General features: G+C 48.3%; 44 protein-coding genes, 4 tRNA genes, 2 other RNA genes and 4 pseudogenes (2 of these 54 running past the window's edge). 46 read left to right on the top strand and 8 right to left on the bottom strand.

Annotated features, from left to right (window positions below):
- Together WMO41_RS02725 and WMO41_RS02730 are read right to left on the bottom strand one after the other, a co-directional pair.
- Positions 1 to 513: the 5' portion of an ExeA family protein gene (locus WMO41_RS02725; RefSeq protein WP_349228460.1), read on the bottom strand. 291 nt of this gene lie to the left of the window's left edge; only the first 513 of its 804 coding nucleotides appear in the window; it begins with the start codon at positions 511 to 513; the stop codon falls past the left edge of the window.
- Positions 513 to 1,756, bottom strand: a pseudogene (locus WMO41_RS02730) (DDE-type integrase/transposase/recombinase). Before WMO41_RS02730 ends, WMO41_RS02725 begins: the two are co-directional and overlap by 1 nt.
- Positions 1,757 to 1,875: 119 nt before the next feature.
- Here WMO41_RS02730 and WMO41_RS02740 point away from each other — a divergent pair.
- The 4 genes and pseudogenes from WMO41_RS02740 to WMO41_RS02750 all read left to right on the top strand — a co-directional run bounded on the left by WMO41_RS02740 (position 1,876) and on the right by WMO41_RS02750 (position 3,679).
- Entirely contained in the window at positions 1,876 to 2,190 is a 315-nt protein-coding gene (locus WMO41_RS02740; RefSeq protein ID WP_349228463.1) for a hypothetical protein, read from the top strand.
- A 389-nt stretch (positions 2,191 to 2,579) separates the two neighbouring features.
- Positions 2,580 to 2,753, top strand: a pseudogene (gene tnpB / locus WMO41_RS15895) (IS66 family insertion sequence element accessory protein TnpB); the annotation flags it as partial.
- 185 nt (positions 2,754 to 2,938) lie between these two features.
- A complete protein-coding gene (locus WMO41_RS02745) occupies positions 2,939 to 3,157 on the top strand; it encodes a hypothetical protein (protein ID WP_349228464.1) in 219 nt (72 codons plus the stop codon).
- A 24-nt stretch (positions 3,158 to 3,181) separates the two neighbouring features.
- On the top strand, positions 3,182 to 3,679 hold the full coding sequence (locus WMO41_RS02750; RefSeq protein WP_349228465.1) for a MazG family protein: 498 nt from the start codon (positions 3,182 to 3,184) through the stop codon (positions 3,677 to 3,679).
- Here the strand turns inward: WMO41_RS02750 and WMO41_RS02755 are convergent, their stop codons facing one another.
- Together WMO41_RS02755 and WMO41_RS02760 are read right to left on the bottom strand one after the other, a co-directional pair.
- On the bottom strand, positions 3,680 to 4,495 hold the full coding sequence (locus tag WMO41_RS02755; protein ID WP_349228507.1) for a flavodoxin family protein: 816 nt from the start codon (positions 4,493 to 4,495) through the stop codon (positions 3,680 to 3,682).
- A 516-nt stretch (positions 4,496 to 5,011) separates the two neighbouring features.
- Positions 5,012 to 5,437, bottom strand: a pseudogene (locus WMO41_RS02760) (helix-turn-helix domain-containing protein); the annotation flags it as partial.
- Between WMO41_RS02760 and WMO41_RS02765 the strand changes: the two are divergent.
- The 7 genes from WMO41_RS02765 (at position 5,419) to WMO41_RS02795 (ending at position 15,700) form a co-directional block, all read left to right on the top strand.
- The gene (locus WMO41_RS02765; RefSeq protein ID WP_494338419.1) at positions 5,419 to 6,825 is read left to right on the top strand and encodes a MobA/MobL family protein; all 1,407 of its coding nucleotides are present in this window, start codon (positions 5,419 to 5,421) and stop codon (positions 6,823 to 6,825) included. The pseudogene WMO41_RS02760 and the gene WMO41_RS02765 overlap by 19 nt on opposite strands.
- A 73-nt stretch (positions 6,826 to 6,898) precedes the next feature.
- A complete protein-coding gene (locus WMO41_RS02770) occupies positions 6,899 to 11,215 on the top strand; it encodes an NACHT domain-containing protein (protein WP_349228467.1) in 4,317 nt (1,438 codons plus the stop codon).
- Between the two features lie 198 nt (positions 11,216 to 11,413).
- Entirely contained in the window at positions 11,414 to 12,883 is a 1,470-nt protein-coding gene (locus tag WMO41_RS02775) for an ATP-binding protein (protein WP_349228468.1), read from the top strand.
- A gap of 760 nt (positions 12,884 to 13,643) precedes the next feature.
- Complete coding sequence (locus WMO41_RS02780) at positions 13,644 to 14,090, top strand: hypothetical protein (RefSeq protein ID WP_349228469.1); 447 nt, start codon at positions 13,644 to 13,646, stop codon at positions 14,088 to 14,090.
- Complete coding sequence (locus WMO41_RS02785; RefSeq protein ID WP_118543684.1) at positions 14,077 to 14,274, top strand: helix-turn-helix transcriptional regulator; 198 nt, start codon at positions 14,077 to 14,079, stop codon at positions 14,272 to 14,274. Before WMO41_RS02780 ends, WMO41_RS02785 begins: the two co-directional genes overlap by 14 nt.
- 32 nt (positions 14,275 to 14,306) lie before the next feature.
- Positions 14,307 to 15,185 (top strand): EamA family transporter RarD, encoded by an 879-nt coding sequence (gene rarD / locus WMO41_RS02790; RefSeq protein WP_349228470.1) that lies wholly within the window; start codon positions 14,307 to 14,309, stop codon positions 15,183 to 15,185.
- Positions 15,186 to 15,202: 17 nt separating this feature from the next.
- A complete protein-coding gene (locus WMO41_RS02795; protein ID WP_349228471.1) occupies positions 15,203 to 15,700 on the top strand; it encodes a MazG family protein in 498 nt (165 codons plus the stop codon).
- Here the strand turns inward: WMO41_RS02795 and WMO41_RS02800 are convergent, their stop codons facing one another.
- A complete protein-coding gene (locus WMO41_RS02800) occupies positions 15,701 to 16,417 on the bottom strand; it encodes a flavodoxin family protein (protein ID WP_349228472.1) in 717 nt (238 codons plus the stop codon). It abuts the gene before it with no gap.
- Positions 16,418 to 17,018: 601 nt separating this feature from the next.
- Here WMO41_RS02800 and WMO41_RS02805 point away from each other — a divergent pair.
- From WMO41_RS02805 to WMO41_RS02820, 4 genes are read left to right on the top strand one after another with little or no spacing between them, the layout of a single operon-like run.
- Positions 17,019 to 18,398 (top strand): Na+/H+ antiporter NhaC family protein, encoded by a 1,380-nt coding sequence (locus tag WMO41_RS02805; protein ID WP_349228473.1) that lies wholly within the window; start codon positions 17,019 to 17,021, stop codon positions 18,396 to 18,398.
- Between the two features lie 15 nt (positions 18,399 to 18,413).
- Entirely contained in the window at positions 18,414 to 18,767 is a 354-nt protein-coding gene (locus WMO41_RS02810; RefSeq protein WP_349228474.1) for a TIGR04076 family protein, read from the top strand.
- A gap of 18 nt (positions 18,768 to 18,785) precedes the next feature.
- The gene (locus WMO41_RS02815; protein ID WP_349228475.1) at positions 18,786 to 19,832 is read left to right on the top strand and encodes an aldo/keto reductase; all 1,047 of its coding nucleotides are present in this window, start codon (positions 18,786 to 18,788) and stop codon (positions 19,830 to 19,832) included.
- A 9-nt stretch (positions 19,833 to 19,841) separates the two neighbouring features.
- Positions 19,842 to 20,945: an iron-containing alcohol dehydrogenase family protein gene (locus WMO41_RS02820; protein ID WP_349228476.1), complete on the top strand. Its 1,104-nt coding sequence runs from the start codon at positions 19,842 to 19,844 to the stop codon at positions 20,943 to 20,945.
- 26 nt (positions 20,946 to 20,971) lie between these two features.
- Here WMO41_RS02820 and brnQ read toward each other — a convergent pair whose 3' ends face one another.
- Positions 20,972 to 22,336: a branched-chain amino acid transport system II carrier protein gene (gene brnQ, locus WMO41_RS02825; protein WP_349228477.1), complete on the bottom strand. Its 1,365-nt coding sequence runs from the start codon at positions 22,334 to 22,336 to the stop codon at positions 20,972 to 20,974.
- Between the two features lie 203 nt (positions 22,337 to 22,539).
- On the opposite strand from brnQ, the gene WMO41_RS02830 reads away from it, so the two are divergent.
- The 16 genes and pseudogenes from WMO41_RS02830 (at position 22,540) to WMO41_RS02905 (ending at position 41,124) form a co-directional block, all read left to right on the top strand.
- On the top strand, positions 22,540 to 23,430 hold the full coding sequence (locus tag WMO41_RS02830) for a LysR family transcriptional regulator (protein WP_349228478.1): 891 nt from the start codon (positions 22,540 to 22,542) through the stop codon (positions 23,428 to 23,430).
- A 486-nt stretch (positions 23,431 to 23,916) separates the two neighbouring features.
- Complete coding sequence (pheS, locus tag WMO41_RS02835; protein WP_349228479.1) at positions 23,917 to 24,960, top strand: phenylalanine--tRNA ligase subunit alpha; 1,044 nt, start codon at positions 23,917 to 23,919, stop codon at positions 24,958 to 24,960.
- 20 nt (positions 24,961 to 24,980) lie between these two features.
- Complete coding sequence (gene pheT / locus WMO41_RS02840; RefSeq protein ID WP_349228480.1) at positions 24,981 to 27,401, top strand: phenylalanine--tRNA ligase subunit beta; 2,421 nt, start codon at positions 24,981 to 24,983, stop codon at positions 27,399 to 27,401.
- A gap of 118 nt (positions 27,402 to 27,519) precedes the next feature.
- Complete coding sequence (gene secG, locus WMO41_RS02845) at positions 27,520 to 27,747, top strand: preprotein translocase subunit SecG (protein WP_118529954.1); 228 nt, start codon at positions 27,520 to 27,522, stop codon at positions 27,745 to 27,747.
- A 67-nt stretch (positions 27,748 to 27,814) separates the two neighbouring features.
- On the top strand, positions 27,815 to 29,965 hold the full coding sequence (gene rnr / locus WMO41_RS02850) for a ribonuclease R (protein WP_349228481.1): 2,151 nt from the start codon (positions 27,815 to 27,817) through the stop codon (positions 29,963 to 29,965).
- Between the two features lie 101 nt (positions 29,966 to 30,066).
- Entirely contained in the window at positions 30,067 to 30,528 is a 462-nt protein-coding gene (gene smpB / locus WMO41_RS02855; RefSeq protein ID WP_279220943.1) for an SsrA-binding protein SmpB, read from the top strand.
- 198 nt (positions 30,529 to 30,726) lie between these two features.
- Positions 30,727 to 31,767: a branched-chain amino acid aminotransferase gene (locus WMO41_RS02860; RefSeq protein ID WP_349228483.1), complete on the top strand. Its 1,041-nt coding sequence runs from the start codon at positions 30,727 to 30,729 to the stop codon at positions 31,765 to 31,767.
- 155 nt (positions 31,768 to 31,922) lie between these two features.
- Positions 31,923 to 32,262: a transfer-messenger RNA gene (gene ssrA, locus WMO41_RS02865) on the top strand.
- A gap of 377 nt (positions 32,263 to 32,639) precedes the next feature.
- A pseudogene (locus WMO41_RS02870) lies at positions 32,640 to 33,386 on the top strand (DNA/RNA non-specific endonuclease); the annotation flags it as partial.
- A 219-nt stretch (positions 33,387 to 33,605) separates the two neighbouring features.
- Complete coding sequence (locus WMO41_RS02875; protein WP_349228484.1) at positions 33,606 to 35,225, top strand: glycoside hydrolase family protein; 1,620 nt, start codon at positions 33,606 to 33,608, stop codon at positions 35,223 to 35,225.
- A 394-nt stretch (positions 35,226 to 35,619) separates the two neighbouring features.
- Complete coding sequence (gene thrS, locus WMO41_RS02880; RefSeq protein WP_349228485.1) at positions 35,620 to 37,557, top strand: threonine--tRNA ligase; 1,938 nt, start codon at positions 35,620 to 35,622, stop codon at positions 37,555 to 37,557.
- A gap of 81 nt (positions 37,558 to 37,638) precedes the next feature.
- Positions 37,639 to 37,953 (top strand): DUF1540 domain-containing protein, encoded by a 315-nt coding sequence (locus WMO41_RS02885; protein ID WP_349228486.1) that lies wholly within the window; start codon positions 37,639 to 37,641, stop codon positions 37,951 to 37,953.
- Between the two features lie 343 nt (positions 37,954 to 38,296).
- Complete coding sequence (gene infC, locus WMO41_RS02890) at positions 38,297 to 38,791, top strand: translation initiation factor IF-3 (protein ID WP_118529966.1); 495 nt, start codon at positions 38,297 to 38,299, stop codon at positions 38,789 to 38,791.
- Positions 38,792 to 38,823: 32 nt separating this feature from the next.
- On the top strand, positions 38,824 to 39,021 hold the full coding sequence (gene rpmI, locus WMO41_RS02895) for a 50S ribosomal protein L35 (protein ID WP_118543375.1): 198 nt from the start codon (positions 38,824 to 38,826) through the stop codon (positions 39,019 to 39,021).
- 33 nt (positions 39,022 to 39,054) lie between these two features.
- A complete protein-coding gene (gene rplT / locus WMO41_RS02900) occupies positions 39,055 to 39,411 on the top strand; it encodes a 50S ribosomal protein L20 (protein ID WP_118529968.1) in 357 nt (118 codons plus the stop codon).
- A 123-nt stretch (positions 39,412 to 39,534) separates the two neighbouring features.
- Positions 39,535 to 41,124, top strand: a complete 1,590-nt coding sequence (locus tag WMO41_RS02905) for a potassium/proton antiporter (protein ID WP_349228487.1) — start codon at positions 39,535 to 39,537, stop codon at positions 41,122 to 41,124.
- A 144-nt stretch (positions 41,125 to 41,268) separates the two neighbouring features.
- Here the strand turns inward: WMO41_RS02905 and WMO41_RS02910 are convergent, their stop codons facing one another.
- Complete coding sequence (locus WMO41_RS02910) at positions 41,269 to 42,741, bottom strand: sensor domain-containing diguanylate cyclase (RefSeq protein ID WP_349228488.1); 1,473 nt, start codon at positions 42,739 to 42,741, stop codon at positions 41,269 to 41,271.
- Positions 42,742 to 42,984: 243 nt separating this feature from the next.
- Between WMO41_RS02910 and WMO41_RS02915 the strand changes: the two genes are divergently transcribed.
- From WMO41_RS02915 to WMO41_RS02975, 13 genes are all read left to right on the top strand, one after another.
- A tRNA-Leu gene (locus WMO41_RS02915) sits at positions 42,985 to 43,068 on the top strand.
- A 27-nt stretch (positions 43,069 to 43,095) separates the two neighbouring features.
- Positions 43,096 to 43,168 (top strand) — tRNA-Asn (locus WMO41_RS02920).
- Positions 43,169 to 43,172: 4 nt separating this feature from the next.
- Positions 43,173 to 43,256, top strand: a tRNA-Leu gene (locus tag WMO41_RS02925).
- A 216-nt stretch (positions 43,257 to 43,472) separates the two neighbouring features.
- Positions 43,473 to 43,556 (top strand) — tRNA-Leu (locus WMO41_RS02930).
- A 136-nt stretch (positions 43,557 to 43,692) separates the two neighbouring features.
- Positions 43,693 to 44,703, top strand: a complete 1,011-nt coding sequence (locus WMO41_RS02935) for a deoxyguanosinetriphosphate triphosphohydrolase (RefSeq protein WP_349228489.1) — start codon at positions 43,693 to 43,695, stop codon at positions 44,701 to 44,703.
- Positions 44,704 to 44,730: 27 nt separating this feature from the next.
- Positions 44,731 to 46,506: a DNA primase gene (gene dnaG / locus WMO41_RS02940; protein WP_349228490.1), complete on the top strand. Its 1,776-nt coding sequence runs from the start codon at positions 44,731 to 44,733 to the stop codon at positions 46,504 to 46,506.
- A 61-nt stretch (positions 46,507 to 46,567) separates the two neighbouring features.
- Entirely contained in the window at positions 46,568 to 47,686 is a 1,119-nt protein-coding gene (gene rpoD, locus WMO41_RS02945) for an RNA polymerase sigma factor RpoD (RefSeq protein WP_349228491.1), read from the top strand.
- Between the two features lie 71 nt (positions 47,687 to 47,757).
- Positions 47,758 to 48,465, top strand: coding sequence for a tRNA (adenine(22)-N(1))-methyltransferase (locus tag WMO41_RS02950; RefSeq protein WP_349228492.1), 708 nt, complete (start codon positions 47,758 to 47,760; stop codon positions 48,463 to 48,465).
- On the top strand, positions 48,443 to 49,240 hold the full coding sequence (locus tag WMO41_RS02955; protein WP_349228493.1) for a Nif3-like dinuclear metal center hexameric protein: 798 nt from the start codon (positions 48,443 to 48,445) through the stop codon (positions 49,238 to 49,240). Before WMO41_RS02950 ends, WMO41_RS02955 begins: the two co-directional genes overlap by 23 nt.
- A gap of 59 nt (positions 49,241 to 49,299) precedes the next feature.
- Positions 49,300 to 50,955, top strand: a complete 1,656-nt coding sequence (locus WMO41_RS02960; RefSeq protein ID WP_349228494.1) for a nucleoside kinase — start codon at positions 49,300 to 49,302, stop codon at positions 50,953 to 50,955.
- A gap of 40 nt (positions 50,956 to 50,995) precedes the next feature.
- An RNA gene (rnpB, locus tag WMO41_RS02965) (RNase P RNA component class A) lies at positions 50,996 to 51,342 on the top strand.
- A gap of 84 nt (positions 51,343 to 51,426) precedes the next feature.
- On the top strand, positions 51,427 to 52,302 hold the full coding sequence (locus tag WMO41_RS02970) for a hypothetical protein (protein ID WP_349228495.1): 876 nt from the start codon (positions 51,427 to 51,429) through the stop codon (positions 52,300 to 52,302).
- Between the two features lie 186 nt (positions 52,303 to 52,488).
- A complete protein-coding gene (locus tag WMO41_RS02975; RefSeq protein WP_349228496.1) occupies positions 52,489 to 53,649 on the top strand; it encodes a trans-sulfuration enzyme family protein in 1,161 nt (386 codons plus the stop codon).
- Positions 53,650 to 53,691: 42 nt separating this feature from the next.
- On the opposite strand, the gene abc-f is transcribed toward WMO41_RS02975, so the two are convergent.
- Positions 53,692 to 55,668 carry a ribosomal protection-like ABC-F family protein gene (gene abc-f / locus WMO41_RS02980; RefSeq protein WP_349228497.1) on the bottom strand — a complete coding sequence of 659 codons (1,977 nt, stop codon included), beginning with the start codon at positions 55,666 to 55,668 and terminating at the stop codon, positions 53,692 to 53,694.
- 177 nt (positions 55,669 to 55,845) lie between these two features.
- On the opposite strand from abc-f, the gene WMO41_RS02985 reads away from it, so the two are divergent.
- Positions 55,846 to 56,517, top strand: a complete 672-nt coding sequence (locus WMO41_RS02985; RefSeq protein WP_177291959.1) for a redox-sensing transcriptional repressor Rex — start codon at positions 55,846 to 55,848, stop codon at positions 56,515 to 56,517.
- A gap of 125 nt (positions 56,518 to 56,642) precedes the next feature.
- Positions 56,643 to 57,671: the 5' portion of an NAD(P)H-hydrate dehydratase gene (locus WMO41_RS02990; RefSeq protein WP_349228498.1), read on the top strand. It continues 492 nt past the right edge of the window; only the first 1,029 of its 1,521 coding nucleotides appear in the window; the start codon lies at positions 56,643 to 56,645; its stop codon lies beyond the right edge, outside the window.

Below are 57,671 nucleotides of genomic sequence, written 5' to 3' on the forward strand. Positions count from 1 at the left end.
CTGTAGCGTATTATTCAGCTGTGGCAGACCGACCAGAAGAATCACAGCCCGGTCACGGGAGTCCATCTCAAAGTTGAACAGGATCTTCAGGTCGTTAAGAACAGCATTTTTGATATAGTTCGCTTCATCAATGATGATGACCGGAGTCTTCTTTTTATCCAAGGCAAGGCGGTTGATTTCCTCCTGAATGATGTGAAAGTTTTCGGTCTTTCGGTAGGATGACTGCGCGCCCAGGGATGCGGCGAGATTTCGGTAAAAATCATTCACCGTAACGGTGGAAAGGCTGGTGTAGATCACCTTATACAGGGATGGGTTTAGTCCGGTGTACCAGGAACGGACCAGGGTTGTTTTTCCACGACCCGGAGCACCAGTAAGAAGACCGAAACCTTTGGTCTTGGCAAGGTAATCCAGACGAAATTTCGCCTCCTTATACTCGGAACCTTCAAAAAGAATCTCTTTGGAGTTCTTTAAAAAAGGATTGAATTCCAGACCATAACGAGCAGTGAGTTCCATTAGTCTTCACCTCCTGCCAGACGCACTTTGTCCCGTTTGACCGAGGCATTGTCGTGCTTGTTGAGAAGGTGGATCGGAGTAAGGGAACCATCAGCTTCTGCAATAAAGATGTCCTTCATATCCGGTGTATAACGGAGGGTGATGCGCTGCTTTGCAAAGCGGTAATCGACTTCATACTCCACCTGATCGATCACAATGACAGAGTCAGCAGATACCCGGCGCTCGATTTCGAGAAGAAACGAGGAATCGATTTGTTCATCTGGGATGCGGCTGATCAGTTCCGGCTCTTGAAAGAAACGTTCCTGTGGGGACATTCCCTTCAATGAGGAATGTGGGCGCTGGTTATAGCTTCTGACAAAGGTCATGAGGCTCCCTCTGAGTTCTTCCAGTGTATGAAAATCCCTCATATCAAGGGATGCCATCCATTGATTCTTTAGGGTGCGGAACCATCTCTCAATCTTGGCTTTCTGTGTAAGGGTATAAGGCCTGCAATAGCTGATCACAGATCCAATCCGGGCAGCCAGAAGTTCCATCTGTCTGTTCTTATAGGCAGCACCGTTATCAAAGTTGAAAACCTTTGGTTTGCCATACTTGGAAACAGCAGATTTCATAACGGACATAAGATTTACGAAGGTGTCGTTAAAGAAAACATCCGCAGCAAGGATAAATCGGCTGGCATCATCAATCAGCGCGATCACATAAACACGATGCTTCTTCCCGTCTCCGGTTTTCAGATAGGGCCCGGCACTGGAATCCCCGCACCATACCTCGTTGATATGTGGGCGTTCATAACGGCGCATATCCTGATTGTTCGTCAGACGTTCCTGCAGGACGAGCTGGTTGATAAAACGGCATACCGTAGATTCTGAAAGCTGGCCGGAGCGGATGCTGCCGTTATCCTGGAGCTGTTTATAGATCGCAGCCGCGGACATCCGGGGATAATGATGCTTCAGATAAATGATCTGCTCTTTCAGGTCTTCATCAATCTTCCGGCTTACACCGCAGTCAGACCGTCCGGTGGGAACCAAAGCATCAAAACCGGATTTTCTGTAAGAAAGGTACCATTTTCCAGAGTCCCCGGAGAATAGTGCCGGATGGAACCGTCCGGTGCCTTGATTCCTTTCGCTGAAGCAGTACGAAAGTAAGCACTCAGGGATTCATAGTCCTCTTGGGTGCCAGTAATGAGTGGCGCAATCGCTGAATAACGCATCAGAGCGACGGCCTGTTTCTTTTCCTGTTCCATAAGTCAGGCCTCCTTAGAGTTTTTCTTTATTGTAAGAAACAATAGAGGCACTGTCAGGTAAGGCTATGTGGTATAGGAAAAAAGCCTGTTGACCCGCCGGTGTATCTGCATGAACTGCGATGAATAATCCGAAAACAGGAAAGGATCAGAGTAGCCAGTGGAGCGAGGCCAATCCTGAGAGAACGCAGTTTTTCTCTCCAGCAGAGCCTGTAGTTTCGGAGTATGGATTTGACGTTGTTTTCGTCAATAGATGGATTGGTCTCACAGACCATGCTGACGCTGCGTCCTTCTTCGTAGTCATTGCAGATCCGTTGCTGGTCGGAAAGAGGTATCTGGGAGAAGGGAACGATGGAGGACAAAAGAAGTGCATGGGTAGTACCGCATTCGGAGCATTTCACCCGGCAGACGCGGAGTCGGAGGGTTCCGGAGGGTAGCTTAACAGACCTCCAGTAGTATCCATGAACGGACAAACAGGCCGAATGGGAACAGGAACAGGTCAGCTGGTGAAGCTGAAGGTCAAAAATAACAGAATCATAAAAAGATTGAGAAATCTGATTGCAATCTGGAACAAAAATGGTTATCATAGTGTTGTGAATGTACACAGGTTTTCCTGTGGATGTGAGCAGTAGCAGGCCAGACTTTTCCAGGGTGCAGTCCTGCTATTTTTTTATGTGACGATCACTATGATATCACAAGAGGCACAGCATAAAGCAATCCGATGTAAAATCCATCAGAATAATTTATGCTGTGCCCCTTTTTAATTTGACTGAAAGTGGTATGGTTTAGGACCAGATAAAATGCCGGATAACACTTCTGGGAAGGTGATGGTTTTCTGCTTCTCTACAAAAGATTAGATAATGGTGCATTCAGCTGGCCGCGTTCTCCAGAAGCAGCCCTGAAAATTTCATCAGAGCAGTACGCGATGTTAATGCAAGGTCTGGAAATCATACCGAGGCATCCAATCCGGCCAAACGACAATCCCAAGAGACTGATGTAGTGTTTGTGCATTATAGAGAAAAAATTCCATCAAAAAAGGGGCATGCGGACGGTGGAATTTACTTTTGAAATTTTCAGGTGGAGCATATTTGTGAAAATAGGATGGAGCAATTCTCACAATTGTGATAAAATTTGAATAGAACTATCTCTGCGTTAGATATAACTCATGAGCTTTGTACAGCATACATGGCAGATTATGATCTGAATAGTGATCAAACACAAACCTATGTATATGCTTGTCTTGCAGGAGTGGCAGTGAATAGTTTGTTAAAACAGACAGGAATCAAATTTGGTGTAAAATTTGCAAATGGTGTTATAAAAAAGATACCGGGAAAGGTCTTACGAAGATTAAGCAGAAGGTTGATTTCAGATTTATTACGAAATTTGGTTCAAAAGGAATTGTAAACCTTGACTAGAAGGAGACCAGTTATGAACGAAAATTACAATCCATTAGACAAAGAATTAAACCGGCTGGTACAGGTTATTGCCCGTCTTCGCGCGGAGGACGGATGCCCCTGGGACCGGGAGCAGACTCATGGTTCCCTGAAAGCAGCCTGTGTGGAGGAGGCCGCGGAGGTGGTTGGAGGCATCAACATTCTGGAGCAGACGGGAAATGCAGAGAACTTAAAAGAAGAGCTGGGCGACCTGCTTTTGCAGGTGGTCATGCATGCGCAGATTGCAAAGGAAGAAGGCTTATTTACGCTGGAGGATGTCATGCGTGGAATCACGGATAAAATGATTCGCCGGCACCCGCATGTGTTTGGAACCACAGCGGTTTCCGGCTCGGATGAAGTTCTGGTGAACTGGGCTGAAATCAAGAAACAGGAAAAAGAGGGAAAAGAGTGGATGGAAAGCTATCTGCCCGGCGCGTTTGATGAGGCAGAAGAACTGATCGGAGCGGCAAGAAAACGAAAAGGGTTTCGGTAATTATAATGCTTTTTTGTTTTTCCAGGGCCACCCTGTGTTGTAGCCATGCTCCTGCCAGTAAGCATCATCGACCGTGCTCATTTTCTTGTGCTTATGCAGAAAACGATAGAGGGTGAACTCGCACCATACTTTCGGCGACGGAGTCAGATGTCTGGCACAGTGCCGGACATTCCGGGCGGTACGTGTTACCTTATGCTGAATGGATTTCAGGAAAGATTCCGGCAGATCATTCCAGGCGTAATCCCATACGCTTTGGGAAATGCAGTGGGTTCTCGCAAACCCCAGGTTTTCTGTACTGTCTTTGATATCGCGGACGGTGGAGCGCATGCCGCCGCCGGCAGCTGTGTTAATGATGACTGCCTGCTTTTTCATGAAAGAAAGATCAGGGCGGTGAACCATCCAGCGGTATGCAAGATGGTCAAGCAGGGATTTCATCTGTCCAGGGACATGATATACATAAGTAGGTGCACAGAACAGAATCAGTTCAGACTGTTCCATAGCCTCAAGGATGGGCGCCATGGCGGCAGCACCTCCGCAGGCATGCTCTTTTCCAAGGATGCAGGCGCGGCATCCGGTACAGATGTGAGGCATGTCATCCGGGAGAAAGAAGGAAAAACAGGTTCCATCTTCCAGGAGTTCTTTGATGAGCATCTGTGCGATCTGGTAAGTGCTTGATCTGGTTTTTCGGCCGGAAGCGTAAATTACCGTGATATTCCTAGGCAGCTCCTTTAAAAGCAGATATAGATTCCGGGTCAGGGAATGCAGTGCCCCGGTACCTGTATTATAATAATCGAATGGCCGTCTGTCGAGAAAAATGTCTGAATTACGGCATTCTTACACTTTTCTAAAGCCTTTTTGCAGCTGATTGATAAGATGATAAGAAGAAATTTTATACTTGACATTTCTCAGTTCGATTGCTATCATTGCTTTAAACCATTGAAGAGGAAGTTGTACCATATAAGCAGTCTCACAGAGAGTTTGGGGTGGTGGAATTCGGACAGAGTGTCATGGTAAGTGGGCCTCAGAGGGCAAGGTGAAAGGGAATGGTAGGGCGCCGGCAACGATTGAGTTTGAGTAAACAAAAATGTTTAGGAAATCCGGCGTTTATGGGGGTTTCCGGCATTTTCAAAAGTCTTTTGATAACAATTTGATAACAGTTGCATGAAAGCCATTATTCTTGTAATCCAGTGGTTTTAGAGTTGGAGAATGATGGAGTGGTGGCTGTGCAACGGGCGTTCAGAGCTATACTCGGTCAGCTCTGAACGAATCCACATTATAAACGAAGCCCTTAGCTGTGGGTAATAACTCATAGCTAAGGGCTTTTTGTCGTCTTTATTTATCGGATTTGAGCATTTTGACCAGTGCGTCGCTGAGATCCTGAGACGGAACCTTCGCCCAGATCTGTGTGGTATCGAACTCTGGATAGTGATAACGCCAGGTATCGTATTCATCTTTGCTGATTTCACCGGAAGATAGCTTGTCTGCCTGTTCTTTCCATGTATACAGCAGTTTCAGCAGTTCGTGAGCTTCTTTTCCTTTGGAAGTATCGACTTTCAGACAGATTTCCTCATCTGCTTTGCTGACAGTCAGATCGTACAGATCTTCAAGGGTAAATAAAGTGTGCATCAGACCAACATAGCTGTCAATATCAGGCACATCGAGGGCATGAGGGGAAACATCCAGTGCCTGTGCCAATGCTGCGGTAAGTTCTGCTTTGGGTTTCCGTGTTCCAGTTTCATATTGTGCTAGGCAGACATTCATTTATCAGACAAAACAAGCTGTCCGATGTGGCAGGGAGAATTGATTATATTTCTAATCCAAAGCGGCAGGAACATTTATATGCGACCTACCAGACAGAGGGAGCAACACCGGAGTTCTGGAAGAATCTTGCCAGAGAGAATCAGTTGGATTTTAAGACAAGCGGAACGACTGGAAAATGTATTGAAGGGCGAGAGTTTATTATTGCACTTCCGGAGAGCTTTGTGGAGTACAAGTCTGATGATGTGGTCAGAATTTTTACAGATAGCTTTCATAAAAGATATGACGTGGAATGCAGTGCGGCACTTCACCATAATAAGAAAATGACCAATTACCATATTCATCTGGTATTCAGTGAGCGGAAAATGCTGGAGCATCCAGAAGTGAAAATTGCTAACAGAAATATGTTTTATGATGAACAGGGCAAGCACAGACGGACGAAAAAAGAGATTTTAGATGAGCAGGGAAATATCCGGGCAGGGTGCAGCATTATCCCCAAGGGAGAAGCCTACGAAAGCCATATCTTTACGAAGAAAGAGGAATGGTTTAAGAGTAAGGCATTTACCAGGGAAGTCAAAGAAATGTTCACAGAGATCATCAACTGTCATGTGAAAGAAGAATCGGAAAAACTGTCTGTCTTTCAGCAGGGCGGTGCGTATCTGGCAACGAAGAAAATCGGGAAGAACAATCCGAAAGAAGCAGAGATACGAGCCGACAATGCAGCAAGGCAAGAATGGAATCGGACAGTGGATGTGGCATTGGTGGAAGGTGTCCCGGAGGCAGATATTTTGAAAGTCAAGCAGGAAGAAATCACAGACAAAACGGTACAATCTATAAGGGCACATGGTTGGCTGCCAGATATGCTCCGGCAGATTATTCGAGGTGCGGAAGACTTGTTGCAGGAAATGATTTTCAAATTTAAGCTTCCGCCGAAGCCAGTACCGAAGATTGACTTGCAGGAATGGAACGATATGTGGATATTGATGGATAAACTCCAGAAGCAGTCACAGGAAATGAAACAGGCACAGCAGGAGATTTCTTCCATGAAGAAGCAGCTTTCCGAAACAAAGGGATTTTTCAAAGGAAAAGAACGGAAGTCTTTAGAGAGTAAAATCAAACAGACAGAGAAACTGGAGAAGCGGATACACACGGATATGGAGCAAAATGTAAAACAGGCAGACTATCCAGATGTTCAATCTTTTGCAAAGGCATATCACAAATCAGAGGAGCTGATCCGGGAATATAACAAGGATCTGCGAGAGTGGAAGAATCAGACAGCACAGAAGAAACAGACATCAGACCCGCCGACAAAGGCAAGTGTGCTGAAAAAACTGCACAGCTATCAGCAGGAAGGCAGACAGCAGTCGAAGTGGACAAAGTCACAGTAAACCGGTTAAAGAAAATAAAAAACTAATCTATCACACATAGATGTGTTAGATACTAAAAGAGGGTGAAATATGTATGGACTGGACGAGGTTTGATAATCATGGCGAATCAAATAATCATGCATTTGAAGTTATGTGCAATTTGCTTTTTGAGTCATGGTGTAAGGATACTTATGGAGAAGAATTGACTCATTTTTCGTTTGTGAATGGAGATGGAGGAGATGGAGGAGTTGAAGCATTTGCTTCTTTGACGAATGGCGACATAATTGCTGTACAATCCAAGTGGTTTCCTGAGAAAATCGAAGACGGACAAATAAGACAGATAGAAAAATCTTTCCAAACTGCGGTTGCAGTACGCCCAAATATTAAAGAATATGTTGTATGCGTTCCTAGGGATTTAGGAAATAAGCGGATTGTTAGAGACAGAAAGGTTGCAAATAATACAGAGTCAGATAGATGGGATAAATTGAGCTCCGATTTAAAAAAATCGAATCCGAATGTTAATATTATTCTATGGGATGAAACTTCTATTCAGGAACGTCTGACTAGACCGGAGAATCAAGGAATTTACAAATATTGGTTCGAGAATACGATTGTATTCGATGATCTTTTTAAGCTTTCATTTGAGAAGACTGTAAATGGATGGGCAAAAGCAAAATATATTCCAGAGATTCATACAGCGGGGTATATTCATAATCAGTTAGAGTACTTTGTAGGCAGTATAGAATTGTCTTTACGTCGATACGAAGAAATCTGTAAGTTCATTGCTAGAATGGAAGCGCTAATGCGTTCATATAAAGATTTATTGGAATTAGGAATTCCAAAAGCAGAAAAAGAATTACAGGATAATATTGAAAAAGATTTGATTATTATTAGTAAATGGTTGAGCGTTCTCGATTCTATTAGACAAGCTATTAAATTAGGAAGTAGAGTGAGCAAAATTACTGAAATATTTAGCTTAAATTGTTCTTCAGCGGATATTAGAAATTCTTCTTTACACTTTGGTAAGTATTTTCATTTTAGTGAAGCAGAAAAATTGTTGGAAAATATCGAGGATGATTTCTTCAATTTAGTACGTTTGATAGACTATCGTGATGATAATAAAATTATTTTTTTAGGAATGCAAGGTACTGGTAAGACCGCAGGGATTATTGCAGAGTCTGCTAGTTATTTACAAAATGGTGTTCATTTGCCAGTGATCGTTCATGCTAAAGAGTACAAAGAGGGTGATTCTTGGGCATCTATGATAATAAAAACTCTGGGATTGAATGCGGAATGGAATGAGATCGAGCTTTTTGGTGCCTTACAAAATGCGGCATTTATCAGAAAACCAAGAGATGGTGAATTCTTTATAGAACCTCAATGTGTGGTTATTGTTGATGGAATTGATGAAGCATCTTCATGGGAATATTGGAAAGGAAAAATCGAAGAAACTACTGCATTCAAAAAAAGGTTTCCAAGGATTAAGTTTGTATTTTTGTCTAGACCATATGTGTTTGAGAACCGTTTTGAACTATCATATCGGGATTGCTTTTATTCATTGCCTATTTCCGGTGATGGAGACCTTGATGAAATATGTGATAAGTACTTTTCAAAGTATCGAATTGATATCGGTGAAAACCATTGGATAAAGACCAATTTAAAAAATCCAGTATCGATTAAATTGTTTTCGGACATATATCGTAATACCCCAATTGTTAATTTGAGCAAAAACACGACTGTCTTAACAGAATTATATAAAGCAAAAATTTCTTCTATGGAAGATACATATATTTCAGATCATCAGGGCTTGAGAGGCGTGAAAGTCATTCAAACAGCTTTGATTGAATTGGCGCAATTATTTACAAAAAATAGTTCGATTCAATACGAAGAGATACTCGATAAGGTCTCTATACCGGTAAAAAATTACTTGGACGAAATACTTAATTTTCTTATGGATGAGGGCTTTATTTATTCACACATAAAGCAAGCGGATGACTTTTCTGCGCCAACTACTTTCTATTCGTGGGGGATGCAACCGGCATTTGATTATCTTATTGCTCAAAAAATGTATGCAGGATTGATTTCTGGCCAAAAAATAGAGATTAAATGTACCGATGGTATTCACCAAATGTTGTCTTTAATTGCAATTGAAAATGGAAAACTTATAACAGAGTTTGAAAATCTCACAATAGACGATCAAGATGCCTTTGAATTGATTTGCTATGCACTTGCTAATTGTTCGACAAATGTTGCAGAGAAATATAGAGAGTATCTTAAGAAATTAATGAAATTTTCAGTTGCAGAATTTAGAGAGATTTTTAGTAAGGTTATTCAGCCTGTTTTAAGAATAGATAAACATCCATTAGGTTCAATGTTGTTAGATGAATTTTTGAGAGAATTTGACAATGCGACAGAAAGAGACATTTGGTGGTCAATTCCATCTTATTTAAAGGATAACTATAATTCAGATTGGAGAGCATATACGGAATTAGATTTCGAAAGCATTAAGCTCTATAATACGGATAAACATACTGCTGCACCATTGGCATTAGTCTGGAGTTTGTCATCGGTAAATAATTCTGTTCGCCAAAGTAGCAGATACAAATTAACAGCATGGGGAATATCTAATCCATTAGAATTCTGGAAACTATTTGAAAAATGTATATCAATAGACGATGTTCAAGTACTTGAAGACATATTTGCGGTTTCATTTGGAATAGCTTTAGATCAATTTATCTGTGATGAATATTTACTTATTGCTTCAAAATGGTTCATAGAAAATTTATTTAGCAACGAAGGACTAAAGAAATACGAAAATGTTGCTTTAAGGTATTATGGGGCAGGTGTTGTTAAAACTGCAATTTCCCATGGGCTGATGGATGCAGGACTGCGTCAATTGGTTACACCTCCATATTCTTATGATCCAGATTATTTACCGTTATGCAGAGATGCATTAAATTCAAATCGTATGGGAGGTTATCAGGCGATAGATTATGATTTGGCTAGATATGTTCTTTGTGATAGATTAGATGATTATTTCAGAACAGATTATATAACAAAAGAATACCATTATAAGGCAGCTGAGTTTATTACAAAATATGAGACGAAATATAACCTTTCTGATTTGAAAGTTGAGGGGTTTATTATCGCTTTAGCATATCAATTTATACTGGATCAGGGATGGAATAAAGAAAGATTTTGGGGATATGAAGATAAAGATAACCTTGGAATTGATATCGTGATTCGAAGAACATATTATCCAGCAACTCATGGGGAAATGAGCCGTGTTATGACTGTTGCAGAGAAGAATGTTTGGCTTGCTAAACATAAAATAGAGGCGATATTTGCTAATGAAATTCCATTAAGTAAAGATTATGAGACTTTTCAATATGTGGATGATTATTCTCAGTTAGAGGATTTTACTAATACATATCAAGATTATGCTAACACATTGCATAGAGCGAAAAAGCATACTTGGTTCAATGCCGATTTGTTAGCATGTCTTGATTGTGAGACAATTGATAAAGAGAAGATTGAAAGGTGGATGCAGAATACGGATATTCCCCAGTTCGATAAATGGATATCGAATACTAACGGAGAGGTTCTTCTCTATACAGCAACTGATGTACAAAACAATTTGAGCGGAATTACAGAAACTGTATGGATTTCAGCAGGTGCAGTTAAGAAAAATGATTTTCAACAACTGCTAATACTATTGGATAATTATTGCGAAGATAGAAATGAATTACTGAATGTATGTGATTTTCATTCATATCAAGATTGCAGATGCTATTGTACCCCACAAGAAGCTTGCTTAGTGCATTCAGAGCGTGAGATAAATAGTGTGTTGTCAATCGGAAAGGATAATAGTAAAATTGAAATATTTAAATTAGTAGAAGAATGTCTCAGTGCAGACGAAATGGAAACAGAGAGATACTATACTTTCCCTTCTAAATTAACGAGAGGACTTACCGGCATTGTTTATGGAGACGGTTTTTCATACTCTGATAAAAGAGGAAACGTAATCGCTAGATATAGTGATAGCGGCGAGAAGTGGGGAACTTTCCAAGAGACGTTAATGATTAATTATGATAGATTAATGTCTGGATTAACTGAAGCTGAGTTAATGCCTGTCTGGCTATTCCGTTTGTATAGGGAACCATCACCAAAAGCGAGAGAAAGATTTGACAATTTGATGCATAGCTCAGACAAGACGTTTATGGTGTGGCAGGAGGGGAGCCAGTTCAGGTTTAAAGAACTTCTCCCATTAGAGCCGGAAAGAAATGATCAAACCGTTAATGTGGATTTCAATTTGGAATCAATTCTTAAAAGGTATACTATATCAGGAGAAGATGAATTAGTAGATATGGATGAAGACGATATTATTACATTCGATGAGAATACTTTTTAGGATGTAGTACATCACAAATCAGAATGATCCGTGATGAGATTGCCTGCTATTGTTTTAATTATTTTCATTTGCCGAATTCTATATTGTAAATGTTGTAAAAATGTTTGATTAACATTCATAATAGGGTACAATACAATTAGCTAAATAAAATACTGCACTGATGATGCGAGAAATGATGAAAAAATGAGGTATGAAAAAATGGCAAGAGATACATTGTTTTCTGGGGAATCAAAAAATGTTGAATACAAAGTCACTTTACCAGATAAAAGCGAAAAGTACATGAAAACTATTGTAGCTTTTGCTAATACTCAGGGTGGAAAGCTGGTTGTAGGTATAGATGATAAAACACACGAGATTGTTGGCGTGGAAAATGAGATATTATTTCAGGTAATGGATGGAATTGCCAATGCCGTTTCAGATTCTTGTATGCCGCAGATTATTCCTGATATTGAACCACAGACAGTAGATGGAAAAACAGTTATTGTTGTGTCCGTAGAAGCAGGAAAAAATCGTCCATATTATCTGAAATCAAAGGGAAAAGAGAATGGCACCTATATTCGTGTAGCAGGTACATCCAGACAAGCTTTTCCAGAGAAAATAAGAGAACTTGAAATGGAAGGTGCCCGGATTTCATGGGATGAACTTACTTGTGTGGGTTATTCTGTTTCGGATGAAGCAACCGAAAGACTTTGCCAGGATATTGAAAACTTTCGGAAAAAAGCTGGAATGACAGAACATTCAGTAAAGAAAGAGCAACTCATTAACTGGAAAATTCTGAAACAAAGTGAAGGACAGGTAATGGCAACAAATGCCTATGCATTGTTAACTTCTGATTACTTTCCATTTTCTAAGACCCAATGTGCAGTCTTTAAAGGAACGGACCGGGCAGTATTTCTGGATAAAAGAGAATTTACAGGACCAATCTATGCACAGATTGAATCAGCAGTAGATTTTGTATTGAGGAATATAAGACTTGGAGCGAGGATTGATGGCTTGGTGAGAAAAGAAAAGTATGAGCTTCCACTAGAGGCAATCAGGGAAATGATTATCAATGCACACTGTCATCGAAATTTATTGGATGAATCCTGTATTCAGGTTGCGGTTTATGATGATCGACTAGAGGTGACTTCTCCTGGTGGCTTGTATAATGGACTGACTTATGAGGAAGTCATGAATGGCCATTCTAAAATCCGAAATAAAGCAATTGCTAATATTTTTAGTCAGATGGGACTTGTGGAAGCATGGGGCAGTGGAATTAAAAGAATTTTAAATGCTGCGAAAGAATATGGACTTTTAGAACCAAAATTTCAAGAATTCGATAACATGTTTCGGGTAGAATTGTTCCGTGATTCTTTACCGATGACCTTAGAAAACAAAAACATCGGAGAAACATCGGAGAAGCATCGGAGAAACATCGGAGAAGCATCGGAGAAACAAGAGACAGTTGATTTTAACAGTACGCAGCTGGAAATATTAAAATTGCTTATGGAGAACAATCGGTTATCAGCGGTAAAATTAGCAGAAAAGATTGGCGTTGCTAGTCGAAATATAGAAAACAATATTAAGAAATTAAAAGAACTTGATATTCTTGTCCGACATGGTTCGCCTAAAAACGGATACTGGGAAGTTATAGATTGTTCGGAAAAGAACGATGAAGACACCGAATGATTATATGTCCTACCGTATGAAAGTTGCAGAAGATAGAAAAGCTTTTTGATTTCAGCACAGAAGGGTGACCAACTTTTGACCCAAATATTTCTGGTAAAAGAAAATAGCCTGTATAATATGTATAAATATGGTACTTTTTATAGAATCAAAACCACAAGATATTGTAGAAACCGAAATGCAATCATTGAGTTTGAATAATACTCACAGCTTCAGAAATGGCGTAAACAAGCCGTTTCTGGAGCTTTTTTCTTTTCTGTGATACCTATATGATACTTGTATGGACAGTACCAGGGATATTTCGGAATACTGAAAAAGGTATTAGAGGTATTTCTAATTTTCTCTTTATTTCAGATTTTCATTATTTTCCATTTTTTTTTAGGATAATTTGTCCTGCCGGGTAGGCGGATTACACCCACGACAACAAGTATCAGCAGACTTAAAATGCAAATGTAAATAGCCATCCAAAGAGAAAAAATAGCATTCTCGTTGGTTTCATAATTAAAAACCCATATGATATTACGTACTTACATGCAAGTGAATTTATCATGCAACATTTTGGTATTCACACATAAAAAGAAAAATGTAAAATAAACTTGACATAATGCACACAAAACACTACAATAAACTTAACCTGATGAAGCATGCAATATAAAAAACAAAAAGGAGGAATTTTATGATGAACCATAGTTTTGCTGCACTGTTGAGTTTTGCGTTGGTCTTTTGTATCATTTTTCTTGTCAGCAGGAAAAAAGCCGGTACAATGCATTATGATGAAATGCAGCTGCAGATCCGGGGAAATGCGTATAAGCTTGGGTTTTCCGTAATCATAGTGCTGTTGGCTGTGACGGGACTTTTGTATGACACAGATGGTTTGAATATTTCAAACTATATGACAACCGATATGCTGCTGTTTCTGATTTTATATGCAGGAGTTACCGTGTTTGCGGTGTATTCCATCTTAAACGATGCATTTTTCCGGGTGCTGGAAAATAGAAACCGGTATCTTCTGTTATGTGCGTTTATTATTGTGAGCAATGCCGCATCTTTACTCCAGAGCATCCGCAGCGGCAGGTTTTTGGAGCATGGTGTGCTGGACTTTGGGGCGGGAGGGTCTAACCTTTTGTGTCTGATCTGCTTCCTGATGGTTTCCGGAGCTATTGTGATTCGAAAAGCCGGCAGAAATGAGGATGAAGATGAAGAATCTTAGAATGAAGGCTGCAAGAGCCGGAAAGGATCTGTCGCAGGAAGAACTTGCAAAACTTTGCAGTGTGTCCCGGCAGACAATCAGCGCCATCGAAAAGGGAGACTATAACCCAAGTATTTATTTGTGTATTGCAATCTGTAAGGCATTGGATAAAACACTGGATGATTTATTCTGGCCGGAAGAATAGGGAAAATTGACAGACAACAGGAGAACTAATCTATGGATACTACAAAAAGAAAAGGAACGATCAGCGTTACAATCACATACATTTGCTGGGGATTGCTCACCGTATTCTGGAACCTTCTTGCAGAGGTAAATTCTGCTTATGTACTGGCTCAGAGAGTGGTCTGGTCCATGATTTTTATGTTTGGCTATCTGGCAGTGACCGGGCGGATGGGAGATATCAGAAAGATCTTTGAAGAGAAAAAGACCGTGTTCTGCTGCATGGTCAGTGGCGTGCTGGTGTGCATCAACTGGGGCGTGTACATTTTCGCCATCAATTCGGGACATGTACTGGATGCCAGCCTTGGATATTTTCTGGAACCGATTTTTGTCACGGGTATCGGCGTGTTTTTCTTTCATGAAAAGATGAGTCGGTTAGAGCAGATGACGGCCTTGTTTTCCCTGATCGGAGTGGGCTATCTGATTGGTGTGTACCGGATGGTGCCGGTTATGGCCATGGTCATTGGGTTAAGCTTTGCCTTTTACGGGGCAGTAAAAAAGAGCGTGCATCTGGATGCGGGACTGTCCCTGTTTGCGGAAACATTGTTTGTAACACCGATCGCGCTTCTTTTCTGTATTTACAGCGAAATGAATGGACATGGAAGCCTGGGGATTCTTCATGGAATGCAGTTTCTGCTTTTCCCAATGGCCGGGGTGATCACTTCTGTACCGCTTTTGTTATTTAACAGAGGAGTCCGCATGATTCCCTATTATCTGACGGGAATTCTGATGTATGTAAACCCAACAATCCAGTTTCTTATGGGCCTCTTTTATTTCCATGAACCGCTGGAGATTCACCGACTGATTGCGTTTTGTTTTATCTGGGTGGGTGTCGGATTTACGGTATGGCATAATGTAAAAGAAATGAAACAATAAGATAAAGGAGACTGGTTATGAACGAAAATTACGATCCATTAGATAAAGAATTAAACCGCCTGGTACAGGTTATTGCCCGTCTTCGCGCGGAGGACGGATGCCCCTGGGACCGGGAACAGACCCATGGTTCCCTGAAAGCGGCCTGTGTGGAGGAGGCCGCGGAGGTGGTTGGCGGCATCAACATTCTGGAGCAGACGGGAAATGCGGAGAACTTAAAAGAAGAGCTGGGCGACCTGCTTTTGCAGGTGGTCATGCATGCGCAGATTGCAAAGGAAGAAGGCTTGTTTACGCTGGAGGATGTCATGCGCGGAATCACGGATAAAATGATTCGCCGGCACCCGCATGTGTTTGGAACCACCGCGGTTTCCGGCTCGGATGAAGTTCTGGTGAACTGGGCTGAAATCAAGAAACAGGAAAAAGAAGGAAAAGAGTGGATGGAAAGCTATCTGCCCGGCGCGTTTGATGAGGCGGAAGAGCTGATCGGAGCGGCAAGAAAACGAAAAGGGTTTCAATAATTATAGTGCTTTTTTGTTTTTCCAGGGCCACCCTGTGTTGTAGCCATGCTCCTGCCAGTAAGCATCATCGACTGTGCTCATTTTCTGGTGCTTATGCAGAAAACGATAGAGGGTGAACACGCACCATACTTTCAGCGACGGAGTCAGATGTCTGGCGCAGTGCCGGACATTCCGGGCGGTACGCGTTACTTTGCGATGAATGGATTTTTGAAAGGATTCTGGAAGATTGTTCCAGGTGTAATCCCATACGCTTTGGGAAATGCAGTGAGTTCTCGCAAACCCCAGGTTTTCTGTACTGTCTTTGATATCGCGGACGGTGGAACGCATGCCGCCGCCGGCAGCTGTGTTAATGATGACTGCCTGCTTTTTCATGAAAGAAAGATCAGGGCGGTGAACGATCCAACGGTATGCAATGTGGTCAAGCAGGGATTTCATCTGTCCGGGAACATGATATACATAAGTGGGCGCACAGAACAGAACCAGTCCGGACTGCTCCATAGCCTCAAGGATGGGAGCCATGGCGGCAGCACCCTTGCAGGCCTGCTCTTTTCCAAGGATGCAGGCGCGGCATCCGGTACAGATGTGAGGCATGTCATCCGGGAGAAAGAAGGAAAAACAGGTTCCATCTTCCAGAAGTTCTTTGATGAGCATCTGCGCGATCTGGTAAGTACTTGATCTGGTTTTTCGGCCGGAAGCGTAAATTACCGTGATATTCATAGGCAGTTCCTCCAAAAGCAGATATAAATTCCGGGCAGAGAATGCAGTGACCCGGTACCTATATTATAATAATGGAATGGCCGTCTGTCGAGAAAAATGTCTGAATTACAGCATTCTTACGCTTTTCTAAAAATTATATACTTGACATTTCTCATTTCCATTGCTATCATTGCTTTAAACCATTGAAGAGGAAGTTGTACCATATAAGCAGTCTCACAGAGAGTTCGGGGTGGTGGAATCCGGACAGAGTGTCATGGTAAGTGGGCCTCGGAGGGCAAGGTGAAAAGGAACGGTTAGAAAAGCAGATCGGTCTTTAGTAGCTGCGACGCAACGGTCAGCGTTAACGGACCAGGAATGTAATGGCATTCTGTAAAGAGTGGGTGCTTGGCACCAAACAAGGTGGTACCGCAGGTATATAACAGCCTGTCCTTGAACGTAGTTCAGGGGCGGGCTGTTTTGTATTAAAGGAAATTGCGCCCTATGATACAAAAAACGCCCCGCCGGACTCTTGAATGTCAGCCGGAGGTGTCAGGGACAATTTCCCGACAGCTCCCGAAGATTTTTTACAGCACAGGAAACAAGAGAAAGGAAGGAAAAAAGTATGAGTGAAGAGAGAAAGCTTCAGTTTCGGGGCGGGATCGGGATGTCGCTGATCCCGGTGGCAATTTATGTGTTCTTCTGCATGGTGCTTTTCATTGGATTTAAGGCCTTCAATATGGAGGCACTTGCGGCAGGTGGTTTTCTGGCGCTTCTGATCGGCGGCGTCTTCTGTACCAGCTACAGTGATTTTTGGGAGAGTGCCATCAAGGGCATTTCCTCAATCACATCGGTATCGGTTGTTGTGATTTTATTGCTGGTCGGTATGTTCAGTGCTCTGATTAAACTGTGCGGTCTTTCAGGCGGTTTTGTGTGGATCGCGAATGCGGTTGGTATGAAGGGCGGCATCTTTGTGGCATTTACATTTATTGCTGCCTGCATCGTTTCCACGGCAACCGGTTCGTCCATCGGAACCATGTTTATCGCGTTTCCGATTTTTTATCCGGCTGGCATTATGCTGGGCGCGAATGAAATGATGATGGCGGGATGTATTGTGTCTGGCGCAATTTTCGGTGACAATCTGGCTCCGATTTCAGATACGACCATTGCATCCGCATCGACCCAGCAGTTTAAAAATGGAAAGCCGGCAGATATCGGTGGTGTTGTTTCCAGCCGTATTAAATATTCCGCAGTAGCAGGCCTGATCACGATTGTGATCTTTGCGGTCTTTGGTGGTATGGGCGGTGTATATGAGGGCGGTTCCATTGACGCGGCAGCCAATCCGGTTTCTCTGGTGATGCTGATCCCGGTTGTTCTGATGTTAACTGTTTCAACAAAAACGAGAAATATTTACGAAGGTATTTTAGTGGGTCTGGTAACGGGTACCGTGGTTGGCCTGGCAGCAGGACTTTTTACTCCGGCACAGGTGTTTTCTAATGACGCGGCAAACAATGCGGCAGTAGGATTTTTGATTGACGGCATCAACAATATTTTACCGACCTGCGCGCTGGTTATTTCCGTGTTTGGCATCATGGGTGTTCTGAGTGACGCAGGTATGCTGAATCTGATCGCTGAGAAGATTCTGGACAGCCGGATGGCTGGCACCACCCAGGGAGCAGAGCTGGTCTGCATGATGGGCATCGCGTTTACGACGATTCTCTTAGGCGGCGTGACCAGTGCTTCCATTCTGACGTTTGGACCTATTTTAAATAAGATTGGAGCGGCAAGAAATATTCATCCATACCGCAGGGCAAACCTGTTAGATGGTACGGCCAACAGTCTCCCGGCCATCATTCCGTTTATGAGTGTGTTTGTATTTATCGGATCTGCCCTGAACGGACTTTCTCCTGTTGTTGTAGCAGGCGGAACCATTTATGGCTTTGTGTTATTTGCTGTATTTTTTGGGGCAGTACTGACTGGTTGGGGATGTCAGAAGGAAGAATAAAAAGGAGCAGACAGAATGGACGATACATTTACTTTATATGATTTAAAAGTGGAAGTGGTAGCCACGGACCGGCCGATGGTGTGCAGCCATAAGGTCGGGGATTATTTTCTGGTACAGGGGGAAAATCTGGTGTTCCCGAAGGATACATCCTTTTCCATGTATTCCTTAAGTGCCCTTCTTCCGGTGCTTCCGGCAAAGCAGCGGCCACTGGATCCCAATGACTGGATGCTTTCGGATACGGAGATTGCCTGTCCGGATCCAAACTGTGGAGCCAGATTTAAAATTACAAGAGTGGGAAAACGGATTCAGAGTCATGGGCAGTGTACCGTGGTGCCGATCCGGAAACCGGAGAGAGAAAACGAAGTCTAAGAAAAGAGGAAATCTATCATGCGGAAAAAATGTCAATTTAAAAATGGATATACCTTTAACCGTGTCATCAATGGGTGCTGGCAGCTGTCTGCGGAGCATTGTCTGCAGGGACATCTGGACTACGATGATGCCATTCGCGCGTTCCATGAGCTGGTGGAGCAGGGCTTTACAACCTTTGACTGCGCGGATATTTATACGGGGGCAGAGGAAGTGCTGGGCCGGTTTGTTATGGACTTAAAGGGCAGCGGACATTATCAGGAGGAGGATATTCAGATTCACACCAAATTTGTGCCGGATAAAGATGTGCTTCCGGTCATCAATATGAAGTACACGGAAGGCATCGTGGACCGTTCTTTGAAGAGAATGCACCGGGAGGCTCTGGATCTGGTTCAGTTCCATTGGTGGGATTTTAATGTTCCGGGTATGATGGAGACCGCGTTTGATCTGGTAAAGCTGCAGGAAAAAGGAAAAATCCGCAACATCGGCATGTGCAACATGGACACCAATGCGTTGAAGCAGATGGTGGATGCGGGAATTCCGGTAGTGTCCAATCAGGCGCAGTATTCTGTATTTGACCGCCGGCCGGAACGCACGCTTCTGGATTATAGCGCAGAGCATGGCATTTATACGTTTGCGTATGGTACCCTGGCAGGCGGATTTCTGGCGGAGCGTTACATGGGGAAAGCGTATGAGGCGCCGGAAACCCGTTCCCAGGTTAAGTATATGCAGATCATAGAGGACTCATTAGGCTGGGATGGCATGCAGAAACTGCTTCCGGTACTGAAGGCCATTGCAGATCACCACGGAGTGTCGATTGCTAACGTGGCAACCCAGTATATCTTAAATCAGAAGAGTGTGGGCGCGGTTATGGTTGGAACGAGAAATTCCAAACATGTGAAATCCAATCTTCAGACCCTGGCTTTTGATCTGACAGAGGACGAAATGAAGCAGATCCGCGATTTCGTGAACCAGTATCCGACGCCGGAGGGAGAGTGCTATGAATTAGAGCGGACCTCTCCACGATATAAGGGAATTATTCTGACAGATCGAAATCATGTGGAATAACCAGGAGGAGTGAAACGAGTGAAGCTGGAAAACTATGAGGTTCATTTACCAAACTATTCGATCGGAGATAAGATTTATGACAAGATCGGTCCGGTCTGCGAATCTTACGGAAAAAAGGTTCTGATCATTGGGGGCAGACGGGCACTGAAAGCGGCGGAAGACAAAATCCGGGCCTATGTCGCGAAAACCAACCTGGAGATCATCGGGACAAAACTTTACGGAACGGACTGTACTTACGCGGCGGTAGAGAAGCTGCGCGAACTGCCGGAATACGAAGAAGCAGATATGGTCTTTGGCGTGGGTGGCGGAAAGGCTCTGGATACCGTGAAATGCTTATGCATCACGGATGACAAGCCGGTATTTGCTTTTCCGACCATTGCGTCCAACTGCGCGGCATGTACGTCGGTGTCCATCATGTACAACGAGGACGGCACGTTTTTAAAACCGAATTTCTTTGTGCGCCCGGTGATGCATTCTTTCATCGATACGGAGATCATCGCGAAGGCTCCGAGCCAGTATATGTGGGCGGGCATTGGTGATACCTATGCGAAATACTATGAGGCAACCATCTCTTCCCAGGATGAGCGGCTGGAGCATTTTACATCCCTTGGCGTGGCAACCAGCCATATGTGCCGCGATCCGCTGCTCATGTATGGCGCAAAGGCACTGGCGGATCACAAAAAGGGACTTTGCACTTACGAGGTGGAGCAGGTAGTGCTTGCCATCGTGGTTACCACCGGAATCGCGTCCATTTTCCTGACCAAGGATTTCACACCGGATTACAACAGTGGCCTTGCGCATGCGGTGTTCTACGCGCTGACTTCTTATCCGGTCATTGAGGAGAAGCATTTACATGGAGAAGTGGTCGGATTTGGCGTGCTTTTGCTGCTGCTTGTGGATGGCCAGATGGATGAATTCGAAAAGATTTATCAGTTAAACAAAGACTTAAAGCTTCCGGTTTCCCTGGAAGATATCGAGATTACAGAAGAGCAGTGGAAGGAAAGCCTGACCCGGATTCCGGATATGTCCGATATCCGGCATTATCCCTACAAGGTGACACCGGAAATGCTGGAAAGAGCAATGGAAATCCTGCGGAAACGAAACCGCTCCTGAGCATGACATTAGAAAACCCTGCGGCCTTACGCGAAGGCCTGCAGGGTTTTCTTACGTTTCTGGAACAAAAGTCCGATGATGAGCCCCAGGACAGCGGGCAGGATCCAGCCAAGGTTCAGGCTGAAAAATGGCAGGAACTTTTCGGCCAGTTCCACGGCTGCGTCCAGGTGGAACAGTATCTGTAATTCCTCCGGAAGTGCCTTGAAAAAGTCAAACAGGGAGGCACTCCAGGTGCACACGGTAACCCAGAAATAAACCTTGCGGTCATGGTTAAAGTGCTTTCCGAACAGCGCCAGCAGCATCAGGGCAATGGCCGGAGGGTAAATCAGCATCAGCACCGGCACGGAGTACCGGATGATGGTGGAAAGTCCTGCGTTTGAAATCAGGAAGGAAAACGCAGTAAAAAGTACAGCCCATGTGGTGTAGGCGAGGCGGTTCGGAAACATTTTTTCAAAGGTTTCCGCGCAGCTGGTCACCAGGCCGATGGAGGTCTTTAAGCAGGCAAAGGTGATGGTGACAGCCAGAATCAGGATTCCGGCGCGGCCCAGATAGTGGCTGGAAATCTGGGCCAGGGCAATGCCGCCGTTTTCGGATGCGGCAAACAGGCCCAGGGACTGTGCTCCCATGAGGATGGTCAGTATATAGATGAATGCCATAAGGAGCCCGGCCAGGATACCGGAATGCAACACCTCTCTGGCAATGTTCTCATCATCCTGCACACCCATCTGGCGGATTACATTTATGACCACAATACCGAAGGCAAGGCCTGCAATGGCATCCATGGTGCCGTAGCCCTCGGAGAGCGCCTGAAACAGGGCGCCACTTTGATAGGAAGCATCCGGGATGGTGGCAAAAGCCGGTGCGCCCGGACGCAGCAGGGCAGATACGATCAGGATTCCCAGGAAAAATAAAAACAGCGGATTAATGATTTTTCCAATCCAGAGTGTAATATTTCCCGGACGCAGGGAGAAAAGCAGTGCCAGAGCGAAGAACACTGCGGAAAAGAGAAACAGTGCCATGCGTCCGTTAACAGCGTCTCCGAGCATCGGAGCAATGCCGGTGGTAAAGGATGTGGTAGCGCATCGCGGAATGGCAAAGCACGGACCGATGGTTAAGTAAAGCAGGCAGGTAAAAAAGCAGCCATACCGTCTGCCAACCTTTGAAGCCAGTGCCTGCAGGCCGTCAGAGTGGGTGTTTCCGATGGCGGCAACGCCGAGGATCGGGATGCCAACGGCAGTCAGGATAAAGCCGATTGTGGCTGGAATCAGATTCCGTCCCGCCAGCTGGCCTAAGTGGACCGGAAAAATCAGGTTTCCAGCACCGAAAAACATGCCGAATAAAGTGGCAGCTACCAGCAGACGCTGTTTCAAAGAAAGATGTGTTTGTTTCATGATGCCTGATCACCTCATATCCTATTATTATTTCGCAATCATTCGTAAGGGTTGGTAGCTTTTATTGTAATGTCCATCTTGTGATTTGGGAAATCCATGTTTATAATAGAAGTATGACAAAATGTAATACCATGTTTATAAAGAATGCTAATAGGAAGACTGGATGCGCGAGAACAGCATGGGAGTAAGGAAAGGAGAATGAGATGGACGCGAAAAAACTGGAAATTTTAATGACGGCAGTGGATCTTGGAAGCTTTTCCCGGGCATCGGAGGTGGTCGGCTACACGCAGTCCGGCCTGACCCATCTGGTGAACAGTCTGGAACGGGAGATTGGGTTTCCACTCATTGTCCGGAGCCACAATGGAATTTCCCTGACAGAGCAGGGGCGGGAACTGATGCCGGATATCCGTCAGTTTCTACAGGCCAATGCCAGTCTGGAAAACCGGATTCAGGGCATCCGGGAAAAACAGATGGAGACCATCCGCATTGCGGCCTACGCCAGTATTGCCATGTTCTGGATGCCGGAGATTCTGTACCGCTTCCGGCGCATCTGCCCGAATGTGGATGTGGACCTTCGCATGGTGGATCATGCGCTGGAACCGTACGAACTCCTACAGGACGGGAAGACGGATGTGATCTTTGCGAGTAAGCAGAATTACGGGACCTGTGAGTGGACACCGCTTTATCATGAACTGCTGTACGCCATTCTGCCGAAAACCTATCCGTTAAACGGACGCGCGGAATTTCCATTAAAAGAGTTCGAGGGAAAGGATTTTCTGATGCCCTACGGGCGGTTTGACATTGATGTGCATGCGGCTTTTGAAAAGGCAGGAGTCAAAGCGAAAGAGCAGACCGTGTACGTGGATGATGAAACACTCATCCGCATGGTGGGAAAGGGACTTGGCATTTCCATGATGTCGGAGCTGATGATCCGCGGCAATACCGATGATGTCTGCTGCGTCCCGGTTACGCCCAAAAGCATAAGAGAGCTTGGCATGGGAACCGAGAAGGGCGTGGAACTGTCGGAGAGTGTGCGGAAGCTGAAAGAGTGTGTGGTGGAGTATACGAAAGGGTTTCGGGGCAGAACATTTTAGAAACCTGTGCGCACAGAAACGGCCGGACTTTCATGGAAGCGGGAGGAATGTCCGGGAAAAAATCCTTGACTTTTCGGTTCAAACTGACTAGAATGTTCATTAGATTATGACTGTCCGTTTCGGGCAGACATACCTGCAATCACAATTTATGAAAAGAAAAGCTAAGATCGTGTTTTTAAGATACTGTTTCCGGTCAGAGAGAAGAGGTCGGCGGCTGTGAGCCTCTTTCCGTTCAGGCAGATATCCGAATTTCCCACGGGAGCTGCATTGCTGAATGCCAGAAACGCTGGCGGAGTAGGCATTGCCGTCTGGTGTACGTTACATACCGGAAAGTGTCTGTGAATCGTTTTATTCGCAGGAAGCTGGGTGGTACCGCGGTATATTATCGTCCCTTTGCGCATTGGCGTGAAGGGACTTTTTTATTGCCTTCACCCACATGTGCGGATTGCAAATCAAAGGTTTCATATTTAATAAAGGAGAAAAATCATGCAGGATTTAAAAGAGCTGAATGAAGTGATCACTGCGATCAAAGAAGAGATCCGTCAGGGCGCAGATGCTCTGACTACTTCCAGAAGTGTCTACGAGTTTAAGAAGACCTTTCTGGACAACAAGCAGGGCCGCATTGGTCTGCTGATGAAGGAAATGCGCAATGTGGCAAATGACCAGAAGGCAGAGTTTGGTAAGACCATCAACGGCGCAAAAGAGTGGGCAAACCAGTTCTTCGATGAGCTGGACCAGAAATTAAAAGAGAAAGAGCAGCAGCAGCGCTACGAATCCGAGAAGATCGATATTTCCATGCCGCCGGTCAAGATTCGCTACGGCAATCTGCATCCGGTAACCACCGTACGCAACCAGCTTACTGACATTTTCGCCTCCATGGGATTTGAAGTGTACGAGGGTACCGAGATCGAGACCGATTACTACAACTTCACCGCACTGAACACCCCGCAGGACCATCCGGCCCGCGACATGCAGGATACCTTCTACCTGTCTCCGGAGTTCTTACTGCGTACCCAGACTTCCGCTGGTCAGGTTCATGTTATGGAATCCAAGAAGCCGCCGATCAAGGTTGTTTCCCCGGGTAAGGTATTCCGTTCCGATGATGATGCAACCCACTCCCCGATGTTCAGCCAGATGGAGGGCCTGGTGGTAGATGAGGGCATCACCCTCTGCGACTTAAAGGGCATGCTGGATATGTTCGTTCAGAGAATCTTCGGTGAGTCCACCAGAACCAGACTTCGTCCGTCCTACTTCCCGTTCACGGAGCCGTCGGTTGAGGTTGATGTCAGCTGCTTCCAGTGCGGCGGCAAGGGCTGCAGACTGTGCAAGGGCACCGGCTGGATCGAGGTTCTGGGCGCAGGCGTGGTAAACAAGAAGGTGCTGGAGAACTGCGGCATCGATTCCGAAAAATACAGCGGATTTGCTTTCGGCCTTGGTCTGGAGCGTATCGCAATGCTGAAATACGGCATCAACAACATCAAGATGCTTTTTGAGTCTGATCTGCGCGTGTTAGATCAGATCGATGACTGATCAGGACAGGAGGATTAGAAATGCTTGTACCATTAAGCTGGTTAAACGACTATGTAGATATTAATGTTTCCGCAGATGAACTGGAGACTAAACTCTTCGACTGCGGATTTGAAGTAGAAGAAAAATGGCAGGTGGGTAAGGACATCAGCGGGATCGTGGTTGGTTGCGTGGAGTCCTGCGAGCCGATCCCGGAGACCCATCTTCATGTGTGCCAGGTCAACGTAGGCGGCCCGGAGCTGTTACAGATCTGCTGCGGCGCTGATAACGTCAAGGCAGGCGGCAAGTACCCGGTAGCCATGGTTGGCGCACAGGTATACGCAACCGCAAAAGACCACGTAACCATCGAGGGCGTGGCCACCATCAAAAAAGGCAAATTAAGAGGCTATGAGTCTCACGGTATGCTCTGCTCCGGAACTGAGCTGGGCTTAAACGAAGACCTGTATCCGGGTGCCGGCTACAACGGACTTTTAGTACTGCCGGAGGATGCCGAGATCGGTGCCGATGTCAAAGAACTTACCGGTTTAAATGACTGGATCTTCGATGTTTCCATCACCGCAAACCGCCCGGACTGCCAGAGCATCTTTGGTCTGGCAAGAGAGGTGGCAGCAGCACTGGGCCAGCCGCTCAAAACTCCGGCTCTGGACTACACCGAGACCGAGGTGGAGAAAGAGGGTTTTGAAGTAACCGTAGATGCACAGGATCTGTGCCCGCGCTACATTGCCCACTATGTATACGATGTGAAGCTGGGTCAGTCCCCGGCATGGATGAGAAGACGCCTGGCTTTAGTTGGCAACAACTCCATCTCCAACATCGTGGATATCACCAACTACATCATGCGTGAGCTGGGCCAGCCGCTCCACGCATTTGACTGTGACTTCCTGGAGGGAAATGCCATTCAGGTAAGACGCGCAAACGAGGGTGAGAAGATTGTAACCCTGGATGAGAAAGAGTTCACCTTAAATCCGAACAACCTGGTTATCTGCGATGGCAAGAAGCCGGTTGCTTTAGCTGGTATCATGGGCGGCTTAAATTCCGAGATCCGCGACACCACCACTGAGGTTATGTTTGAGTCCGCAAAGTTTGCACGTGACAACATCCGCAGAAGCTCCCGCGCCCTGGGCCAGTCCTCCGACGCAAGCCAGAGATACTCCAAGGGTGTCGATGAGTACGCAACCGAGATGGCCATGAAGCGTGCCCTGCATCTGGTAGAGGAGCTGGGCGCTGGTAAGGTTTCCAAAACCCACAAGAATGTCAACACCGGAAATTCCTTAGAGCCGGTTACCTTCAAGACCAGCATTAAGAAAGTCAACGGCGTTCTGGGCATTACCGTTCCGGATGAGGATATCTTACGCATCCTGACCGGATTAAACTTCCAGCCGGAAATCAACGGTGACGAGCTGACCATGCACTTCCCGGCTTACCGTGAGGATATGGAGGATTACCCGGATGTGGCAGAGGAAGTCATTCGTATGTACGGTTATGAGCACATTAAATCCACCTTCCTTCCGACCGCAAAGGTAACCATTGGCGGAAGCAACCTGCGTCAGAAGACCATCCTGAAGGTAAAGAGAGCCCTGTGCAGCGTAGGCGCATTTGAGGGAATCCATTATTCCTTCTTCTCCCCGTCTGATTTAGACCAGATGGGCTTTGCGGAGGATGCCATGGAGCGTAAGGCTATCCGCATCATGAACCCGATCAACGAGGATCTGTCCCTGATGAGAACCACCCTGGCTCCGCAGATGATCCACGCCATGGGCCGCAACCAGAAGAGAGGCATTTTCGAGGGCCGCATCTTCGAGATCGGAAACGCATTTATTCCGAAGTCCCTGCCGCTTACCGAGTATCCGGACGAGCGTGAGACTCTTTGCATCGGTGTATTCGGCAAGAATGAGTCCTTCTTCACATTAAAGGGCATGGCTGAGACCGTTGCAGATGTTCTGCACGTTTCCTTCACCTATGAGAAGGCAGAAAAACCGTTCCTGCATCCGTATCAGACTGCAGCTATCTTCTGCGAGGGCGAGGAAATCGGTTACCTTGGCAAAGTAAAATATGAGATCATGAAGGACGAGGCCATGCGTGAGGATGCCTATGTTCTGGAAATCAGCATGAAGGCTCTGGAGAAATGGTATGGCAAGGCTCCGGTATTCGAGCCGCTTCCGAAGTTTGCAGAGGAGAAGCGTGACCTGGCACTGGTTATGGACAAAGATGTTACTTGCGGTCAGGTAGAGGACTGCATCCGCGAAGCATGCAGCTTTGTCAAGGATGTAACCCTGTTCGATGTATACGAGGGAAAACAGATCTTATCCAACAAGAAGTCCATGGCATTTACGGTTCTGTTCACTCCGAAGGAGGAGGCATTTGGCGCGGATACCGTAGACGGATACGTCAAGAAAATCCTCAAACAGCTTGGAAAGACCTACGGAATCGAGCTGAGAAGCTAAAAATGTGCGATAACCTGCCAATATCCGGCTTCCGGCAGACCGTCGGGAATAAAAGGCTTGTATTTTCGGCCGGGCTATGCTAAAATGTCAGTGTTTGACTATTAGGAGGTGCATTTCAATGCTGAAAACGATTTTATCCGTGATCTTCGTTCTTATATGTCTGGCTTTGACCGTGATCGTATTACTTCAGGAGGGCAAGTCCCAGGGCCTTGGCGCTATCGGCGGTATGGCAGAGACCTACTGGGGAAAGAATAAAGGACGTTCCATGGAGGGTACCCTGGAAAAGTTCACGACATTTGCAGCAGTAGCATTCATGGTACTGGCAATCGTATTAAACTTAGTGTAAGCGTAAGATAAAGCACTCTTGGAAACAAGGGTGCTTTTCGTATAAGAGAGGATTTTTAAGAGAATTTATGACAGAAGAATTATTAAAGGAAAGAAAAGAAGCAATGCTGGCCCTGATCAACGATCCGACTTATGTTCCCATGAAGATCAAAGAGCTGGCCATGCTGTTAGATGTTCCGCGGGAGAAGCGGGACGAATTAAAAGAGGTTCTGGATGCCCTGGTGGCAGACGGAAAAGTGGGCCTTTCCAAGCGTGGAAAGTACGGAAAGCCGGAGGCCTTTACCCTGATCGGAACGTTCTGCGGCCACGCCAAAGGCTTTGGTTTTGTGACCGTTGAGGGCATGGACCAGGATGTGTTCATTCCGGCAGAGAAGACCAAAGATGCCATGCACGGGGATACCGTGCAGATTACGGCGAGTCCGGCTTCCAAAGGAAAACGCCCGGAGGGCGCAGTCATCAAGGTGATTGAGCGCGCGAACCAGACCATCGTTGGCTTTTACCAGAAAAATAAGAACTTTGGATTTGTGGTACCGGATAACCAGAAGATCAATGCCGATGTGTTCATTCCTCAGGGTAAGGACATGGGCGCAGTGACCGGCCATAAGGTTGTAGTGCGCCTGACGGATTTTGGCGGCGAGCACAAGAATCCGGAAGGTGTCATCACCGAGATCATTGGTCATGTGAATGACCCGGGAACCGATATTTTATCCATCGTGAAGGCTTATGGCATCCCGGATGAATATCCGCCGGAGGTTATGAAGCAGGTGAGCCGCATTCCGGACGAGGTGGCAAAGGAAGATATGGCAGGCCGGAAAGATATCCGCGACTGGCAGACCGTTACCATCGATGGGGAAGATGCCAAGGATCTGGACGATGCCATCACCATCAGCCGGGAAAGCTACGGTTACAAGCTGGGGGTTCACATTGCGGATGTCAGCCATTATGTGACCGAGGGCAGCCCGCTGGATGAGGAAGCCTTAAACCGCGGCACCAGCGTGTATCTGGTAGACCGGGTCATCCCGATGCTGCCTCACAAGCTCTCCAACGGCATCTGCTCCCTGAATGCGGGCACGGACCGTCTGGCACTTAGCTGCATCATGGAGATTGATCCCCAGGGCCGTGTGCTGGGCCATGAGATTGCTGAGACCGTGATCCGGGTAGACCGCCGCATGACCTACACGGCAGTGAATGCCATTGTGACGGACCGTGACGGGAAGACCATGGAAGAGTACGCTGATTTTGTGGAGATGTTTGATCTCATGAAAGAACTGGCGGACATTCTGCGGGAGAAGCGGCGTCAGCGCGGCTCCATCGACTTTGATTTCCCGGAGTCCAAGATCATCCTGGATGAGAAGGGGCGCCCGGTGGACATCAAGCCCTATGAGCGCAATGCGGCCACAAAAATCATTGAGGACTTTATGCTGATGGCCAATGAGACTATCGCGGAGGATTATTTCTGGCAGGATATTCCGTTTGTGTACCGTACCCACGACAATCCGGACCCGGAGAAGATGAAGCGCCTGGGCGTGTTCATCAACAATTTCGGATACACCATCCGCACCCACGACGGTGAGGTGCATCCGAAGGAGCTGCAGAAGCTGCTCAAAAAGATTGAGGGAACGGAAGAGGAGGCGCTCATCAGCCGCCTGACCTTACGCTCCATGAAGCAGGCAAAATATATGCCGGTCTGTAGCGGACATTTTGGCCTGGCAGCGAAGTATTACACCCATTTCACCTCCCCGATCCGCCGTTACCCGGACCTGCAGATTCACCGCATCATCAAGGAAAATCTGCGGGGCGGCTTAAGCGAGAAGCGCATTGCCCATTACGATAAGATCCTGACCGGCGTGACCATCCAGTGTTCGGCCACGGAGCGGCGCGCGGAGGAAGCCGAGCGCGAGACCATCAAGCTCAAGAAGTGTGAGTACATGTCAAAGCGCATTGGCGAGATCTTTGACGGCGTCATCTCCGGCGTGACCAACTGGGGCTTCTATGTGGAGCTTCCAAATACGGTGGAGGGTCTGGTGCATGTCAACGAGCTGCACGGTGACTACTATGTGTTCAATGAAGAACGCATGGAACTTAAGGGCGAGATGAGTGGAAAAACCTACAAGCTTGGACAGAAGATCCAGGTGGTGGTAACCGGCACTGACCGGCTTACCAAGACAATCGATTTTATCCCGGCAAAGAATCTGGAGCTTCCGGAGGAGGAAGCATAGGCTGTCGTGATTTACGGAAGTCCGAAACGGCGTGCTGAGGCATGGCACAGAATTCCGGAAGTGACAGTCTGGAAACCGGGGAAAAGACAGGAGGGTTTGTTTTGAAAGAAGCAATCAAACTGGTGGCCAACAACAAGAAAGCCTACCATGACTATTTTATTGACGAAAAATTTGAGTGCGGCATTGAACTGTTCGGAACCGAGGTCAAATCCATCCGTATGGGCAAGTGCAGCGTGAAAGAGGCCTTTGTGCGGATCGACAAGAATGAGGTCTACATCTATGGCATGCACATCAATCCGTATGAAAAGGGCAACATCTTCAACAAAGACCCACTCCGGGCGAGAAAGCTTCTTATGCACCGCAGCGAGATCAACAAGCTGGAGGGAAAGATCCGCGAGAAGGGCCTGACTCTGGTGCCGCTGCAGGTGTATTTTAAGGGCAGTCTGGTAAAAGTAGAGATTGGCCTGGCACGAGGCAAGAAGCTCTACGACAAGCGCGATGATATTGCTAAGAAGGACCAGCGCCGCGAGGTGGAGCGGGATTACAAGCAGAAGTTAAGATAAAGTTATGAAATGGAATGGCATTATGAAACCGGGTTATATCTGTTATGAAGCACATGTATAGGGAAAATGAAAATCAACCATTGATTTTCAGAACAGCCGGGGCTATAATGTTCATTAATCAAATGATTAAATCTTCCCGCGGATGACAAAACGGCAAATGCATCAGGATACCGCATCGGGGTCCATGGGAAACCAGAGATGGAGGATAAGACAATGGAAAAGAAAAATCTTGACTGGGCTAATATCGGATTCAGCTATGTAACAACCGATTACCGCTATGTATCAAACTATAAAGACGGAAAGTGGGATGAGGGTACCCTCACCGAGGATCCGAACGTAGTCATCAACGAGTGCGCAGGCATCCTGCAGTACTGCCAGGAGTGCTTCGAGGGTTTAAAGGCATACACCACCGAGGACGGCAGCATCGTAACCTTCCGCCCGGACTTAAACGCAGAGCGTATGATGGACTCCTGCGCAAGACTGGAGATGCCGCAGTTCCCGAAGGAGCGTTTTATGGATGCTCTGGACAAGGTTGTTAAGGCAAATGAGGCATGGGTACCGCCGTACGGCAGCGGAGCAACTCTTTACATCCGTCCGTACATGTTCGCTTCAGGCCCGGTTATCGGTGTAAAACCGTCTAACGAGTATCAGTTCCGTATCCTGGTAACTCCGGTAGGCCCGTACTTCAAGGGCGGCGCAAAGCCGATCACCATCTGTGTCAGCGATTTCGACCGCGCTGCACCTCACGGAACCGGCCATGTAAAAGCTGGCTTAAACTACGCAATGAGCCTGCATGCCCATGAGGTTGCCCACGCAAACGGATTCGATGAGAACATGTTCCTGGATCCGGCAACCAGAACCTATGTAGAGGAGACCGGCGGCGCAAACTTCCTGTTCGTAACCAAAGACGGTGAGTTAGTAACTCCGAAGTCTGATTCCATTCTGCCGTCTATCACCAGACGTTCCCTGGTATACGTAGCAGAGCATTACCTTGGCATGAAGGTAACCCAGCGTCCGGTAAAACTGTCTGAGCTTGGCGACTTCGCAGAGTGCGGACTGTGCGGAACCGCAGCAGTGATCTCTCCGGTAGGCAAAGTCGTAGACCACGGCAAAGAAATCTGCTTCCCGAGCGGCATGGAGAAGATGGGACCGACCATCCAGAAGCTGTACGATACCTTAACCGGCATCCAGATGGGCAGAATCGAAGCTCCGGAAGGATGGATCCACAAGATCAAATAAAGATCTGGTTTTAAACCAGTAGTTGAAAACACCCGGACTGCGTTGACAAAACTGCGTCCGGGTGTTACAATATCACAAGCCTGAAGCGGTTGGGTGTCGGCCTGACAAAGCAGCAGGTGTTTCAGAATCGCCGGTGAGTCACGGCGGGCCAGTAAGGGGTTGTACTGGTTTCGACGGGGATCATGCAGCTGGTGAAGCTATCCGCATGCGGTGCGTCAAACGGCAAAATTAAAATTAAACGCTGAAGATAATTTAGCATACGCAGCCTAATGGCTGCTGTCAGCCTTAGTGCACTCACACATTAAGAATCTGGCATCGACTATGTGAGAAACGACATGCATTAAGCTTTGCGTGCATGGGCGTATCATGAAGCTACTGAAACCGCAAGAGTGTCTGTTCCCGTGCGGCAGAGGAAATGTCAAATAACGGACTATGATAGTAGAAGAACAGGGAATTGGTTTTCGGACAGGGGTTCGATTCCCCTCAGCTCCACTCAAAAGATCGCGTATTTACGCGGTCTTTTCTTTTTCGTGTTGCATATTCTATAAAATAATCGAACATACATTCTTGACAAATCCCTGATTTATGCGAAAATGAATAGGAATAAAAAATGACAGCAGGAGAAATACACCATGAGCAGAAAAAAGAATGTATACAATCAGGCAAAACGCGGCATGAAGCGTTATAAAAAAGCGAAAACAGGGAAAAAGGGCAGGGCAGCCATTTTTGCTGCGGTGGCTATCATCCTGGCTGCGGTGGGCGTGAGCCAGAAGGATATCGGGTGGCTGGAGCAGGCAGCAGATAAAGTGCTGGATGCCTACGAGACTACGGTGGATGCCGGAACTTCTCAGAACGGAGCAGACGGCGGAAATGTGCAGACACCTGTCGGCAGCAGCGCGCCGGACGATGCTGCATCAGAAACAACGGGCAGCGAAACGTCAGATACAGCAGGTAGTGGCCAGGGCCCGTCCGGGGATAACAGCGTTTCTGCCACCGTTCCATCCGGCGCGGAAATCGGCGCCGGGGCTGAAGTTTATGTGGATCTGGCGGCTATCTCCGCCTACTCCGGGGAACCGTATGCGGTAGTGAATGGCAATATTCCTTACTTTACGGAGTCAGATCTGACCACGGAATCCTTCGAGTACTACAGTGACCTGGATGATCTGGGCCGCTGCGGCACAGCGTATTCCAGCGTTGGCACAGACCTGATGCCGACAGAAAAGCGTGGTTCCATCAGCAAGGTGAAGCCAAGCGGCTGGCAGGCGTCCAAGTATGATTTCGTGGATGGAAAATATTTGTACAACCGCTGCCACCTGATCGGCTATCAGCTGACGGCAGAGAATGCCAACGAGAAAAACCTGATCACGGGCACCCGGTATCTGAATGTAGATGGCATGCTGCCGTTTGAAAACCTGGTGGCAGACTATGTAAAAGAAACGGAAAATCATGTACTCTACCGGGTGACTCCGGTTTTTGAGGGCGAGAATCTGGTTGCCTCCGGTGTGCTGATGGAGGCGGAATCGGTGGAAGACGCGGGAGATGGTGTGGAATACTGCGTGTATGTGTATAATGTACAGCCTGGTGTTGAAATTGATTACGCGACAGGAGAAAATCACGCGGCCAATTAATTGCATCAGAAAAATCAGGTACGGTCTGCGCGGCGTGAGAGAAAGCGGTACATTGACGGACCATGGAAAGCTGTGATAGAATAAAATTTAGTGTGTTGTGCTGATAACGTGATTGTAAGAGACAGAAAATCATATCCGGTACAGCAAAACAGAAGAAAAAACGTTACGCGAAGGTGCAGGAAACGTAACGGGAAAACGGCGGGATTACATATGAAGATGAAAAAACTGGTCCGTGCAGCTGGAGCAGGTATCACGGCAGCAGTGGTGGCATTATCCATGGCAGTATCGGGAATCCGGAGTGAGGCGGCATCCTCTTACCTGAAGGCGGCCACCTATGTGTCGGATGCCTGGGTGAGCAATTTCTGGAATTCGGAAAGCGACCATATGGATGAGGAACTGGCGCAGATCGCGGCAGATGGGTTCAACAGCATTGTACTGGTGGTTCCGTGGCGGGAATTTCAGCCTGGCGTGCTTCCGATATCTTACAACCGTTACGCGTTTCAGAAACTCGACAAGGTGATGAATGCCGCAAATGCCCATGGCCTCATGGTAGAACTGCGGGTTGGCTATGTGTGGGACTATTATAACGATGATGTGGCAACCGGGCGCTTTCGGGATCTGCTAAAAGATTCCTCCACCCGCGCCGCATGGCTGGCGTATGCGAAACAGATCTACCGGACCGCATCGGCACATTCCAACTTCCATGGCGGGTTCATGACCTGGGAAGACTTCTGGAACTATGTAGAAGACGCAGCCAATCTGGGAAAGGGCGCCAACAGCTGGATCGCGGCGAAGAAATGTGGGTATCAGGCCTGGCTGAAAAAGCATTATTCCTTAAAACAGGTCAATGAAGCTTATCAGCCGGAAGAAAAATTTACCAGTTACGATGATGTCTATATTCCGGCCAGAAAAGATTACGCCTATAAGCTGTTTTATGAATTTTATGATGATTTTTTAAATGATCTTCTGGAGGATACCCAGAAGGTATTCCCAAATCTGTCCATGGAGGTCCGTCTGGATGTAGACCCGGTTAACGCACAGGATGGAAACGGGCAGGTGGGAGCGCCGCATTATGGCACATTTTCGTGCGCGGCCGCAGGGTACACCTCCCTCATGTACAGCGTGTCCATGGGACATGGGTTTGGTGATGTGCTTTCCGCGGAAGAAGCCATCCGAACCATGAATGAACAGCTTTCCCTTGTCCGGGCAAATAACGGCGGCAAGCCTGTGTTCATTGACCAGCTTCTCTACATGGACGCAACGGAAGGCTTTGAACAGAATGCGAGACTGGCGGAAAGCCACAGGGGCGCGTTCCTTACCGGAATTCCGGATACGCTGCGCACACACACCAATGGCTACGCAGTCTGGACTTACCGGAATTACACCAATAATCCGGTGTACAATCACCAGTTTGCGCTGGGAACCAGGGGCTGGAATGTAACAAAGGGCAGCGTGATGGATCGAAACGGCAGCAATCAGCTTTTCCTGCAGAGTGGAGGAACCCTTTCTCAGAAGGTGGGACACCGCATTGGGGGCCGCACGACCCACGATGGGCATGTGCGTTTTACCGCGGACAGCGACGAGCCGGCAACACTGACTGTAAAACTCGGTTCCATGATCCGGACAGTGGAGGTAAACGGACCGAAGCAGTACGATTTAAATCTGGGCCGGAAAGGTTTTTATGAAGTTAGCTTTGAAGCCGATGGAGATGTCTATCTGGACAATATCCATGTATACAATTTCGTCCAGGACGGACAGCTCCGCGACATAGACGGAAATGAACTGAGCTGCATGGGAGCCATGCGCGCCTTAAATGCAAGCATGAATTAGAATGGAATCAGAGTTTTAGTGCTTGACATATCTGTTCTCCGTGCTATAATCAGTGACAGATATGAGAGAATTTTTCATATGTCAACACGTTGATGAGAAGAGTACTCTGGCAGAGCCATTCAGAGAGAGGTGCATCTGGTGTGAGCATCTTATGAGGAAGCCGGCAGGAAAACCAGCTCGGAGTGGTCCTTAATCGGATCCGGTGATTCCGTTACCATCAGAATGAAGTGGCTGTCTGAGAAATCAGGCGGCAAACAGGGTGGAACCGCGATAAAAGAATTGTCGTCCCTTGTCCGGTGTGCAAAGCACATCAGGCAGGGGACTTTTTATTTCATTAAATCCTTATCGTCCCTTGTATCATCATTTTAATCAAGAATACCAGGAGGAAAAAGGCATGATCATCACATTAAAAGATGGAAGCAAAAAAGAGTATGCCAAGGCTATGTCCATTATTGACATTGCCCGCGACATCAGCGAAGGACTGGCACGCGTAGCCTGTGTCGGTGAAGTAGACGGACAGGTAGAAGACCTGCGTACTGTACTGGACAAGGACTGTGAGTTAAACATCCTGACTGTAAAGGATGAGGCAGGCCTGGCAGCACTGCGCCACACCGCAAGTCATGTTATGGCACAGGCGATCAAGAGACTGTACCCGAGCGCAAAGCTGGCAATCGGCCCGTCCATCGCAGACGGATTCTACTACGATATCGACTTCGAGACCCCGATCACCGCAGATGATCTGGAGAAGATCGAGGCTGAGATGAAGAAGATCATCAAAGAGGCACTTCCGTTAGAGCGCTTCACCCTTCCGAGAGAAGAGGCACTGGCTTTCATGAAAGAGAAAGAGGAGCCGTACAAGGTAGAGCTCATTGAAGACCTTCCGGAAGGTGAGGAGATCAGCTTCTACAAGCAGGGTGAATTTACCGATCTCTGCGCAGGCCCGCACTTAATGAACACCAAGGAAGTTGGCAAGGCTTACAAGCTGACCAGCATCGCAGGCGCATACTGGAGAGGCAACGAGCACAACAAGATGCTGACCCGTATCTACGCAACAGCTTTCGCAAAGAAAGAGGAGCTGGAAGCTTACGTTACCATGATGGAAGAGGCAAAGAAGCGTGACCACAGAAAACTGGGCAAAGAGCTTGGCCTGTTCATGATGCACGAGGCTGGCCCGGGCTTCCCGTTCTTCCTGCCGAAGGGCATGGTTCTGAAGAACACCCTGTTAGAGTACTGGAGAGAGATCCATAAAAAAGCAGGCTATGTAGAGATTTCTACTCCGATCATCTTAAACAGAAGCCTGTGGGAGACCTCTGGTCACTGGGATCATTACAAAGACAACATGTACACCACCGTGATCGATGATCAGGATTACGCAATCAAACCGATGAACTGCCCGGGCGGCGTTCTGGTTTATGCTTCCGAGCCGCGTTCCTACCGTGACCTGCCGCTGCGCATGGGTGAGCTTGGTATCGTTCACCGTCATGAGAAATCCGGCCAGCTGCACGGCCTTATGCGTGTACGCTGCTTCACCCAGGATGATGCACACATCTTCATGACTCCGGAACAGATCAAAGATGAGATAAAGGGCGTTGCACAGCTGATCGACAGCGTTTACAAGCTGTTCGGTTTCAAATATCATGTAGAGCTTTCCACCCGTCCGGAAGACAGCATGGGAAGTGATGAAGACTGGGAGATGGCTACCGACGGTTTAAGAAGCGCTCTGGACGAGATGGGTCTGGACTATGTTGTAAACGAGGGAGACGGCGCATTCTACGGCCCGAAGATCGACTTCCATCTGGTAGATGCCATCGGAAGAACCTGGCAGTGTGGTACCATCCAGCTTGACTTCCAGCTTCCGCAGCGTTTTGAGCTGGAGTACATCGGCGCAGACGGCGAGAAGCATCGTCCGATCATGATCCATCGTGTTGCCTTCGGCTCCATCGAGCGTTTCATCGGTATCCTGATCGAGCATTTCGCAGGCGCATTCCCGACCTGGCTGGCTCCGGTACAGGTAAAGGTACTTCCGATCTCCGACAAGTACATGGATTACGCTGAGAAAGTAAAAGCTGCCCTGGATGCAGAGAACATCCGCACAGAGGTAGATACCCGTTCTGAGAAGATCGGATACAAGATCCGCGAGGCTCAGAAGAACAAGATTCCGTACATGCTGGTAGTAGGCCAGAAGGAAGAGGAAGAGGGCGTGGTATCTGTCCGCAGCCGTTTCAAGGGCGACGAGGGCCAGGCATCCTTAGACAGCTTCATCGAGAGCATCAAAAAGGAAATTGCTTCCAGAGAAGCACGTGCCGTTGAGGTAAAAGCAGAGCAGAAATAAGTTTTGCGCATAGATTTTTGAAAAGGAACCCATACTAATCCTGTGGAATGAAAACAATAACAAACAGGAGGTATGGGTTCCATGACGAAATTAGAGTGCAACGTAACAAACTGTCTTCACAATGCTGATAACTGCTGCTGCAAACAGTCCATTATGGTGGATGGCCATGACGCGAAGGAGAAAGAGCAGACCTGCTGCGGAAGCTTCGACGAGAACAAGGGCGGCCTGTTCAAAAATGTGTTTAAGACACCGGAGAGCAGCCTTTCCGTAGACTGTGAGGCAGTCCAGTGCATTTACAATGACAACCGCCACTGCGCGGCTGCAAAGATTGGCATTGCCGGAGACGGAGCAAGCAGGGCAGAGCAGACTCTGTGCACCACATTCCAGCTGTCCTGAAAAAGCAGACAAAATGCTGCGTGCAATGAATATTCGGTCTGAGATTTCAGCGTGCGGCTCTGGAAGAAAAAATGTGAAAAATCCCCGGAAAAGTGCTTGACTTTTCCGGGGATTCATAGTATAGTAATAAAAGTTGTGAGAACAACGCAGGAAAGTAGGTATCCACCTCACCTCGGCACGAGTAAGTGACCCTGGTTTATAGCAAAGAATACGTATATGCGGCGGCAACAACGTCCTATGCGATGCTTTTGAGGGTGGGTAGAATATTCTATCTACTTTTTTTATGCAGAGAAAACAGACATGCAGAATTCTATGATGGGGGTGCACGACTATTAGCGAGTTAATGATTAACGAACAGATCAGAGACAAAGAAGTTCGATTGATTGGTGAAGACGGCGAGCAGCTGGGAATCATGTCTGCGAAGGAAGCCTACAAACTGGCTCAGGACGCAGAACTGGATCTCGTAAAGATTGCTCCGACGGCAAAGCCACCGGTTTGTAAGATTATCGATTACGGTAAATATCGTTACGAGCTGGCAAGAAAAGAAAAAGAAGCTAGAAAAAAACAGAAGGTAATCGAGGTTAAAGAAGTGCGGTTGTCTCCGAACATTGACACCAACGACTTAAACACAAAAACGGGCGCAGCACGAAAGTTCCTGGAAAAGGGCGACAAAGTCAAAGTTACCTTACGTTTCCGTGGTCGTGAGATGGCACATATGTCCAAGTCCAAGTACATCCTGGATGACTTTGCGGAGAGCTTAAAGGACATTGCCACCATTGACAAGCCTTCCAAAGTGGAAGGAAGAAGCATGGTTATGTTTTTGACTGCCAAGAAGTAAAAGCAAAGAGAAAGATTAAGGAGGAAGTTATAATGCCTAAATTAAAAACAAGCAGAGCAGCTGCAAAACGTTTCAAAAAGACCGGTACCGGTAAGCTGGTAAGAAATAAAGCATACAAATCTCACATCTTAACTAAGAAGTCTACCAAGAGAAAGAGAAATCTTAGAAAAGATATCGTTACCGATTCCACCAACGCAAAGGTAATGAAGAAGATTTTACCATATCTGTAATAGACTGATTAGATTAAGAAGGAGGAAAAACCGATGGCAAGAATTAAAGGCGGTATGAACGCAAAGAAGAAACACAATAGAGTGCTGAAGATGGCTAAAGGCTACAGAGGAGCACGTTCTAAACAGTATAGAGTAGCAAAGCAGTCTGTAATGAGAGCTCTGACCAGCTCCTACGCAGGCCGCAAGCAGAGAAAGAGACAGTTCCGTCAGCTGTGGATCGCTCGTATCAACGCAGCAGCTCGTATCAACGGTCTGTCCTACAGCAAGTTTATGTATGGCTTAAAGCTGGCTGGTGTTGAGATGAACCGTAAAGTTCTGTCTGACATGGCTATCAACGATGCTGAGGGCTTTGCAAAACTGGCTGAGCTGGCAAAAGCTAAATTAGCTTAATTCAGAATAATCTGAACAAAAATTTAACATAGTGGCAGAGCTGATTCTGCCGTGAACCCGTCTGGTTTTTGAGAGAAAACCGGACGGGTTTTGTTGTTCTAAAGGGGAGAAAGGAGTGGATCTTTGAACCAGATTATCCTGCTTGTTGGTGTTGTGATTATGATCTGCGTCCTGATGGGACGCGTGACTTCCAGGCTTGCTGTGCCGTCCCTCTTAATCTTTATCGGGCTGGGCATGCTGTTTGGGGAAGATGGAATCTTCCGGATCGTTTTTGATGATTATGGAGTGACGGAAACCATCTGTTCTGTCAGCCTGATCTTTATCATTTTTTACGGCGGATTTGGAACCAATGTGAAAGAAGCGAAGAGTGTAGCGGCAAAGGCGCTGCTGTTATCCACGCTGGGTGTGGCGCTGACCACCGGATTTGTGGGCGTGTTTGTACATCTGGCCCTGCATCTGCCCTGGCTGGAGAGTTTTCTGGTGGGTTCGGTCATGGCTTCTACGGACGCGGCATCGGTGTTCAATATCCTGCGTACCAAGAAGCTGGACTTAAAATATCACACGGCATCGCTTCTGGAGCTGGAATCCGGTTCCAATGATCCGGTGTCCTATATGCTTACGGTGGTGTTTCTGGCCATGATGAGCGGAAAGGAAGTTCCCCTGCCGCTGATGCTGGCACAGCAGATTGGGTTTGGACTTTTATGCGGAGCGGCTGCGGGCCGTCTGGCTGTCTGGTGTATGGACCGGTTTTCCTTCCAGATTGCGGAGGGCAATACCATCTTTGCGGTGGCAGCCATGCTGGTCAGCTACGCTCTGCCGCAGGTAATTGGCGGCAACGGCTACCTGGCTGTCTACCTGTGCGGCATTATCATGGGAAATTCCCGGATCCCGGAAAAGCGGAACCTGATGCATGTGTTTGATACCGTCACCGGCATTGCCCAGATGATGATCTTCTTTCTTCTGGGTCTTCTGGCAATCCACAGTGAACTTCCGGCTGTACTGTTCCCGGCGGCGCTGATCACGCTGTTTCTGACGGTGGTTGCCAGACCGGCGGCTGTTGCGGCAATTCTATTGCCGTTCCGCTCCCATCTTCGCCAGGTTGGCGTGGTATCCTGGGCAGGTCTGCGCGGCGCGGCATCCATTGTATTCGCGATTATGGCCGTTTTGAGCGAGGTGCCGATGCGCTATAACCTTTACAACCTGGTATTCTGCGTGGTGCTTCTTTCTATCGCGGTACAGGGAACCTTTCTGCCGCTGGTGTCTGAAAAACTTCACATGATAGACCGGAACATGGATGTGCGTCGGACTTTCAATGACTATGAGGAAGAGAGCAGCATTCATTTTGTCAAAACTCATATTCAGGAAGGGCACCTGTTCTGCAACAAAAAAGTGCGGGACATCAGCCTGCCTCCGGAAATGCTGATTGTGATGATCCTCCGGGGCGAAGAAAAGCGTATCCCAAACGGAGATACGCTGCTTCTGGCTGGTGACCTGCTGATCCTTGCTGCCCCGGAGTTTACGGAAGGAGAAAACCTGATCCTGCGGGAGAAAACCGCCGTCAAAGGTGATAAGTGGACCGGGAAGACATTGAAAGAAGTGCCGCTTTCCAAAGGAACCCTGGTGGTATCTGTGAGAAGGGGAGAGGAAACCCTCATTCCCGCGGGGGATACCCGGATTCAGGAAGGCGACACTCTGATCATAGCCAAATATTAAGTTTTAAGGTAACTGTTCAATAGGTCTGCGCACTTGCTGCGCTGACCGTAAGAAAACATGAGCTGGCAAGCAAAAATCCCATTGCCGCAGGCAATTTTCAATGGATTTTTGCTCGTGACTGTGAAGGTACTGAACAGTTACGTTTTAAGCCTTTTCGTAAACGGAAAAGTTGTTGCGTCCGCCGCGCTTTGTCTGGTACAGCGCCTTATCCGCGTTGCGGTACAGGTCATCGAACCGGATGCCCTGCTCCGGGCTGAAGGCCACGCCGACGCTGAAGGTGATGGGCTTTCCATCCATTTCCGCGTGTTTGATGGAGCGGATGCGCTCCACCATATTCTGTACCCGGGCCAGAGCAGCTTCTTTGGAGGAGACCTGCTTCATGAGAACCACGAATTCATCGCCGCCGATACGGCCGATGATATCTCCGTCCCGGAACTGGCTCTTTAAAAATTCGCCCACTCGCTGCAGGACTTTGTCGCCAACAGCATGTCCGTAGGTATCATTCACATCCTTGAATTTGTCGATATCCAGGATCAGAAAGGCGTGAAGCGTATCCGGGTGGCTCATCTGCAGGAAATGATCGATGGCTGGCTGCGTATGTTCCTTATTATATACGGCGGTCAGGCCATCAATCTGGGCAGAGTGAACCAGCTCTCGGCGGTCTCTGGTGTGGATCATGGCGACGCGCCAGATCAGCAGGATGACCAGGATCATGAAATACGCGTTCAGGGCCAGTTCGTAGTTCCGGACAAAGGCATAGCTGGCATTTGCGACGGATACTGGAACTACATAGCACATCATCCAGTTATTCAGATGGAGCGGAGAGTATGCAATGTATCGGCTGGAATCCGGATCTTCGGGGGAAAGCAGCTTGACCAGACCGTCAGACTGGGTCTGAAAGGCATCGCGGATGGCCTGAAGGGAATCTTTTCCGCAGATGCTCCACTGGCTGTAAAAATCGAAAAAGTTGTCATCGTAGGTAATCTTCTGGCACGTGGAATTACCATCCAGCGAGATGATATCTCCATTTTCATTGATGATGATACAAAAACCCTTGCCATCGAATAAGTCATCAAACATCAGGTGATTCAGCGCGGTGACGTTGTAGGAAGCACCGAGAAGACCGATGATATTGCCGTTGTGGCTGACCGGAACGCCGAGGATAACACGGGTTTCGTGGTCAAGACTGCTCTGGACCGGATCGCTCAGAATGTGGTGGCCGGAGATGCCCTCCTGAAAGTATTTACGGTGGGAGACATCTTTCACTTCTCCGGTTTCATAATGGGCTGTACCGTCCGGTTCGATGAGCGATACATGATCGATGGAGGTCGTGGACTTGATGGCGGACAGCATGTTCCGGTTCTTTTCGGAGATGAGGATGCCGTCGGAACCGATCTGCGCGGCAACACCGTCCAGAAACTGGTAGTTGACGTCCAGGATATCTTCGAAATGGGAACTCTGCCTGGTGACATTCAAAGTCAGTTTTGTCTGGGCCAGTTTATCTACAGCACGCTGTGAGACAACGGAAAACACAACGATACCCAGTGCGGTTGCGATGATAAAGGCAACGATGCTGGAGAGATAACCCTGAAGAGGTGTTTCGGATTTCTTTTTCATATGGATTGCCCCTTTGTCTGTTAGACTTCTTATAGGTTGATTATATCAAGATTTGTGAAAAAAGCTACAAAATGCGCAAAAGAAAATTGACAAAATTTGAAAAAGATGTGCCAGATTGAAGAAAAAAGAGAGTATGAAAAGCAACCTGGAAAACAACTGAAAATCCCAAAAGAAAACACAAAAGAAAAAACTGAAAAAAGTACTTGCCAGAACCGGGAAACTGTGGTATATTATTAGACGTTCGCGGGAGTGCTGGAATTGGCAGACAGGCTAGACTAAGGATCTAGTGGCAGTTATGTCGTGTGGGTTCAAGTCCCATCTCCCGCAGTATCTTCTCAGAAGATACGGGAACATTCCTCGATAGCTCAGTCGGTAGAGCACGCGGCTGTTAACCGCGCTGTCGTAGGTTCAAGTCCTACTCGGGGAGTTTTGCAGAAGTGGCGGAATTGGCAGACGCGCACGGTTCAGGTCCGTGTGGTAGCAATACCTTGTGGGTTCGACTCCCATCTTCTGCATCAGCGAAAGCGGAGAGCGAAAGTTCTTCGCTTTTTTGATTTCCCGGCGAAGAAGCAGATGAAGCCGGGCAATTGGGAAACTCTAATTGACATTATTTCATATGTTTTCACGGAAACATAAATTTTTAAAAAAATTAAAAAACAGTTGACAAATTGAAATGAGTTGGATATAATGTACGTGTTGGTTCGGTGAGTAAGTCACTGAGTTAACGGTTCGCAGAAGTGGCGGAATTGGCAGACGCGCACGGTTCAGGTCCGTGTGGTAGCAATACCTTGTGGGTTCGACTCCCATCTTCTGCATCAGCGAAAGCGGAGAGCGAAAGTTCTTCGCTTTTTTCGTATACCCAAAACCGGAAAATAGTATAAAAATTTCAGAAATTATGATATACTTATTATAATTATGCGAAGCAATGAGCCGGAAAGGGGGCAAGTGTTTATGAATATCAGGGAGATGCGGGAAGCATGGGAGGCAGATTACCTAAGTCCCTATGCTTCTTTGAGCAGGAACACAAAAGGCCGTGAACGCGGAGAAATACCTTGTGACATCCGAACAGCATACCAGCGTGACCGTGACCGCATTCTGCACTGCAAGTCTTTTCGAAGACTCAAACACAAAACCCAGGTGTTTCTGGCTCCGGAGGGAGATCATTACCGTACCCGCCTGACCCATACGCTGGAGGTAGCCCAGATTGCCCGTACCATATCCCGGGCGCTGCGGCTGAATGAGGACCTGACTGAGGCCATTGCGCTGGGGCACGATCTGGGCCATACGCCCTTCGGACATTCCGGAGAGCGGATCCTGAATGAACTCTGCCCTTATGGCTTTGCCCATTATAAACAGAGCGTCCGTGTGGTAGAAGTACTGGAAAAGGACGGAAAGGGCTTAAATCTGACCTGGGAGGTCCGGGATGGCATTATGAACCATCGCACCAGCGGGCACCCATCCACACTGGAAGGCTGTGTGGTGCGCCTGTCAGATAAGATTGCCTACATCAACCACGATATCGACGATGCCATCCGGGCGAAAATATTTACGGAGGAGCAGCTTCCGGCAAAGTACACGGATGTGCTGGGGCACAGCGTGCGGGAACGCCTGGATCTGCTGATCCATGACATTATCCTGCAGAGCATGGACCGGCCGGAAATTATCATGTCTCCCCATATTGAGGAGGCCATGCAGGGGCTTCGCGGCTGGATGTTTGAGAATGTTTATGAGAACAAGGTACCAAAAGCAGAAGAGGGAAGAGCCCAGCAGCTTCTGGTATTTTTATATCAGTACTATCTGGAGCACACGGCAGAACTCCCGGAAGAGTATCTGCTTATGATCCGGAAACGGGGAGAACCGAAGGAACGGGTCGTCTGCGATTATATTGCAGGCATGAGTGACAGCTACTCCATCGATAAATTTGAGGAGCTGTTCATCCCCAAGTCATGGAAAGTGCATTAGAGCCAGACAAATGGAAAGGAGTATTTCATGTATTATCCGGAAGATGTCGTAGAGGAAGTGCGGACAAGGAATGACATTGTAGATGTAATCTCTGGATATGTAAAGCTTCAGAAGAAAGGGTCGAACTATTTCGGACTTTGCCCGTTTCATAATGAAAAATCACCTTCATTTTCCGTGTCACCCCAGAAGCAGATGTATTACTGCTTTGGCTGTGGAGCAGGGGGCAACGCCATTACGTTTGTCATGGAATATGAAAATTATACGTTCCCGGAGGCACTGAAGGTGTTGGCAGACCGGGCGGGGGTACATCTGCCGGAGGTGGAATATTCCAAAGAAGAGCGGGCGAAAGCAGACAAGCGGTCCACGCTTCTGGAAATCAACAAGCTGGCAGCCAACTATTTTTATTATCAGCTGCACCAGTCCCAGGGAAAGATTGGTTATGACTATTTCCGCAAACGGGAACTGTCGGATGACACCATCCGCCGGTTTGGCTTAGGCTTTGCCAATAAGACCAGCAATGACCTGTACCAGTATCTGCGTTCCAAAGGCTATGCCGATGAAATCTTAAGGGACAGCGGCCTGGTGACCATGGAGGAGCGCGGCACCTATGACAAATTCTGGAACCGTGTCATGTTTCCGATTATGGATGTAAATAACCGCGTGATTGGCTTTGGCGGGCGTGTGATGGGAGATGGAACTCCCAAATACCTGAATTCCCCGGAGACCCTGATCTTCGATAAAAGCCGGAATCTGTACGGCCTGAATTATGCCCGTACCAGCCGGGAAAAATACATGCTGGCCTGCGAGGGCTATATGGATGTGATCGCCATGCACCAGGCTGGCTTTACCAATGCGGTGGCATCACTGGGAACTGCCTTCACCACCCAGCATGCGGTGCTGCTGAAACGCTACACCGATACGGTTATTCTGACCTACGACAGTGACGGAGCCGGTGTGAAGGCGGCGCTGCGTGCCATCCCGATCTTAAAAGAAGTGGGGATTTCAACCAGGGTGCTGAACTTAAAACCCTACAAAGACCCGGATGAATTTATCAAGAATATGGGTGCGGACGCGTTCCGGGAGCGCATCGCGAACGCGCAGAACAGCTTCCTGTTCGAGATTGATGTCTTAAAACGCGAATATGACCTGGAAGATCCGGAGCAGAAGACAAAGTTTTACAACGCGACGGCCAGAAAGCTTCTGGAATTCAATGAAGCGCTGGAACGCGATAACTATACCAGGGCGGTGGCTCAGGCGCAGTTTATTCCTTATGAGGACTTAAGGCGGCTGGTAAACCGGCTGGGAAACCAGCTGGGGCCGGTACCGGTAAAACGCCGGGACGAGGACGGTGCACAGCCGCGGGAACGCAGAAAGAAAACAGAGAAGGACGACGGCATCCGCCGGTCCCAGCGCCTGCTTCTGACTTGGCTCATTGAGCGGCCGCAGCTATTTGAAAAGATTGAGGGCATTATCGGCCCGGATGATTTCAGGGAACCGCTGTACCACGAGGTGGCGCAGATGGTATTTGACGGCCACCGGGAAGGAAGTGTTAATCCGGCGGGCATTCTGAATCACTTTATCAACGATGAAGAACAATATAAGCATGTAGCGGCGCTGTTTAACGCAAGCCTGAATGATTCTTTAAATAATGAAGAACAGCGAAAAGCATTTTCCGAAACCGTACTGAAGGTAAAGAAAAACAGCCTGGATGAGGCCAGCCGGAGCGCAGCAGACATTGCGGCGCTTCAGGAAATCATAAAGCAGCAGGCAGCACTGAAAACGCTTCAGATATCCATTGACTAGGAATAGAACCGGGAGGCTCCAATCCTTCCGGTAGTCTGCAGTTGAGAAAGGGCGGATTGATATGGAAGAACGTACACAGACTTTTGATGAGAAACTGGAATTGCTTTTAGAAGAGGCCAAAAAGAAAAAGAATGTGCTGGAAAACCGGGAGATTCTCGATTTCTTCAAAGGGGAGATTCTGGATCCGGAAAAGCTGGACCGTATTTATGACTTTCTGGACAACCATCATGTGGATGTGCTCCGCACGGAAGAGGAAGATGACATTGACCCGGAACTGTTCCTGGATGAAGAATCTGAGGAAGAGGAAGAAGCTGAGCTGGAGCAGCTGGATCTTTCTGTGCCGGAAGGCGTGGGTGTAGAAGATCCGGTCCGTATGTATTTAAAGGAAATCGGTAAGATCCCGCTGCTTACGACAGATCAGGAGATTGAGCTGGCAAAGCGTATGGAGCTTGGTGACCAGCAGGCGAAAAAACGCCTGGCAGAGGCGAATCTCCGTCTGGTGGTCAGTATTGCCAAAAAGTACGTGGGACGCGGCATGCAGTTTCTGGATCTGATTCAGGAAGGCAATCTGGGACTCATCAAAGCTGTGGAGAAGTTTGATTACCGCAAGGGCTATAAGTTTTCTACCTACGCTACCTGGTGGATCCGCCAGGCCATTACCCGGGCCATTGCGGACCAGGCGCGCACCATCCGCATTCCGGTGCACATGGTAGAGACCATCAACCGCCTGATCCGTACTTCCAGACAGCTGGTGCAGGAGCTGGGGCGGGAACCAACGGCAGAGGAAATTGCGGAGAAAATGGACATTCCGGTGGAGAGAGTGCGGGAGATCCGCAAGATTTCCCAGGACCCGGTATCGCTGGAGACCCCGATTGGAGAGGAAGAGGACAGCCATCTTGGGGATTTTATTCAGGATGAGCATGTAGCGGTTCCGGCAGACCAGGCAACGTTTACGCTGCTGCATGAGCAGCTGATGGAGGCACTGTCCACGCTGACAGAGCGGGAGCAGGAGGTGCTGCGCCAGAGGTTTGGCCTGGATGACGGCAAGCCGAAAACACTGGAGGAGGTAGGAAAGCAGTTTCATGTGACCAGGGAACGCATCCGCCAGATTGAGGCAAAGGCCCTGCGTAAATTGCGTCATCCGAGCCGTAGCAGAAAATTAAAGGATTATCTGGACTGACGGTGAGACCCTGACGCGGGAGTGGAGGGCGGCTGGAAGGACCAGGCTGGATAGAAAAGGAACTAAATAGTATGAAGTTATCAAACAGACTGGAACACATTGCCGCAAAGGCGGCTGAAGTGACAGAAGGATATGTGGCAGATGTAGGGACGGATCATGGATTCGTCCCGATCCGTCTTATGGAAAGTGGACGGGTAAAGCATGTGGTCGCCATGGATGTGCGGAAGGGCCCGCTTGAGAGAGCCCGTGAACACGTAAGGGAATATCATATGGAGGACCGGATTGAGACGCGCTTAAGCGACGGACTGAAGGAGTTAAAGCCCGGAGAGGCGGATACGGTGGTCATTGCCGGAATGGGCGGCGAGCTGATGCTGCGCATCCTCCGGGACGGGGGCCATGTGAGGGACTGTGTAAAGCATTATATTCTTTCCCCGCAGTCGGAGCTTTCCGTGTTCCGGCACGGACTGGAGGAGCTTGGGCTTTCCATTGCGGAAGAGCAGATGCTTCTGGATGAAGGAAAATATTATGTGATCTTACACGTAAGCCCGGGAACCATGCATTATGAGCATGAATACGAGTACCGCTACGGAGCGGATCTGATCCGGAAACAGGATCCGGTGTTAAAGGAATTTCTGGAACGGGAGCTGGTCCAGGGGAAAGAGCTTCTGGAACATCTGTCCCGGACCGGAACCGATGGAGCAAAAAAGCGCGCGGAAAGTCTTGAAAAAGAACTGGAAGAGACAAAGGAGGCATACCATGCTTTGCAGGGAACTGATTGAAAAACTGGAAGAGCTGGCTCCGAAAAGCCTGGCCTGCGACTGGGATAATCCCGGCTTTCTGGCTGGACGGGGAGATAAGGAAATCAAAAAGGTGCTGGTTGCCCTGGATGCTACGGACCGGGTGGTGGAGCAGGCAGGGCGGGAGCAGGCAGATTTTCTGCTGACCCATCATCCGCTGATTTTCCGCGCGTTAAAGCAGGTCAATGACGCGAATTTTATCAGCCGCCGGATCGTAAGCTTATTGCAGGCGGATATTTCCTATGTGGCCATGCATACCAACTTTGATGCGGCGCCAGGCTGCATGGCAGATCTGGCAGCAGAGCGACTGGGAATCCGGGACGGGCAGCCGCTGGAGGTGACCGGAGAAGTGAAGGGAATGCCGGTGGGAATCGGAAAAGCCGGTGTTCTGGCAGAGCCGGTCTCCCTGGATGCGCTTGCGAAACAGGTGAAACAGGCATTTGAACTTCCGTTTGTGTTGGTCTACGGAAGTGAGGCAGCAAAAGGCCCGGTCAGCCGTGTGGCGGTATCTCCGGGGGCAGGCGGCAGCATGATCCGCTATGCCCTGGAGCAGAAAGCACAGGTGCTGGTTACCGGAGATATCGGTCATCACGATGCCATCGACGCGGCCGCCCAGGGCATGGCCATCATTGACGCGGGGCATTATGGACTGGAACATATTTTTATTCCGTTTATGGCGGACTATGTGAAACGTGTTTCCGGAGGCAGCATTGAGGTAATTCAGGCAGAGCCGGATTTCCCGGCCAGAGTGCTTTAAAGCAGGCCGCATGAGAACGGGGCTTACGCAGAAGCTGAAAAACGGAAAGGAGAATGCGTATGGTTCAGGTATGTGTAATGGGGGAGAACAGAGAATACAGCGAGGACACGCTGTTAAAACAGGTGGCCGGAGATGTACAGAACCGTTTTTCCCATGAGATCCTGCTAGCTACGGTAGATGGAAAACTGCAGGAGCTTCATAAAAAAGTCAAAGAGGGAACTGCGGTGGAATTTCTGACAGCGGCAGACAAACCGGGCATTCAGACTTATCGGCGGAGTGTGCTTCTGATTCTCTTAAAAGCTTTTTATGAGGTAGTGGGAGCGGAGCATATCCGTAAGGTGTCTGTGGAATATGCCATTGCCAACGGCCTGTTTATTGAGTCGGACGGCGATTTTGAGAAGACGCAGGAGCTGGTGGACAAAATCAGGGCCAAAATGCAGGAGTATGTGGCAGCAGAGCTTCCGATCATGAAGCGGAATGTGACCACCGATGAAGCCATTGAAATCTTCCGCCGCCACCGCATGTATGAGAAGGAGCGGCTGTTCCATTACCGACGGGTATCAAGGGTAAACCTGTACAGCATCGGCGGGTTTGAGGATTATTATTACGGATATATGGTGCAGAACACTGGCTATCTGAAGTATTTTGACCTGATTCTGTACCGGGATGGCATGATGCTGCTTTTGCCGGATCAGAACGATCCGGAGCATGTGGCCGGGTTCCATGACCGGGAGAAGCTGTTTGAGGTGCTGGATGAGACAGAGTGCTGGGGAAGACAGCTGGAGGTGCCTACGGTGGGTGCTCTGGATGATGTGATCTGTCACGGGAAGATCAGTGAGCTGATCCTGATGCAGGAAGCGCTGATGGAGAAGAAGATTGGTGATATCGCGGAGCAGATTGCGAGCCGTCCGGATAAGAAAATTGTCATGATTGCCGGACCGTCTTCCTCCGGAAAGACTACCTTTTCCCACCGTCTTTCCATTCAGTTAAAGGCGAAGGGCTTAAAGCCGCATCCCATCGCGGTGGACAATTACTTTGTAAACCGGGTGGACAGTCCACGGGATGAAAACGGCAACTACAATTATGAGGTGCTGGAATGCCTGGATGTGGAACTGTTCAATCAGAACATGACGGATCTTCTGGCGGGAAAAACCGTGGAAATGCCGGAGTACAACTTCATTAAGGGGGAGCGGGAGTACCACGGGGATTACCTGACGCTGGGCCCGGATGATGTGCTGGTCATTGAGGGAATCCACTGCCTGAATGAAAAGCTTTCCTACGCGCTGCCGAGAAAGAATAAATTCAAGATCTACATCAGTGCCCTGACCCAGTTAAACATTGACGAACACAACCGCATTCCCACCACAGACGGCCGTCTGCTGCGCCGCATCGTGCGGGACGCAAGGACCCGGGGCGCGTCTGCCCAGGATACCATCCGTATGTGGCCATCGGTGCGCCGGGGGGAGGAGGAGAATATCTTCCCATATCAGGAGGATGCGGATGTGATGTTCAACTCTGCTCTGGTATATGAGCTTTCTGTCTTAAAGCAGTATGCGGAACCGGTGCTTTTCTCCGTGCCGCGGGACAGCGCCGAGTATGTGGAGGCGAAACGGCTGCTCAAATTCCTGGATTATTTCCTGGGGGTCAGCAGTGAGGAGATTCCACATAATTCCCTGATCCGTGAGTTTATCGGCGGAAGCTGCTTTAAAGTCTGAGCTTGACAGTGCGGGGGAATAATGCTAGAATAGGGAACATTGAGTAAGACAAATGGTCGCTGCCGCAGAAACGAAAGGCTGCGGGAGAGGAAAGTCCGGGCTTCACAGGGCAGAGTGCCAGATAACGTCTGGCGGAGGTGACTCCAGGGACAGTGCAACAGAAATATACCGCCGGCTTTGCCGGTAAGGGTGGAAGGGCAGTGTAAGAGACTACCGCCCGTCTGGTAACAGACGGGGCACATGTAAACCCCATTCGAAGCAAGACCGAACAGAAAGCATAAGGCGGCCCGTCTGCTTTCGGGTAGGTCGCTTGAACCAGGTGGTGACATCTGGTCTAGATAGATGACCATTCAACGACATAACCCGGCTTATCGTCTTGCTCATAAAAAGACTTCAGAAGGGGGACGCTTTCGGGCGGCCTCCTTTTTGCTATAGGAAAACTGCTATGGGAAAGGAGGGAGGACGAGGACTATGAGGGGATATCAGGCAGCAAAACGGGCGGCAGCCGCGCTGTTTCTGTCGGCGTTTCTGCTTCTTCCTTCCTGCGCGGCTTTCGGCATGGACGCCCCGGGAAGCGGCGGCAAAAACTGGCATTATGGAAAAGACCACCACTGGATTTACCAGGATGAGGACGGCAGTTCCCATACAGGCTGGTTGTACTATGAGGGAGAGTGGTACTGGTTCGATGAGCGCGGCTGGCTCCAGACTGGCGGGCAGCGGGACATCAACGGAGTCCGCTATTTCTTTTTCAGCAACGGGCATATGGCGCACAACCAGTATGTGGACCTGAAATTTCTGGGGGAAAACGGTCAGGAAGAAAAGGAACACGCGATCCGCGTGATCGGCACAGAGCGGCCGGATTCGAGGGATAAAGACCTTATTACGGATTATCTGTACGAGGTTCCGCGCGGGTGGCAGAAACAGTTTGTGGAAGATGGATGGGAGTTCCTTTTTTATAAGAAAAAACAGTATTTTTCCGCGCCATCTACGTCCTCTGGCATTTACTATGTGCGTTACAGTACGGACCGGCGCTATAAGAAAGTGAAGTTCTGCGATGTGGATTCCATTTTGCAGGGCTTTGGGGAATATGTGGGTTACCGGGCAGGCTGTTACCGGGAAAACAGCACTATGATGCAGGAGTACTGGAAAGCCGGGCCGGTTTTGCAGGATATTCTGGAAATTCCGGATTATTACGCGGAGAATGCGGCGTTTTGTTTTGGAAAGCTGTTTTCAGATTATGTGAGTGGTGAGAAAACAGAAGAGCTTACCCGGAAATTTCCGGAAGTGTGTGAGGAACTGGAAAAAATCCTGCACCAGAAAGATACAAAGGTTACAGTTGACAGGTAGGAATTTTCTGAACTGAAAATTCCGTATGATACAGTGGTGGTAGCAGATTTTGCCGATTTGGAATGCGAAGCATCGGCAAAATCCCGTTACTGTTTGCACAACGTGTGAACAGTAACGGGTATTGACAAATCCGGCAGAGTCGGTGATAATAAACCTATCAAACAGATAGGAGATACAAAAGAGCATATGGAAAGAGAGATTGAGACAAAGTGTATTCATCTGGAAGAAGATGAGGCTTCCATTCAGCATTTCGGATCTATCAGCTATCCGATCTATCAGACCGCGACTTACGCGCATCCGGCAGTTGGACAGAGTACCGGCTTTGATTACAGCAGACTGCAGAACCCGACCAGAGAACATCTGGAGAAGGTGGTGGCATCCCTCGAAAACGGTGTGGACGCGCTGGCGTTTTCCAGTGGTATGGCAGCAATTACCATGCTGATGGAGCTGTTTGCGCCGGGAGATCATCTGATCATTGATTCCGATCTTTACGGAGGCAGCATTCGTCTTTTTGACCATGTATCCACCAAAAACGGTATCTGCTTTTCCAGAATTGACTGCGCGAGGGAAGACGTGGAGGCGTATGTTCAGGACAATACAAAGGCCATTTATGTGGAGACTCCGACCAACCCGATGATGAATGTGGTGGACATTGCGGAGCTTTCTGCCATCGCAAAGCGCCATGGCCTTCTTCTCATCGTGGATAATACGTTCTTATCTCCGTATTTACAGAATCCGCTGGATCTGGGCGCGGACATTGTCGTGCACAGCGGTACCAAATACCTTGGGGGACACAACGATACACTGGCCGGTTTTCTGGTGACCGGACGTGAAGATATCAGCGAGAAGCTTCGTTTCCTGATCAAGACCACCGGAGCAGGCCTTGCGCCGTTTGACTGCTGGCTGGTACTTCGCGGCATCAAGACCCTGGGCATCCGCATGGACCGTTCCCAGGAGAATGCCATGGAGATTGCCAAATGGCTGAGAGCACAGAAACATGTGACGAAGGTCATTTATCCGGGCTTTGAGGATCATCCGGGCCATGAGATCATGAAACGCCAGAGCCGCGGATACGGCGCGATGCTGACCTTCCAGGTGGAAAATAAGGACTTTGCCCTGGGGATTCTCGGCAAAGTGCGCATGATCCGGTTTGCGGAAAGCCTTGGCGGTGTGGAGACGCTTCTGACCTATCCGACCACCCAGACCCATGCAGACGTTCCGAAAGAAATTCAGGAGAAAAATGGCCTGACCGATGCAACCCTGCGGATGTCTGTGGGCATTGAGAACGTGAAAGACCTGATTGCGGAGCTGGACCGTGTGTTTCATGAGATTGAGAACGGACAGTAACCACAGAAATTACATATAGAAAGAAAAAGAAGAGCCGGCAGATTATTCTGCCAGCTCCTCCCAGGCTTCATAGAGTTCTTCCAGTTTTTTCTGGAGGGACTCTTTTTCGTTATTCAGTTCCACAAGACGGGCAACATCGGTGTAGATTTCTTCCTGGGAGAGAAGTTCGTCGATTTCGCCGTCGCGGGTCTCCAGCTTATGGATCTCGTCCTCGACTTTTTTTAAGTCATTCTGGCGTTTGCGGATGCGGGCCTGTTCTTCCTTCTGGGCTTTCCAGTCCAGCTTGACCTCGGTTTCAGCCACGGATTTTGCCATACCCGGAACACCGGTGGCCTTTAGACTGCCGTTGGCTGCCGCAGTGCCGATGGCGCGGTCACGCTCGGTATGCTCGGAATCTACATAGAGCTCCTTCATGAGGTCCTTCTTTTCCAGATAGTAGTCATAGTTTCCGATGTAATTTAAGAAGGTCTGCCCGGTCAGCTCCAGAATGCGGGTGGCGGTCTGGTTGATGAAGTAACGGTCATGGGAGACGTAGAGCACAGTTCCGGTGTAGTTCTTTAACGCGTTCTCCAGAATCTCCTTGGAGGTGATGTCCAGATGGTTGGTCGGCTCATCGAGGATCAGGAAGTTGGCTTCGGAGAGCATAAGCTTGGCCAGGGAAACACGGCCCCGCTCGCCACCGCTTAAATCGGAAATACGCTTGAAGACATCGTCCCCGGTGAAGAGGAAGGCAGCCAGAATGTTGCGGACCTGGGTGTTGGTCAGGTTCGGGTAAGCGTCCTGCACCTCCTCAAACACCGTCTTTTCCATGTGAAGGACATGGTGCTCCTGATCGTAGTAGCCAATGTGGACCTTGGAGCCTAAGGTGATGGTGCCGGAGTCTGCCGGAAGCATGCCGTTGATGATCTTTAAGATGGTGGTTTTTCCGGTTCCGTTGTTGCCGATGATGGCTACCCGCTCGCCGCGTTTGACTTCCATGTCCACATGGGAGAACAGGTGCGTGCTGCCAAAGGATTTGCTTAAGTCCCGGATGGTAAGCACGTCGTTCCCGCTCACGATGTTTGGCTCCAGGCTGATGCGCATCTCGTCCTGGATCTCTGCGGGCTTGTCCAGCACCTGGATCTTGGAGAGCATTTTCTCACGGCTTTCCGCCCGCTTGATGGATTTCTCCCGGTTGAAGGATTTTAACTTGGTGATGACCTCCTCCTGATGTTTGATTTCCTGCTGCTGGTTTAGCCAGGCCTTCATCTGGGCAGCGCGGATCATGGCTTTTTTCTCGCTGTAGGCCGTGTAGTTGCCGAGGTAAACGGAGGCGTGGCCCTGCTCCAGCTCCACCACCTTGGTGACCACGCGGTTTAAGAAGTACCGGTCGTGGGCCACGATGATGACGGCTCCGTTGTAGTTTAACAGGTAGGTTTCCAGCCAGGCAATGGATTCCATGTCCAGATGGTTGGTCGGCTCATCCAGGAGAATGATGTCCGGGCGGGAGAGCAGAAGCTTACCTAAGGATACGCGGGTTTTCTGGCCGCCGGAGAGGGTGGAGACGGTTTTGTCAAATTCGTCCTCGGTAAAGCCAAGGCCCTTTAACACACCGGTCAGTTCGCTTTTCCAGGCGTAGCCGTTCTCCAGCTCAAAGGTGTGGCTTAAGCGGCTGTAGGTGGAAAGCATCTGCTCCAGATCTTCTCCGGAGGCGTTCTGCATGTTTACCTCCAGTTCGCGGATCTGCTGTTCCATATCGATGATGGGCTGCTTGACTTCTTTTAATTCCTCGTAGATGGTGCGGCTGCTGTCCAGGTCCTGGTGCTGTGCCAGGTAGCCGAGGGTTTTCCCCTTTGCGAGAACGACTTCGCCGGAGTCTGCGGAAAGCTCTCCTACAATGATCTTTAACAGGGTGGACTTGCCGGCTCCGTTGATGCCGACGATGGCAGCCTTTTCCTGATCTTCTATATGAAAGGATACTTCGGACAGAATCTCATCCGTGCCGAAGGCTTTGTTTATGTGATTGCATGATAAAATCATAGATAACTCCATTTCGTTACGTTTTCTACTATAAGACTTATCAAGTATAATATAGGAATTTGGCACTTGTAAAGAGCTTTCTGTGTGTTTTTTGTTCAGGAATTGTTTGAACATTGACATAGATTTCGCAAGCGGTTATAATAGACTACAATAGTTTACGTATAGGAGATGTGCAGCATGGAAAACAGAGAGATATCCAAAGCAGTTATTACAAGGCTTCCGCGGTATTACCGTTATCTCGGAGAGCTTTTGGAATCAGGTGTAGAGCGTATCTCATCCAATGAACTGAGTACCCGGATGAAGGTGACTGCTTCCCAGATTCGTCAGGATTTAAATAATTTCGGAGGATTCGGCCAGCAGGGCTATGGCTATAACGTAAAATACCTGTATACAGAGATTGGCAAGATCCTTGGAATCGATCGTCAGCATAACCTGATCATCATCGGTGCCGGAAACCTGGGACAGGCCATTGCGAATTACGCGAATTTTGAAAAGCGCGGCTTCATCATCAAAGGTATGTTCGATATCAACCCGAGACTCATCGGCCTGGTAGTCCGCGGTATTGAAATCCGGGGCGTTGACGACCTGGAGCAGTTCATCAAGGACAATGACGTTCAGATGGCAGCGCTCACCATTCCGAAGACCAAGGCTCCGGAGATCGCAGACCGTCTGGTGAATGCCGGAATCAAGGCAATCTGGAATTTTGCCCATGTGGACCTGAATGTACCAGATGATGTTGTAGTTGAGAATGTACATCTTTCCGAGAGTCTGATGCGTCTGTCCTACCGTGTCTGCAGCATGCAGGACCGGAAAAAGGAAGAGGAAAGGAAGGCTCGCGGGGAATCCTAGAGGCAGAGTGTAACAGGGGTAAAAGCCGACAGGCGGGGACAATATAAGTTCTCCTGCCTGCCGGTTTTTTGAGTTTCGATCCACCCTTTACAGGAGAGCGTGCGGGCTCAGAGAGGAGACAGAACATGGATTACGCTGTAACGGCGCAGCAGATGAAAGCAATCGATCAGAACACCATACACGGGATCGGCATTCCGTCCATGGTACTTATGGAACGGGCAGCACTCGCCGTGGCAGAAGCCGCAGAGCATATGGCCGCAGAACGGAATCTTGGAAAGAAGGCCCGGATCCTGGCTGTGTGTGGTACCGGAAACAACGGGGCAGATGGTGTTGCCGCGGGACGTATCCTGCAGGGACGTGGATATGAGACCGTCCTTTTGTTTGCCGGCAATCCGGAACATGATTCGGAAGAGATGAAGGCGCAGAAACGGATTGCGGCAAATCTGAATCTTGCGCAGAGCAGGGTGTCAGAATACAAAGAAGCGCCGTGTGACATCATACTGGATGCGGTGTTTGGCATCGGCCTTGGCCGGGAAATCGGCGGTGAATACCGGAAAGTACTGGAAATGCTTGAGTCCATGCGGGAACAGTATGGGGCCGGAATCATTGCGGTGGACACACCATCCGGCATTCACGGCACCACCGGCGAGGTCATGGGGATTGCCCTGGAGGCCGATGTTACGGTGACGTTTGGTTACGCAAAGACCGGACTGCTTCTTGATCCGGGCAGACAGTATGCGGGAAAACTTGTGGTGGCCGATATCGGATTTCCTGAGGCCAGTCTGCTTAAGAGCGGCTGGGACGCAAAGGTGATCACGCCTGGGGATCTGACCTGGCTTCCAAGGCGCCGTCCGGATGGCAATAAAGGCACGTTTGGAAAGGTGCTGGTTATCGCGGGCAGCCGCGGCATGAGCGGAGCGGCTTATTTTTCCGCTCTTGGTGCCTACCGCACCGGGGCCGGGCTGGTAAAGATCCTGACGGTACAGGAAAACCGGCAGGTTCTGCAGACCCAGCTTCCTGAGGCCATTGTTAGCTGCTATGACCCGGAAGACGAGGAAGCCATGCAGAACATCCTGGAGCAGGAATGCGCCTGGGCTGATGTGATCGTGACCGGACCGGGACTGGGGCAGGAACCCTATACGGAATATCTGCTG

The sequence above is a fragment of the Ventrimonas faecis genome (genome assembly GCF_040096075.1).
In the GTDB taxonomy this organism is placed as follows: Bacteria; Bacillota; Clostridia; order Lachnospirales; family Lachnospiraceae; genus Brotaphodocola; species Brotaphodocola faecis.

Coding starts and splice junctions, on each gene's coding strand:
- WMO41_RS02770 (WP_349228467.1), top strand. CDS start 6,899: ATGGACTGGACGAGGTTTGATAATCATGGCGAATCAAATAATCATGCA.
- rpmI (WP_118543375.1), top strand. CDS start 38,824: ATGCCTAAATTAAAAACAAGCAGAGCAGCTGCAAAACGTTTCAAAAAG.
- rplT (WP_118529968.1), top strand. CDS start 39,055: ATGGCAAGAATTAAAGGCGGTATGAACGCAAAGAAGAAACACAATAGA.
- pheS (WP_349228479.1), top strand. CDS start 23,917: ATGCAGGATTTAAAAGAGCTGAATGAAGTGATCACTGCGATCAAAGAA.
- infC (WP_118529966.1), top strand. CDS start 38,297: ATGATTAACGAACAGATCAGAGACAAAGAAGTTCGATTGATTGGTGAA.
- WMO41_RS02885 (WP_349228486.1), top strand. CDS start 37,639: ATGACGAAATTAGAGTGCAACGTAACAAACTGTCTTCACAATGCTGAT.
- WMO41_RS02740 (WP_349228463.1), top strand. CDS start 1,876: ATGAATAATCCGAAAACAGGAAAGGATCAGAGTAGCCAGTGGAGCGAG.
- pheT (WP_349228480.1), top strand. CDS start 24,981: ATGCTTGTACCATTAAGCTGGTTAAACGACTATGTAGATATTAATGTT.
- WMO41_RS02975 (WP_349228496.1), top strand. CDS start 52,489: ATGGAAAGAGAGATTGAGACAAAGTGTATTCATCTGGAAGAAGATGAG.
- WMO41_RS02875 (WP_349228484.1), top strand. CDS start 33,606: ATGAAGATGAAAAAACTGGTCCGTGCAGCTGGAGCAGGTATCACGGCA.
- WMO41_RS02960 (WP_349228494.1), top strand. CDS start 49,300: ATGGTTCAGGTATGTGTAATGGGGGAGAACAGAGAATACAGCGAGGAC.
- WMO41_RS02805 (WP_349228473.1), top strand. CDS start 17,019: ATGAGTGAAGAGAGAAAGCTTCAGTTTCGGGGCGGGATCGGGATGTCG.
- WMO41_RS02860 (WP_349228483.1), top strand. CDS start 30,727: ATGGAGGATAAGACAATGGAAAAGAAAAATCTTGACTGGGCTAATATC.
- WMO41_RS02955 (WP_349228493.1), top strand. CDS start 48,443: ATGCTTTGCAGGGAACTGATTGAAAAACTGGAAGAGCTGGCTCCGAAA.
- WMO41_RS02935 (WP_349228489.1), top strand. CDS start 43,693: ATGAATATCAGGGAGATGCGGGAAGCATGGGAGGCAGATTACCTAAGT.
- WMO41_RS02780 (WP_349228469.1), top strand. CDS start 13,644: ATGCATTATGATGAAATGCAGCTGCAGATCCGGGGAAATGCGTATAAG.
- abc-f (WP_349228497.1), bottom strand. CDS start 55,668: ATGATTTTATCATGCAATCACATAAACAAAGCCTTCGGCACGGATGAG.
- WMO41_RS02785 (WP_118543684.1), top strand. CDS start 14,077: ATGAAGAATCTTAGAATGAAGGCTGCAAGAGCCGGAAAGGATCTGTCG.
- WMO41_RS02775 (WP_349228468.1), top strand. CDS start 11,414: ATGGCAAGAGATACATTGTTTTCTGGGGAATCAAAAAATGTTGAATAC.
- WMO41_RS02795 (WP_349228471.1), top strand. CDS start 15,203: ATGAACGAAAATTACGATCCATTAGATAAAGAATTAAACCGCCTGGTA.
- dnaG (WP_349228490.1), top strand. CDS start 44,731: ATGTATTATCCGGAAGATGTCGTAGAGGAAGTGCGGACAAGGAATGAC.
- WMO41_RS02830 (WP_349228478.1), top strand. CDS start 22,540: ATGGACGCGAAAAAACTGGAAATTTTAATGACGGCAGTGGATCTTGGA.
- secG (WP_118529954.1), top strand. CDS start 27,520: ATGCTGAAAACGATTTTATCCGTGATCTTCGTTCTTATATGTCTGGCT.
- WMO41_RS02950 (WP_349228492.1), top strand. CDS start 47,758: ATGAAGTTATCAAACAGACTGGAACACATTGCCGCAAAGGCGGCTGAA.
- WMO41_RS02800 (WP_349228472.1), bottom strand. CDS start 16,417: ATGAATATCACGGTAATTTACGCTTCCGGCCGAAAAACCAGATCAAGT.
- rpoD (WP_349228491.1), top strand. CDS start 46,568: ATGGAAGAACGTACACAGACTTTTGATGAGAAACTGGAATTGCTTTTA.
- rarD (WP_349228470.1), top strand. CDS start 14,307: ATGGATACTACAAAAAGAAAAGGAACGATCAGCGTTACAATCACATAC.
- rnr (WP_349228481.1), top strand. CDS start 27,815: ATGACAGAAGAATTATTAAAGGAAAGAAAAGAAGCAATGCTGGCCCTG.
- WMO41_RS02745 (WP_349228464.1), top strand. CDS start 2,939: ATGGCAGATTATGATCTGAATAGTGATCAAACACAAACCTATGTATAT.
- thrS (WP_349228485.1), top strand. CDS start 35,620: ATGATCATCACATTAAAAGATGGAAGCAAAAAAGAGTATGCCAAGGCT.
- WMO41_RS02815 (WP_349228475.1), top strand. CDS start 18,786: ATGCGGAAAAAATGTCAATTTAAAAATGGATATACCTTTAACCGTGTC.
- WMO41_RS02910 (WP_349228488.1), bottom strand. CDS start 42,741: ATGAAAAAGAAATCCGAAACACCTCTTCAGGGTTATCTCTCCAGCATC.
- WMO41_RS02810 (WP_349228474.1), top strand. CDS start 18,414: ATGGACGATACATTTACTTTATATGATTTAAAAGTGGAAGTGGTAGCC.
- WMO41_RS02750 (WP_349228465.1), top strand. CDS start 3,182: ATGAACGAAAATTACAATCCATTAGACAAAGAATTAAACCGGCTGGTA.
- WMO41_RS02970 (WP_349228495.1), top strand. CDS start 51,427: ATGAGGGGATATCAGGCAGCAAAACGGGCGGCAGCCGCGCTGTTTCTG.
- WMO41_RS02985 (WP_177291959.1), top strand. CDS start 55,846: ATGGAAAACAGAGAGATATCCAAAGCAGTTATTACAAGGCTTCCGCGG.
- brnQ (WP_349228477.1), bottom strand. CDS start 22,336: ATGAAACAAACACATCTTTCTTTGAAACAGCGTCTGCTGGTAGCTGCC.